Origin of the sequence: Actinoplanes awajinensis subsp. mycoplanecinus (genome assembly GCF_001509495.1) — a bacterium.
GTDB classification, from domain to species: Bacteria; Actinomycetota; Actinomycetes; order Mycobacteriales; family Micromonosporaceae; genus Actinoplanes; species Actinoplanes palleronii.
In genome coordinates this window covers 1-56,349 of sequence record NZ_LLZH01000288.1, presented here as the reverse complement: position 1 = coordinate 56,349, position 56,349 = coordinate 1, and the positions used below count along the sequence as shown (strand labels likewise).

At 71.2% G+C, this 56,349-nt stretch carries 58 protein-coding genes; 30 read left to right on the top strand and 28 right to left on the bottom strand.

Annotated features, from left to right (window positions below):
- The first annotated feature begins 237 nt into the window (after positions 1-237).
- The gene (locus ADL15_RS31905) at positions 238-597 is read left to right on the top strand and encodes a response regulator (protein WP_067698918.1); all 360 of its coding nucleotides are present in this window, start codon (positions 238-240) and stop codon (positions 595-597) included.
- Positions 598-602: 5 nt separating this feature from the next.
- Complete coding sequence (locus ADL15_RS31900; RefSeq protein WP_232344628.1) at positions 603-2,060, top strand: RAD55 family ATPase; 1,458 nt, start codon at positions 603-605, stop codon at positions 2,058-2,060.
- A 13-nt stretch (positions 2,061-2,073) separates the two neighbouring features.
- Here ADL15_RS31900 and ADL15_RS31895 read toward each other — a convergent pair whose 3' ends face one another.
- The 3 genes from ADL15_RS31895 to ADL15_RS31885 are packed head-to-tail and all read right to left on the bottom strand — an operon-like array spanning position 2,074 to position 4,499.
- A complete protein-coding gene (locus ADL15_RS31895; RefSeq protein WP_067698914.1) occupies positions 2,074-2,472 on the bottom strand; it encodes a GNAT family N-acetyltransferase in 399 nt (132 codons plus the stop codon).
- 9 nt (positions 2,473-2,481) lie between these two features.
- Positions 2,482-3,117, bottom strand: a complete 636-nt coding sequence (locus ADL15_RS31890) for a DUF7919 family protein (protein WP_067698913.1) — start codon at positions 3,115-3,117, stop codon at positions 2,482-2,484.
- Positions 3,117-4,499 carry an alpha-amylase family protein gene (locus tag ADL15_RS31885; RefSeq protein ID WP_232344626.1) on the bottom strand — a complete coding sequence of 461 codons (1,383 nt, stop codon included), beginning with the start codon at positions 4,497-4,499 and terminating at the stop codon, positions 3,117-3,119. The genes ADL15_RS31890 and ADL15_RS31885 overlap by 1 nt, the downstream gene beginning before the upstream one ends.
- Positions 4,500-4,558: 59 nt before the next feature.
- Between ADL15_RS31885 and ADL15_RS31880 the strand changes: the two genes are divergently transcribed.
- Together ADL15_RS31880 and ADL15_RS55790 are read left to right on the top strand one after the other, a co-directional pair.
- Positions 4,559-5,089 (top strand): phospholipase, encoded by a 531-nt coding sequence (locus ADL15_RS31880; RefSeq protein ID WP_232344614.1) that lies wholly within the window; start codon positions 4,559-4,561, stop codon positions 5,087-5,089.
- A 78-nt stretch (positions 5,090-5,167) separates the two neighbouring features.
- Positions 5,168-6,649, top strand: a complete 1,482-nt coding sequence (locus ADL15_RS55790; RefSeq protein WP_232344612.1) for a protein kinase domain-containing protein — start codon at positions 5,168-5,170, stop codon at positions 6,647-6,649.
- A gap of 17 nt (positions 6,650-6,666) precedes the next feature.
- Here the strand turns inward: ADL15_RS55790 and ADL15_RS31870 are convergent, their stop codons facing one another.
- On the bottom strand, positions 6,667-6,930 hold the full coding sequence (locus tag ADL15_RS31870) for a hypothetical protein (protein WP_067698954.1): 264 nt from the start codon (positions 6,928-6,930) through the stop codon (positions 6,667-6,669).
- Positions 6,931-7,064: 134 nt separating this feature from the next.
- On the opposite strand from ADL15_RS31870, the gene ADL15_RS31865 reads away from it, so the two are divergent.
- Positions 7,065-7,862, top strand: a complete 798-nt coding sequence (locus tag ADL15_RS31865) for an aminoglycoside N(3)-acetyltransferase (RefSeq protein WP_067698911.1) — start codon at positions 7,065-7,067, stop codon at positions 7,860-7,862.
- A 1-nt stretch (position 7,863) separates the two neighbouring features.
- On the opposite strand, the gene ADL15_RS31860 is transcribed toward ADL15_RS31865, so the two are convergent.
- Positions 7,864-8,898, bottom strand: coding sequence for an iron-siderophore ABC transporter substrate-binding protein (locus tag ADL15_RS31860; protein WP_157441723.1), 1,035 nt, complete (start codon positions 8,896-8,898; stop codon positions 7,864-7,866).
- A 93-nt stretch (positions 8,899-8,991) separates the two neighbouring features.
- Here ADL15_RS31860 and ADL15_RS31855 point away from each other — a divergent pair, with 93 nt between their 5' ends.
- From ADL15_RS31855 to ADL15_RS31830, 6 genes are all read left to right on the top strand, one after another.
- Entirely contained in the window at positions 8,992-9,579 is a 588-nt protein-coding gene (locus ADL15_RS31855) for a hypothetical protein (RefSeq protein ID WP_067698907.1), read from the top strand.
- A 27-nt stretch (positions 9,580-9,606) separates the two neighbouring features.
- Positions 9,607-10,647, top strand: a complete 1,041-nt coding sequence (locus tag ADL15_RS31850) for a FecCD family ABC transporter permease (RefSeq protein ID WP_067698905.1) — start codon at positions 9,607-9,609, stop codon at positions 10,645-10,647.
- Positions 10,644-11,663, top strand: a complete 1,020-nt coding sequence (locus tag ADL15_RS31845; RefSeq protein WP_198171100.1) for a FecCD family ABC transporter permease — start codon at positions 10,644-10,646, stop codon at positions 11,661-11,663. The genes ADL15_RS31850 and ADL15_RS31845 overlap by 4 nt, the downstream gene beginning before the upstream one ends.
- Entirely contained in the window at positions 11,660-12,484 is an 825-nt protein-coding gene (locus tag ADL15_RS31840; protein WP_067698900.1) for an ABC transporter ATP-binding protein, read from the top strand. The genes ADL15_RS31845 and ADL15_RS31840 overlap by 4 nt, the downstream gene beginning before the upstream one ends.
- Positions 12,481-14,112: an ABC transporter ATP-binding protein gene (locus tag ADL15_RS31835; RefSeq protein WP_067698899.1), complete on the top strand. Its 1,632-nt coding sequence runs from the start codon at positions 12,481-12,483 to the stop codon at positions 14,110-14,112. The genes ADL15_RS31840 and ADL15_RS31835 overlap by 4 nt, the downstream gene beginning before the upstream one ends.
- Before the next feature lie 137 nt (positions 14,113-14,249).
- A complete protein-coding gene (locus ADL15_RS31830; RefSeq protein ID WP_394326961.1) occupies positions 14,250-16,055 on the top strand; it encodes an ABC transporter ATP-binding protein in 1,806 nt (601 codons plus the stop codon).
- A 951-nt stretch (positions 16,056-17,006) separates the two neighbouring features.
- Here ADL15_RS31830 and ADL15_RS31825 read toward each other — a convergent pair.
- The 5 genes from ADL15_RS31825 to ADL15_RS31805 form a co-directional block, all read right to left on the bottom strand.
- Positions 17,007-17,510: a hypothetical protein gene (locus ADL15_RS31825; protein WP_067698895.1), complete on the bottom strand. Its 504-nt coding sequence runs from the start codon at positions 17,508-17,510 to the stop codon at positions 17,007-17,009.
- 746 nt (positions 17,511-18,256) lie between these two features.
- Positions 18,257-18,820 carry a TerD family protein gene (locus ADL15_RS31820; RefSeq protein ID WP_067698892.1) on the bottom strand — a complete coding sequence of 188 codons (564 nt, stop codon included), beginning with the start codon at positions 18,818-18,820 and terminating at the stop codon, positions 18,257-18,259.
- 2 nt (positions 18,821-18,822) lie between these two features.
- Positions 18,823-19,290 (bottom strand): hypothetical protein, encoded by a 468-nt coding sequence (locus ADL15_RS31815; protein ID WP_067698890.1) that lies wholly within the window; start codon positions 19,288-19,290, stop codon positions 18,823-18,825.
- Positions 19,291-19,294: 4 nt separating this feature from the next.
- Positions 19,295-20,476: a toxic anion resistance protein gene (locus tag ADL15_RS31810; protein WP_067698886.1), complete on the bottom strand. Its 1,182-nt coding sequence runs from the start codon at positions 20,474-20,476 to the stop codon at positions 19,295-19,297.
- Between the two features lie 4 nt (positions 20,477-20,480).
- The gene (locus ADL15_RS31805) at positions 20,481-21,059 is read right to left on the bottom strand and encodes a TerD family protein (protein ID WP_067698883.1); all 579 of its coding nucleotides are present in this window, start codon (positions 21,057-21,059) and stop codon (positions 20,481-20,483) included.
- Between the two features lie 122 nt (positions 21,060-21,181).
- Between ADL15_RS31805 and ADL15_RS31800 the strand changes: the two genes are divergently transcribed.
- The 8 genes from ADL15_RS31800 (at position 21,182) to ADL15_RS31770 (ending at position 28,555) form a co-directional block, all read left to right on the top strand.
- Positions 21,182-22,321: a DUF475 domain-containing protein gene (locus tag ADL15_RS31800; RefSeq protein WP_067698881.1), complete on the top strand. Its 1,140-nt coding sequence runs from the start codon at positions 21,182-21,184 to the stop codon at positions 22,319-22,321.
- Between the two features lie 12 nt (positions 22,322-22,333).
- Positions 22,334-22,915: a TerD family protein gene (locus ADL15_RS31795; RefSeq protein WP_067698879.1), complete on the top strand. Its 582-nt coding sequence runs from the start codon at positions 22,334-22,336 to the stop codon at positions 22,913-22,915.
- 26 nt (positions 22,916-22,941) lie between these two features.
- Positions 22,942-23,526: a TerD family protein gene (locus tag ADL15_RS31790; protein WP_067698877.1), complete on the top strand. Its 585-nt coding sequence runs from the start codon at positions 22,942-22,944 to the stop codon at positions 23,524-23,526.
- A 5-nt stretch (positions 23,527-23,531) separates the two neighbouring features.
- On the top strand, positions 23,532-24,203 hold the full coding sequence (locus tag ADL15_RS31785) for a TerD family protein (protein ID WP_067698875.1): 672 nt from the start codon (positions 23,532-23,534) through the stop codon (positions 24,201-24,203).
- A 44-nt stretch (positions 24,204-24,247) separates the two neighbouring features.
- The gene (locus ADL15_RS31780; protein WP_067698873.1) at positions 24,248-25,402 is read left to right on the top strand and encodes an HpcH/HpaI aldolase/citrate lyase family protein; all 1,155 of its coding nucleotides are present in this window, start codon (positions 24,248-24,250) and stop codon (positions 25,400-25,402) included.
- Positions 25,403-25,467: 65 nt separating this feature from the next.
- On the top strand, positions 25,468-26,625 hold the full coding sequence (locus ADL15_RS54560; protein ID WP_198171099.1) for a phosphoribosyltransferase family protein: 1,158 nt from the start codon (positions 25,468-25,470) through the stop codon (positions 26,623-26,625).
- Entirely contained in the window at positions 26,625-27,719 is a 1,095-nt protein-coding gene (locus ADL15_RS54555) for a cysteine protease StiP family protein (protein WP_198171098.1), read from the top strand. The genes ADL15_RS54560 and ADL15_RS54555 overlap by 1 nt, the downstream gene beginning before the upstream one ends.
- Complete coding sequence (locus ADL15_RS31770) at positions 27,716-28,555, top strand: HAD family hydrolase (protein ID WP_067698871.1); 840 nt, start codon at positions 27,716-27,718, stop codon at positions 28,553-28,555. The genes ADL15_RS54555 and ADL15_RS31770 overlap by 4 nt, the downstream gene beginning before the upstream one ends.
- A gap of 127 nt (positions 28,556-28,682) precedes the next feature.
- Here ADL15_RS31770 and ADL15_RS31765 read toward each other — a convergent pair whose 3' ends face one another.
- Both ADL15_RS31765 and ADL15_RS31760 read right to left on the bottom strand, forming a co-directional pair.
- Positions 28,683-30,008, bottom strand: coding sequence for a peptidase MA family metallohydrolase (locus ADL15_RS31765; RefSeq protein WP_157441722.1), 1,326 nt, complete (start codon positions 30,006-30,008; stop codon positions 28,683-28,685).
- A 154-nt stretch (positions 30,009-30,162) separates the two neighbouring features.
- Positions 30,163-30,840: a helix-turn-helix domain-containing protein gene (locus ADL15_RS31760; protein WP_067698953.1), complete on the bottom strand. Its 678-nt coding sequence runs from the start codon at positions 30,838-30,840 to the stop codon at positions 30,163-30,165.
- A gap of 79 nt (positions 30,841-30,919) precedes the next feature.
- On the opposite strand from ADL15_RS31760, the gene ADL15_RS31755 reads away from it, so the two are divergent.
- Positions 30,920-31,861 (top strand): LLM class F420-dependent oxidoreductase, encoded by a 942-nt coding sequence (locus tag ADL15_RS31755; RefSeq protein ID WP_067698866.1) that lies wholly within the window; start codon positions 30,920-30,922, stop codon positions 31,859-31,861.
- A gap of 130 nt (positions 31,862-31,991) precedes the next feature.
- Entirely contained in the window at positions 31,992-32,660 is a 669-nt protein-coding gene (locus ADL15_RS31750; RefSeq protein WP_067698864.1) for an NAD(P)H-binding protein, read from the top strand.
- A 58-nt stretch (positions 32,661-32,718) separates the two neighbouring features.
- Here the strand turns inward: ADL15_RS31750 and ADL15_RS31745 are convergent, their stop codons facing one another.
- On the bottom strand, positions 32,719-33,201 hold the full coding sequence (locus tag ADL15_RS31745; RefSeq protein WP_083971988.1) for a nucleoside deaminase: 483 nt from the start codon (positions 33,199-33,201) through the stop codon (positions 32,719-32,721).
- A gap of 297 nt (positions 33,202-33,498) precedes the next feature.
- Here ADL15_RS31745 and ADL15_RS31740 point away from each other — a divergent pair, with 297 nt between their 5' ends.
- On the top strand, positions 33,499-34,830 hold the full coding sequence (locus ADL15_RS31740; protein ID WP_232344604.1) for an MFS transporter: 1,332 nt from the start codon (positions 33,499-33,501) through the stop codon (positions 34,828-34,830).
- Between the two features lie 24 nt (positions 34,831-34,854).
- Here the strand turns inward: ADL15_RS31740 and ADL15_RS31735 are convergent, their stop codons facing one another.
- Positions 34,855-35,325, bottom strand: a complete 471-nt coding sequence (locus ADL15_RS31735; RefSeq protein WP_067698858.1) for a hypothetical protein — start codon at positions 35,323-35,325, stop codon at positions 34,855-34,857.
- A 90-nt stretch (positions 35,326-35,415) separates the two neighbouring features.
- Between ADL15_RS31735 and ADL15_RS31730 the strand changes: the two genes are divergently transcribed.
- Positions 35,416-36,075 (top strand): TetR/AcrR family transcriptional regulator C-terminal domain-containing protein, encoded by a 660-nt coding sequence (locus ADL15_RS31730; RefSeq protein WP_067698856.1) that lies wholly within the window; start codon positions 35,416-35,418, stop codon positions 36,073-36,075.
- On the opposite strand, the gene ADL15_RS31725 is transcribed toward ADL15_RS31730, so the two are convergent.
- From ADL15_RS31725 to ADL15_RS31715, 3 genes are read right to left on the bottom strand one after another with little or no spacing between them, the layout of a single operon-like run.
- Positions 36,072-36,368, bottom strand: a complete 297-nt coding sequence (locus ADL15_RS31725) for a protealysin inhibitor emfourin (protein ID WP_067698854.1) — start codon at positions 36,366-36,368, stop codon at positions 36,072-36,074. The genes ADL15_RS31730 and ADL15_RS31725 overlap by 4 nt on opposite strands.
- Entirely contained in the window at positions 36,369-37,445 is a 1,077-nt protein-coding gene (locus ADL15_RS31720; protein ID WP_067698853.1) for a M4 family metallopeptidase, read from the bottom strand. It lies immediately after the preceding gene.
- A 16-nt stretch (positions 37,446-37,461) separates the two neighbouring features.
- Positions 37,462-37,902 (bottom strand): SixA phosphatase family protein, encoded by a 441-nt coding sequence (locus ADL15_RS31715; RefSeq protein WP_067698850.1) that lies wholly within the window; start codon positions 37,900-37,902, stop codon positions 37,462-37,464.
- Positions 37,903-38,093: 191 nt separating this feature from the next.
- Here ADL15_RS31715 and ADL15_RS31710 point away from each other — a divergent pair, with 191 nt between their 5' ends.
- Positions 38,094-39,011 (top strand): STM4015 family protein, encoded by a 918-nt coding sequence (locus tag ADL15_RS31710; RefSeq protein WP_067698848.1) that lies wholly within the window; start codon positions 38,094-38,096, stop codon positions 39,009-39,011.
- On the top strand, positions 39,011-40,252 hold the full coding sequence (locus tag ADL15_RS31705) for an STM4014 family protein (RefSeq protein WP_157441721.1): 1,242 nt from the start codon (positions 39,011-39,013) through the stop codon (positions 40,250-40,252). The genes ADL15_RS31710 and ADL15_RS31705 overlap by 1 nt, the downstream gene beginning before the upstream one ends.
- Before the next feature lie 606 nt (positions 40,253-40,858).
- On the opposite strand, the gene ADL15_RS31700 is transcribed toward ADL15_RS31705, so the two are convergent.
- From ADL15_RS31700 to ADL15_RS31685, 4 genes are all read right to left on the bottom strand, one after another.
- Positions 40,859-42,016, bottom strand: coding sequence for a DUF6745 domain-containing protein (locus ADL15_RS31700; RefSeq protein WP_067698845.1), 1,158 nt, complete (start codon positions 42,014-42,016; stop codon positions 40,859-40,861).
- A 479-nt stretch (positions 42,017-42,495) separates the two neighbouring features.
- Positions 42,496-42,813, bottom strand: coding sequence for a hypothetical protein (locus tag ADL15_RS31695; RefSeq protein WP_067698843.1), 318 nt, complete (start codon positions 42,811-42,813; stop codon positions 42,496-42,498).
- Positions 42,814-42,853: 40 nt separating this feature from the next.
- Positions 42,854-43,156, bottom strand: a complete 303-nt coding sequence (locus tag ADL15_RS31690; protein WP_067698841.1) for a TrkA C-terminal domain-containing protein — start codon at positions 43,154-43,156, stop codon at positions 42,854-42,856.
- Entirely contained in the window at positions 43,156-44,694 is a 1,539-nt protein-coding gene (locus ADL15_RS31685) for an NAD-binding protein (RefSeq protein ID WP_157441720.1), read from the bottom strand. Before ADL15_RS31685 ends, ADL15_RS31690 begins: the two co-directional genes overlap by 1 nt.
- A gap of 135 nt (positions 44,695-44,829) precedes the next feature.
- On the opposite strand from ADL15_RS31685, the gene ADL15_RS31680 reads away from it, so the two are divergent.
- Positions 44,830-45,930, top strand: coding sequence for a sigma-70 family RNA polymerase sigma factor (locus ADL15_RS31680; RefSeq protein WP_232344596.1), 1,101 nt, complete (start codon positions 44,830-44,832; stop codon positions 45,928-45,930).
- Positions 45,931-46,088: 158 nt separating this feature from the next.
- Positions 46,089-46,448, top strand: coding sequence for an anti-sigma factor antagonist (locus ADL15_RS31675; RefSeq protein ID WP_067698835.1), 360 nt, complete (start codon positions 46,089-46,091; stop codon positions 46,446-46,448).
- Between the two features lie 45 nt (positions 46,449-46,493).
- Here ADL15_RS31675 and ADL15_RS31670 read toward each other — a convergent pair whose 3' ends face one another.
- Positions 46,494-47,231, bottom strand: coding sequence for an STAS domain-containing protein (locus ADL15_RS31670; protein WP_067698833.1), 738 nt, complete (start codon positions 47,229-47,231; stop codon positions 46,494-46,496).
- A 154-nt stretch (positions 47,232-47,385) separates the two neighbouring features.
- On the opposite strand from ADL15_RS31670, the gene ADL15_RS31665 reads away from it, so the two are divergent.
- Positions 47,386-48,378, top strand: coding sequence for an NAD(P)H-dependent flavin oxidoreductase (locus ADL15_RS31665; protein WP_067698831.1), 993 nt, complete (start codon positions 47,386-47,388; stop codon positions 48,376-48,378).
- Between the two features lie 115 nt (positions 48,379-48,493).
- Positions 48,494-48,997: a hemerythrin domain-containing protein gene (locus tag ADL15_RS31660; protein WP_067698830.1), complete on the top strand. Its 504-nt coding sequence runs from the start codon at positions 48,494-48,496 to the stop codon at positions 48,995-48,997.
- 51 nt (positions 48,998-49,048) lie between these two features.
- On the opposite strand, the gene ADL15_RS31655 is transcribed toward ADL15_RS31660, so the two are convergent.
- Both ADL15_RS31655 and ADL15_RS31650 read right to left on the bottom strand, forming a co-directional pair.
- A complete protein-coding gene (locus ADL15_RS31655) occupies positions 49,049-49,648 on the bottom strand; it encodes a hypothetical protein (RefSeq protein WP_157441719.1) in 600 nt (199 codons plus the stop codon).
- 100 nt (positions 49,649-49,748) lie between these two features.
- Positions 49,749-50,780: an alpha/beta hydrolase gene (locus ADL15_RS31650; protein WP_067698826.1), complete on the bottom strand. Its 1,032-nt coding sequence runs from the start codon at positions 50,778-50,780 to the stop codon at positions 49,749-49,751.
- Between the two features lie 153 nt (positions 50,781-50,933).
- Between ADL15_RS31650 and ADL15_RS31645 the strand changes: the two genes are divergently transcribed.
- Positions 50,934-52,346 carry a protein adenylyltransferase SelO gene (locus tag ADL15_RS31645; protein ID WP_232344588.1) on the top strand — a complete coding sequence of 471 codons (1,413 nt, stop codon included), beginning with the start codon at positions 50,934-50,936 and terminating at the stop codon, positions 52,344-52,346.
- A 47-nt stretch (positions 52,347-52,393) separates the two neighbouring features.
- Here the strand turns inward: ADL15_RS31645 and ADL15_RS31640 are convergent, their stop codons facing one another.
- The 4 genes from ADL15_RS31640 to sigK form a co-directional block, all read right to left on the bottom strand.
- Positions 52,394-53,989, bottom strand: coding sequence for a molybdopterin-dependent oxidoreductase (locus ADL15_RS31640; protein ID WP_067698824.1), 1,596 nt, complete (start codon positions 53,987-53,989; stop codon positions 52,394-52,396).
- Positions 53,989-54,633: a fasciclin domain-containing protein gene (locus ADL15_RS31635; protein WP_067698822.1), complete on the bottom strand. Its 645-nt coding sequence runs from the start codon at positions 54,631-54,633 to the stop codon at positions 53,989-53,991. The genes ADL15_RS31640 and ADL15_RS31635 overlap by 1 nt, the downstream gene beginning before the upstream one ends.
- Before the next feature lie 92 nt (positions 54,634-54,725).
- Positions 54,726-55,487, bottom strand: a complete 762-nt coding sequence (locus tag ADL15_RS31630; RefSeq protein WP_067698820.1) for an anti-sigma factor — start codon at positions 55,485-55,487, stop codon at positions 54,726-54,728.
- The gene (sigK, locus tag ADL15_RS31625; RefSeq protein ID WP_067698818.1) at positions 55,484-56,110 is read right to left on the bottom strand and encodes an ECF RNA polymerase sigma factor SigK; all 627 of its coding nucleotides are present in this window, start codon (positions 56,108-56,110) and stop codon (positions 55,484-55,486) included. The genes ADL15_RS31630 and sigK overlap by 4 nt, the downstream gene beginning before the upstream one ends.
- Between the last annotated feature and the right edge of the window lie 239 nt (positions 56,111-56,349).

Here is a 56,349-nt window from a genome sequence, read left to right as displayed (position 1 = left end):
TGATCCGTGCACGAGCCTCGCCCATCACACCGGCGCGGATGGCCTTTCGGGCTGTTCTTACTGCCTGTCCGGCCTTCGTCGGGTAAATTCCGCCGGGTTCGGCGGGTATCCCCACGCCGGACGGACAGCTGTGCCAGTCTCGGGAGGGCCGGACACCTCGCCGAGGCGTGAACGACCCGTCGCTCCAGCCCCTGGCGGCACCACAACGCCGACCGCTGCCTGGAGGACGGACGTGCGATGAGCAAGGTCCTGGTCGTCGACGATGAATCCGACATACGGTTCATGCACCGGCGCATCCTCGCCAAGGCCGGTCACGAGGTGACCGAGGCCGGCGACGGAGCGATGGCCCTGGCCGCCGTCCGCGACTGGGCGCCGGACCTGGTGATCACCGACATGATGATGCCGATCATGGATGGGGCCGAGCTGATCCGCCGGTTGCGCGAGGACCCAGCCACCGCCGCGATCCCGGTCCTGTCGGTCAGCGGCGACTCACAACTGGCCGGCGAAGCCGACATCGTGCTGACCAAGCCCTGCCTGACCGCGACCCTGCTGGCAGCCGCCCAAGACCTGTTGCAGAGGGGACGTGGAGCTCGGTGACCCGGATGTCGACAGGGCTGGCAGATCTCGACCTGGTGCTCGGCGGCGGTCTCGACCGCGGGTCGGTGATCGTCGTCGCCGGGCCGCCCGGCGCCGGCAAGACCATCATGGCGCAGCAGATCTGCTTCGCGAACGCCACCCCGGAGCACAAGGCCATCTACTACACGACCCTGTCGGAGCCGCACAGCAAGCTCGTCGACCATCTGAGCGGGTTCGACTTCTTCGAACCGGAGCACCTCGGCACCCGGGTCGAGTACGTCCACCTCGGTGACATGTTGCGCCACAGCGCCGAGCACGACCTCACTCCGCTGGTCGACGAGGTGGTCCGCAAGTCCTTCGACGACCAACCGGCCGTGGTGGTCATCGACAGCGTGAAGATGCTGCGTGACTTCGTCAGCGAGCACGACCTGCGGATGGCGCTCTACGACCTGAACAGCCGGGTCGCCCAGGCCGGCACGGTCCTGTTGCTGCTCGGCGAGTACACCGCCGAGGAGATGCTCACCGGGGTGGAGTTCGCCCTGGCCGACGGCATCCTGCAACTGTCCTACGAGCCCCGGGAGCCGATCGACCGGCGCGGGCTCCGCGTGATCAAGATGCGCGGTGCCGCCCACCTGGCCGGCGCGCACACGATTCACATCACCGGCGCCGGTTTCGAGGTGCACCCCCGGATCGAGTCGATGCTCCCGCCGGAGGTGGTCCCGGAGAAGGGCCGGATCCCGAGCGGCATCAACGGCCTCGACACACTGATGGACGGCGGGATTCCCCGCACCGACGCGACACTGCTGCTCGGCCCGTCCGGCGTCGGCAAGACCATCGCCGGGCTCCGCTTCATCGCCGAGGGAATCACCCAGGGCGAACGATGCCTGTACATCAGCTTCCAGGACACCGCCGACCAACTGCTCACCACGGCGGAGAAGTTCGGCTGGGACCTGCAGGCCGCCCGGAACGACGGCCGGCTCGTGATCTCCCATGTGCCGATGGGCAACCTCGACCTCGACGGCCTGTCGTCGGTCACCCGCCACGGGCTGGCCGACGGCACGACCCGCCGGATCGTGATCGACAGCCTGGCCGAGATGGTCAACGCGGCCCGCGAGACCGAACGCTTCCCGGCCTACCTGCGCAATCTGCTCGGCCTGATCCGCACCTCGGGCGCCTCGCTGTGGGTGACCAGCGAGACCCGGACCTTCGGCCCGATCACCGAGCCGTTGGTCGGGCTGATGTTCCTGTTCCAGAACGTCATCCAGATCCGCTACATCGAGCTCTGCGACGGGGTGGGGCGGGCAGTCAACGTCGTGAAGATGCGCAACAGCCGGCACGACCAGGGCATCCACGCCTGCGACCTGACCGACGAAGGCTTGCAGATCGAGGACAAGTACGACGCGGTCACCGGCATCCTGGGCTGGAGCACCCTGCGCGCCTGCGCCAAGCCCGTGTCCGTCGACGGGTGCGGCCACAAGAGCTGACGGCACCCGCCGGTCAGAGCGCGATCAGCCCGGCCGGCGTGCTCCGGAAGCCGCCCTGCTCCAGGTAGAAGTGCTCGAGGTGCGGCTCGAAGTCGACGTGCAGCCACTCGCAGCCGGCCGCGCGGGACTCGTCGACCGCCGCCGTCACCAGCATGATCCCGATCCCCCGACGCTGCTGGTCCGGGTCGACGGCGGTGTCCAGCAGGAACGCGTGCGCACCACCGTCCCAGCAGACCTGGATGAACCCGACCAGCCGGTCGCCGTCGAAGGCACCGATCCAGGTGAGCGCGTGCCGTTCCAGCCGCGCGGCCCACGGCCGCACCGCGGCCGGGTCACTGCCGAACGCCCGGGCGTGCAGCCCGCTCAGCTCCCGATCGTCCACCGGAAACCGCGGAACCAGCTGAATCGTCACCCGAGCAGGCTATCGCCCGTTCTGTTCCGCCTGGGCGAGGTCGATCCCGTGCCGGACCCCGGGATCAAGGGTTGCCGGGTCCAGGTCGTCCAGGTAGCCCAGCGGGACGAAGCCGGCCAGCGCGCGACCGAGGTCGATGCCCGTGAGGACGAGCAGCTCACCGCCGGCCCGCATGACCTGGATCAGCGCGTCGAAGGCCCGGCGATCGAGCCAGTTCCCGAGCTCCTCGACCGCTGCGGCCCGCCACCCGACGTCCGCCGCTTCGTCCAGGAGCAGGGCGCACAGCTGCTCGGCGCGCCGGTCCCACTGCGGCGGCGGGGCCTCCAGCAGGTCCGGGGGCGGCCGGTACCCGTGCTGTTCGGCGTAGTGCACGATCATCATGGGTGCGGCGTAGATCCGCCCGTCCGGCAGGTAGTAGTGGTACTCGCCGTTGCCGTCGGCCGCCAGGCAGAACTCGCAGGTGTGCCAGCCGAGGCAGAGGCTGACGATCCGCCGGGACCGGGTCCGGAGCTGGTCCAGCTCGCCGGCGGTCAGGGGTGCGTCCGTTCCGCCCTGCACGCCGTACTCCGGGCCCAGCCAGCCGACCGTGAGCATGGGCAGCGGCGCGCTCAGGTACGTGTACGGCGTCAGGTCGAGGTCCTCCATCAGGCGGGTTCGAGCACCGACCAGCCGGGGCCGGGGACTGACGTGCCGTGGTCGGTGCCGTCGTGGGAGGACACCACGTGCAGCGGGCCGCTCGTGGTCACGTCGAAGTCGTAGGGTTCGGTCGCCGCGTTGAGCAGGACGATCAGGCGGTGGGCGCCGTCCGGCGCGACCGATTCGTACGCTAACTGCTTGTTGGTGACCACCAACTTCCTGGTCGTGGCGCGGTGCAGCCACGGGTGCCGCCGGCGCAGACCGATCAGTTGCTGGTGCAGGTGGTAGGTCGGCCAGCCGTAGGCGGCGAGGTCGGCCGGCGCGGGCGGGAACGGCGGGCGGACCTCGTCGTCGCCGAACTCACGGTCCCGCTTGACGCCCTGGAACGCCTGCTCGTCGCCGGCGTAGACGCTCGGCACGCCGCCGACGGTGAACAGCACGGCCAGCGCCAGGCCCAGGTGCCGCGGCTCGGTCAGCGCGCTGGCCAACCGGGTCACGTCGTGGTTGCCGACGAAGGTCATCGGGGCGAACGTCGCGGAGAACGTGTCGTGGCGTTCCAGCGCCCAGGCCAGCTCGAAGAAGTTCAGGTCGTTGAGGCTGCTCCAGATCGCCTTCCAGAGCTCGTACTGGGTGACCGAGTCGAGGCCGCCGTCGCTCACCCAGGCCGGGTAGTCGCCGTGCAGCACCTCGCCGACGAACCAGGCGTCCGGGTGCTTCTCCCGGGCCCGGCCGACCGCGGCGTGCCAGAACGGCAACGGGACCGCATAGGCGGCGTCCAGTCGCCAGCCGTCGATGCCGAAGTCCAGCCAGTGCCGCAGCACCTCGGCGACGTAGTCGACCACCGCCGGCTCGTCGTGGTTGAGCGCGACCAGGTGCCGGTGCCCCTCGAAGTCGGCGTAGCCGAAACCGTCCGGGCCATCACCATCAAAATCAAGGCGAAACCAATTTTTGTACGACGATGAGCGCCCGTTCGCCAGCACATCGCGGAACGGTCCGAAGTCCCGGCCGACATGGTTGAACACGCCGTCGAACAGCACCCGGATCCCGCGCCGGCGGCACTCGTCGAGCAGCCGTCGCAGGTCGTCCTCGGTGCCCAGCCGCGGGTCGACGCGGAGGTGGTCGACGGTGTCGTAGCCGTGCGTGGCGGAGGCGAAGACCGGGCCCAGGGCGAGGCCGTTGCACCCGAGCTCGACCAGGTAGTCCAGCCACGGCTCGAACGCGCGCAACCGTGGCACGGCGGGTGCGCCGGGTGGCAGCGCGTCACGTTCGGCACCCAGGAACGTCAATGGGTGGGCATGCCACCACACCACGTGCTCGACCCAGCCGGTCATCGAGATCAACACCTCCGGCGCCCACGGTACGCGCCGCCGCACGTACGGGTCGGATTCCACGCCGGTGGCAAACACTGACGGTAACCGATGCCTGCGATCCCCGGGCACGGCGAGACTGGGTGGCCCTTCGTCACCGGGAGGTCCGGTTGTCCGTACGCCGCAGTCTCGCCGCCCTGACCACCGTCGCCGCCGTCACCCTCGGCCTCACCGGTCCCGCCTACGCCGCGACCGCCACCGACCGGCTCACCGTCCTCGCCTCGTTCACCCAGACCGGTGCCGGCAGCTACCAGGACTGGAACGCGGCCCGGCAGAATCGCGACGAGTGGGCGGACTACCACTTCGACTGGGGCACCGACTACTGCTCGGCCAGCCCCGACCGGCCGCTCGGCTACGACTTCCACCTGGCCTGCTGGCGGCACGACTTCGGCTACCGCAACTACAAGGACGCGGGCGCGTTCACCCCGGCCGCCAAGGACCGGATCGACGTGGCGCTCTACGCCGACCTCAAGCGCAAGTGCGCGACCTACGCCGTCGCGGCCCGGCCGCCCTGCTACACCCTGGCCTGGGTCTACTACCGCGCCGTGGTGATCTTCGGCTTCCTCGGCCCGATCAACCCGGACGAGGTGGTGAGCGCGGGCGGCGCCGGATAGGAAAACAGCACCCATCCACGGCCGTCGCGGCTCCGAATACCCGAAGAGCGAGGGATTCGGAGAGTGGTGATGGCCGGCGTGGACAGGACCGACGATCGGGTGGGCGGACGGTACCGGCTCCTCGAAGTGATCGGCACGGGCGGGATGGGCCGGGTCTGGCGGGGCGAGGACGATCTGCTGCTGCGTACCGTCGCGGTAAAGGAGATCCGGGTGCCGTCCGAGGCCCGGCTCGTCGCACAGGTGATGCGCGAGGCCCGGGCGGCGGCCCGGCTCGACCACCCCGGCGTGGTGAAGGTCTTCGACGTGGTGTGGCGGCAGGGCCACTGCTGGATCGTGATGGAGTACGTCGAGTCCCGGTCGCTGCACCGGGTCGTGCAGGACGACGGGCTGCTGTCGTACGACAAAGCCGCTCAGATCGGCCTGCAGATGCTCGCGGCCTTGCGGGCCGCACATGACGCCGGGGTGCTGCACCGTGACATCAAACCGGACAACGTGCTGCTCACGGACGACGGCCGGGTGGTACTCACCGACTTCGGGCTGGCCACCCTGGGCGACACGGACACCGGGCCGGATCCGCGGCTGGGCTCGCCCAGCTACATCGCGCCGGAGCGGCTGGAGACCGGCGACGCCGGTGTCCCGTCCGACCTGTGGTCGTTCGGCGCGACGCTCTACGCGGCCGTCGAGGGCCGGGCGCCGCACGGCCGGGGCGACGCCGCGGCCACCATCCGCGCGCTGCTCACCGAGCCGCCGGACCCGCCGGAGCTGGCCGGGCCGCTCGCCCCGCTGCTGCTCGACCTGCTCCGCCGCGATCCGGAGCAGCGCCCCTCGTCCGCCGAGGTGGAGTCGCGCCTCCGCGCGATCATGGACGGCCCGCCCGCGGTCCGGCGCGCCCGCAAGCCGTACCGGGGCCGGCTCGTGCTGGCCGGCAGCGCCCTGCTGGTGCTCGCCGGCGGCGGTGCCGCGCTGGCCGCCAGCCGCCAGGGCCCGGACCAGCAGGTACGGGTCGTCGCGCCGCCCGCGGCACCGGCCGCCCTGGTGGCGTCGCCCCTCGACGCCTGCGGTTTCGGCGCCGACCCGCGGCCGGTCGTCGCGGCCACCACGTTCGCGCCGGCCGGGCTGCCGAAGGGCTGGATCTGGTTCCGGGACCCGTCCGGGTTCGCGCTCGGTCTGCCGGCCGGGTGGCAGCGCTCGACCAGCGGCAACGAGGTCTGTTTCAGCGATGCGCAGGGGCGCCGGGCGTTCAGCGTGAACGTCTCGCCGGTGGTCACCCAGCGGCCGCTGGCGTACTGGCAGGGCCGGGAGAAGGCCGCGCGGACCGCCGGGACGCTGCCCGGGTACGAGCGGATCAGCATGGGAGTGCTGCTGCTCAAGCGTGGCGCCGCGGACTGGGAGTACACCTGGCGGCCCGACTCGGACACCGTCCGGCACGAGCGCCGGGTGCTGGTGGCGGTCACCGATCAGCGCTCCTACCTGCTGCGCTGGACGGCCGCCGACGCCGACTGGACCGCGTCGCTCCCCCAGCAACGACAGATGCTCGACCTGTTCGCCTCAGCCCGCTGAGCCGTCGGCACCCAGCGTCAGCCCGCTGAGTCGTCCGGAACCGACATCGGGTGGCGCTCGTCGTCGCGGATCGCGAGACGTTCCAGAGCCCGCCGGTACTGCCCGCACGTGATCTCCCGGCGGATCACCTGACCGGCCAGCACACCCTCGAGGCTGACCGGAGCCGGCAGCGGCTCCGGCGGCGCGGCGGGAGCCGGCGACGAGGACGACGCGGCGACCGGCCAGATCGCCCACACGCCGGTGGCGACCGCGGCCAGCCACAACAGCACCACGATGACCATCGCCACCTCCTTCCATCGATATCATCCTGATCCCGCGGGGTCTTGGCCAGCAGGGTCGTTGGTCCTTTCCCGATCTCCCGGTACGTGCCGAAAGTAGCGAGCGCGGACCAGCCGGTCATCGACATACTTGCCCGGTGACTCAGGATCAACCCCATACCGCCGCCTCGCTCGCCGACGATCTGCGCAGCCTCGGGCTCGCGGCCGGCGACACCGTCCTGGTGCACACCTCGGTGCGGGCGATCGGGTTCGTGGCCGGCGGGGTGCAGGCGGTGGTGCAGGCCCTGCTCGACGTGCTCGGGCGCAAGGGCACCCTGGTCGTACCGACGCACACACCGTCCAACACCGACCCGGTGGACTGGAGCAAACCGCCGGTGCCGGCCGACTGGTGGCCGATCATCCGCGCGCAGAGTCCCGGGTTCGATCCGCTGCGCACCCCGAGTCAGTGGGTGGGGATCCTGCCGGAGACGGTGCGCTGCTGGCCTGGCGCCCGGCGCAGCGAGCATCCGCAGGTGTCGTTCGCCGCGCTCGGGGCGCGGGCGACGGCGATGACCGACGACCATCCGCTGGACGAGCCGTTCGGCGAACGGTCGCCGGTGGGGGCGGTCTACCGTTCGTACGGAAAAGTCTTGTTGCTCGGATGCGGGCACCACCGCAACTCGTCGCTGCATCTGGCGGAGAGCCGGCAGGAGCTGGCGCCGATGGCCGACTACGGCTCGTCGGTGCGGGGGCGCGACGGCACGGCCTACTGGGCGACCTGGGTCGCGGCGGATCAGGACGTGAGCGATTTCGATGAAATTGGCGCGGCCTTCGAGGCGACCGGCGCGGTCACGGTCGGGACGGTCGGTGAGGCCGAGGCCCGGCTGATGCCGCAACGCGAGCTGGTCGACTTCGCCACCGGGTGGATGGGAAGCCGACCAGGGAAGACGCTCTGACTCAGCTCGCGCGCTGCACCGCGGTGGCCGGGTCGCCGTCGACCGCGGCGGACAGCTGCGGGACCAGCTTGTCCAGCAGGAACGGCAGGCTCAGCACGGTGATGAACGAGGTGGCCCCGCCGACCAGCTCACCGTTCTCCAGGTAGATGTCCCGGCCCTCGGTGGTGACACCGAGCTTGGCGTAGAGCGGGTCGGCCTGGACCTTCGCCTTGTCCTTGGCGTACGCGTCGACCAGCCAGATCAGCAGGTCGGTGTCGAGCATGTCGGTGCGTTCCTTGGACAGGTTCGCGCCGAACTCCTTGCCGGTCACCTCGGCCAGGCCGGCCGGGAGCGTGAAGCCCAGGTCGGTCAGGAACCGGGCGCGCGGGTCCTGCGGGCCGTAGACGTAGTAACCCTCCCAGGTCATCGCCATCATGCCGGTCTTGCCGGCGAACTCCGGGTGCGCCTGGCGGACCGCGGCGAACGTCGCCTCGGTGTCGGTGACCAGCTTCTCCGCCTGGTCCTTGCGCCCGACGGCGGCGCCGACCGTACGGGTCAGGTCCTGCCAGCCGACGCCGTAGTCGACGGTGTCCTTGGGCTGCGCGACGGTCGGCGCGATCTTCGACAGGGTGGCGTAGTCCTCGGCGGTCAGTCCGGAATAGATCGCCAGGATCAGGTCCGGGCGCAGCGCCGCGACCTTCTCGAACTGGACGCCGTCGGTGCTGGTCAGCACCTGCGGCTTGGGCGCCGAGCCGAGCGCGGCCTCGGCCCACGGCCAGATCGCGCCGGGCTTCTCGCCGAACCACTCGGTGGTCGCGGTCGGCACGACTCCGAGCGCGAGCAGGGCGTCCTGCTCGACCAGGCCGACCGTGACGATCCGCTTCGGCTCGGCCGCGACGGTGGTGGTGCCGAACTTGTGCTCCAGCGAGACCGGGAACCCGGTGGCGCCGGCCGCCGACGAGGACGAGGGTTCGGCCGTGTCGTTGGCGGAGTTGGGGCCGCAACCGGCCACGAGAAGGATGACCCCGGCCGTGGCCAGGGAGAGGAGTCGCCGCACGGCAGATCCCTTTCTGAACTGAGAGGACTGCAGTGTAGGTTAGGCTTACCTTCCTAACTCACTCCGGTGTGCCGGATGCGCCATCATGGCCGGATGACCGCTGTGGACGAACTCCGCGAGAAGGTCGGGCTGTTCCGGCGGCTCGCCGCCGAACACGACCTCGACGTGCGCATCGAGGACCCGGTCGAGCTGCCGGAGATCCCGGGCTGCCCGCCGGGACTGCGGGCGGCGTTCAGCGACTTCAGCCTGGCCGAGGGGACGTTCTTCCGGTTCCGGGTGCCGCCGGCCATCCTCGACGCCCGGGCCTGGGCCGAGCGGCCGATCCTCGACTACCTCCCGGTCGACCCGGTGACCATCGGCCACGAGCTGTGGCGGGCGCGGGCGATGGGCGGCGACCGCATCCTCGAGGGCGAGGGCATCAGCGTGGACCCGGAGCAGGGCGACGTCTACTACGCCGACACGGACACCTGGCTGAGGTTCAGCGAGGGGTACGACGGGGATTTCGAGGCCGAGGACCTCGCCCCCGACGTGCCCACGTTCTTCACCGAGTACGTCTTCGGCCCCCGCTATCCGGAACTGGTGACGCTCGTCCTCGGCGCGGGCGCACCGGAGCACCGCGACTCCTGGCTGCGGCTGTTGCGGACCGCCGGCGTACTGCCGTCGACTGGACGTGTAGGTTAGCCTCACCTTACTGACGGGGCGGGGTGCATGGAGTCCACGTTGACGCAGGTCACCGACGTACCATCGGTGGCCTCGGCCCGCGCGGCCAAACGCTGGATCAGTCTCGGCATCGGGGCGGCCGTGCTCGCCACGGCGATCGTGCTGAGCGTCGCGGTCGGCAGCCGCACCCTCGGCCCGGGCATCGTCTGGCAGGTGCTGTGGCACCCGGACGACAGCGCGGCGTCGGACATCGTCCACCAGCTGCGGCTCCCCCGGACCCTGCTCGGCATCGGGGTCGGCGCCGCGCTCGGGCTGGCCGGCACGGTCATGCAGGCACTCACCCGCAACCCGCTCGCCGAACCCGGCCTGCTCGGTGTCAGCCTCGGCGCGTCGACCGGCGTGGTGGTCGCGGTCGCGTTCCTCGGGATCGGCTCGGCCACCGGCTACGTCTGGTTCGCGTTCATCGGCGCGGCGCTCGTCTCGGCGGCGGTGTTCGGGCTCGGCGGTTCCGGCCGGGTCACCCCGGAACGCCTGGTGCTCGCCGGGGTCAGCCTCACCTCGGTGCTCGGCGCGATCATCTGGGCGGTGCTGGTCACCAACCGGGCGGCGTTCGACAGGTACCGGCACTGGGACGTCGGCTCGCTGGCCGACCGGGAACGCGACACCCTGGTGCAGCTCGCGCCGTTCCTGCTCGTCGGGGTGCTGGTCGCGCTGGCACTGGGCCGGCAGCTGAACGCGCTGAGCCTCGGTGACGAGTCGGCGGCCGCGCTCGGCGCGCACCCGGGACGGATCCGCGCGCTCGGCATCCTCGCGGTCACCCTGCTCTGCGGGGCGGCCACCGCGGCGTGCGGCCCGATCTGGTTCCTCGGGCTGGCCGTGCCGTACGCGGCCCGGTTGCTCGCCGGCGCCGACCTGCGCTGGATCCTGGCCTACTCGCTGATCCTCGGGCCGGCCCTGCTGCTCGCCTCGGACGTGCTGGGCCGGGTGCTCGTCGCGCCGGCCGAACTGCCGGTCGGGGTGGTCACCGCGTTCCTCGGCGCTCCCCTGTTCATCGCGCTGTGCCGCCGGCGGAAACTGAGCGAGCTGTGATCACCCTCCGGGCCGGCGGCCTCTCGATCCGGGTGCACCCGCGCTCGCTGGCCGTCGGCGCCGTCCTGCTGCTGATCGCGCTCGCCGTCGCCCTGGTCAACCTGACCACCGGCGACTTCCCGGTGCCGGTCGCCGACGTGCTGCGCAGCCTGGGCGGCCGGGGTGACGCCGGCACCGACTTCATCGTCTACCAGCTGCGCCTGCCCCGGGTGCTGACCACGCTGCTGGTCGGTGCGGCCCTGGGCGCCAGCGGCACGGTCTTCCAGGGACTGACCCGCAACCCGCTGGGCAGCCCGGACTTCGCCGGCCTGACCGTCGGCGCGGCGTCCGGGGCGCTGATCGTGATGCTGGTCCTGGGCGGCGGCGGGGTCCAGGTGGCGGCCGGCGCGATCATCGGCTGCGTGGTCACCTCGGTGGTGATCTACCTGCTCGCGTTCCGGCGCGGCACCCAGCCGTTCCGCCTGGTGCTGATGGGCATCGGGGTGTCCGCGCTGCTGGACGCGGCGAACTCGTACCTGATCTATCGCAGCCACCTGGACGAGGCGATCGCCGCGCAGGTCTGGCTGATCGGCAGCGTGAACGGGCGCACCTGGACCGAGGTGACCATCGTGGCCGTCACGGTGGTGGTGCTGCTGCCGCTGGTCCTCTACTACGGCCGGCACCTGACCATGCTGACGCTCGGCGACGAGATCGCGGTGCTGCACGGGGTGCCGGTGCAGCGCAGCCGCGCCGTGCTGGCCCTCGCCGCCGTCGGGCTGGCAGCCGGTGCGACCGCGGCGGCCGGTCCGATCGCGTTCGTCGCGCTGGCCGCGCCGCCGATCGCCGCCCGGCTGAGCCGTTCGCCGCGGGCCGGTGTGCTGCCCGCCGCGGCGATGGGTGCGGCGCTGCTGACCGCGGGCGACTGGGCCGCGCAGCACGCGCTGCCCGCCAACGACGTACCGGTGGGTATCGTCACGGCCGCCCTCGGCGGCGTCTATCTGTCCTGGTTGCTGTTCTTCCAACGGAGAAACCGATGATCGGCTCACGGCTACGGGCAGAAGATCTCACCCTGGGGTACGACGGACGGGTCGTCGCCGAGCACCTCGGCGTGCAGATCACCGACGGCTCGTTCACGGTGATCGTCGGCCCGAACGCGTGCGGCAAGTCCACCCTGCTCAAGGCCCTCGCCCGGATCCTGAAACCGCAGGCCGGCGCGGTGCACCTGGACGGCAAGGAGATCATGTCCTACCCGTCCAAGCACGTCGCCCGCCAGCTCGGCATGCTCCCGCAGTCACCGAGCGTGCCCGGCGGGATCGTGGTCGAGGAGCTCGTCGCCCGGGGCCGTTTCGCCCACCAGCGGATGCTCAAGCAGTGGTCCGCCGAGGACGAGGCCGCGGTCGCCGACGCGATGCGGCTGACCGAGGTGGCCGACCTGGCCGACCGGTTCGTCGACGAGCTCTCCGGCGGGCAGCGGCAGCGGGTCTGGCTGGCCATGGCCCTCGCCCAGCAGACCCCGATCCTGCTGCTCGACGAGCCGACCACGTTCCTCGATCTGTCCCACCAGTTCGAGGTGCTCGACCTCTGCGCGGAGCTGCACGAGGACGGCCGGACCGTGGTCGCGGTGCTGCACGACCTCAACCACGCCTGCCGCTACGCCACCGAGCTGATCGTGATGAAGGCCGGGACGGTGCTCGCGCAGGGCCCGCCCGCCGAGGTGATGACCGCGGAGCTGGTCGAGGAGGTCTTCGCGATGCCGTGCCGGGTGATCGACGACCCGGAGACCGGGACCCCGATGGTGGTTCCGGCCGACCGCCGGCGCCGGCGCCTCTCCCGTACGCGTCAAACGGCCACCGCGTGATCCGCAGCGCGCTCGCCCCGCAGCGCCGTGCCATCGCGCTGGGCACCCTGCTCGCCACGTCGTGGCAGGCCGGCGAGGCGGCCGTACCGTTCCTGATCGGTGTGATCATCGACCGCGCGGTGGCCGGCGGCGTCGGCGACCTGGCGCTCTGGCTGGGTGTGCTCGGCGCGGTCTACCTGGGACTCAGCTACAGCTTCCGGTATGCGGCCCGGAGCAGTGAACGCGCCTCCGAGCAGGCCGCGCACGACCTGCGGATGCGGGTCACTCAGCGGGTGCTGCACGACCGCGGCGGGGCCGAAACCGATCGGCTGCCCGGTGCGCTGGTGTCGGTCGCGACGGGTGACGCGGCCCGGGTCGGCGCGGTCGCCGTCGCGGTCATCTTCGGTATCGCCGCGGTCGGCGCGGTGCTGGTCGGGGCGGTGCTACTGCTGTCGGTGTCGCTGCCGCTGGGCCTGCTCGTGCTGCTCGGCACGCCACCGCTCATGGTGCTGACCCGGCTGATCGGCAAACCCCTCGAGACGCGCAGCGAGACCGAACAGGAACACGCCGCACAGGCGTCCGGGGTGGCCGCCGACCTGGTCGCCGGGCTCCGGGTGGTGAAGGGGTTGCGCGCCGAGCAGGCCGCGGTCGCCCGCTATCGGCAGCGCAGCCGGTCGGCGTTGATCGCCACGGTGCAGGCGGCGCGCGCCGAATCGGCGTACCAAAGTCTGGTTCTCAGTCTGAGCGGTCTGTTCCTCGCGGTGATCGCGGTGACCGGCGGCCTCCTCGCGGTCCGTGGCGACCTGACCGTCGGTCAGCTGATCTCGTCGGTCGGCCTGGCGCAGTTCCTGGTCGGGCCGATGTCGACGTTCGGCTGGGTGGGCGCGGACATCGCGCAGGGCCGCGCGTCGGCCCGCCGGATCGCGGCGGTTCTCGCGGCGCCCGAAGCGGTGCCGGGAGGCGAGGCCGTCCCGGTGATCCCGGCGTCAGGAGCTTTGCGGGTACGGGTGAGCACGCTCGATCTGACCGTCGCGCCCGGCGAGATGCTCGGCGTGGTGACCACCGATCCGGCCCTCGCCGTGGAACTGGTCCGGCTGCTCGGCCGCTCCCACGATCCCGCCGAGGGTGAGGTCACGCTGGACGGGGTGGCGCTGTCGTCGCTGGCACCGGCGGCCCTGCGCTCGGTGCTGCTGGCCACCGGCCACCACACGGACCTGTTCGACGGGACGCTGCGCGGGGCGATCTCGCTCTCCGGGCGTGCCTGTGCGGAGGTGGTGGACGCGGCGATGATCGCGGCCGACGCGGACGAGGTGGCCCGGTCGTTGCCGGACTCGGCTTTTGAGGCGCGCACGCTGTCCGGCGGGCAGCGGCAGCGGGTGGCGTTGGCCCGATCCCTCGCCGCGGAGCCTGCGGTGCTGGTGGTGCACGACCCGACGACCGCGGTGGACGCGGTGACCGAGGCGCGGATCGCGGGCCGGCTGCGCGGGATGCGGGCCGGGCGGACGACGGTGCTGGTGACGACGAGCCCGGCCCTGCTGGCCGTCGCTGATCGGGTGGTGCTGGTGGACGACGGGGCGGTGCGTGCTTCGGGCACACATCTGGAGCTGGTCGCCCGCGACGAGACCTACCGAGGAACGGTGCTGGCGTGACAACTCCGACTCCCCTACCGGCAGGCTCCGCACCGCCGGCCTCCTCCCCGGCCGACTCTTCACCGTCGGCGTCCGGGTTGGCAGGCTCTTCACCGTTGGCGTCCGCGCCGGCAGGCTCCTCATCGTCGGCGTCCTCGTTGGCGAGCCCCTCGCTGTCGAGCACAGCCTCTTTGTCGGATTTATCAGGACAAGTCTTGCTGCCGGTGGCTACCGGACGGCGGACTTTGGCGGAGCTTCGCCGCCTGCTGCGGCCGCAGCGTGGGCGGATGACCGTGGCGCTGGCGCTGCTGGTCGCCGGGACCGTCGCCGGCCTCGTCACCCCACCGCTGCTCGGCCGGATCGTCGACCTGGCGTCCAGCGGCGCGAGCACCGGCGCGATCGTGCTGATCGGCGCCGGGCTGGTGGCCGGCGCGCTCGGCGAGGCGATCCTGGCCGGCTGGGGCGTGGCACTGCTCGCTCAGGGCGCCGAGAGCATGCTGGCCTCGCTGCGGGAACGCTTCGTGGGCTCGGCGCTGCGCCTCCCCCTCGAACAGGTCGAACGCGCCGGCGCCGGCGACCTCACCTCCCGCGTCACCAACGACGTGGCGGCCATCGCCGAGGCGGCCCGCAGCGCCCTGCCCGAGTTCAGCCGCGCGATACTGACCATCGGGCTGACCCTCGCCGGGATGGCCGTCCTGGACTGGCGGTTTTTGATCGCCGCCCTGATCGCCGTGCCGGTGCAGGTGTACACGGTCCGCTGGTACACCCGCCGCGCCGGCCCGCTCTACGCCTCACAGCGGGTGGCGGTCGCGGCGCAGCAGCACCACCTGCTGGCGACGATCGACGGGGCGCGGACCATCCGGGCGTTCCGGATCGCCGACGAGCACCGCGCCCGGGTCGCGGCCAAGTCCCAGGAGGCCGTCGACCTGCTGCTGCGCGGGGTGGCGTTGCAGACCCGGTTCTACGCGCGGCTGCACGTGGCCGAGTTCGCCGGCTTGGCGGCGGTGCTGAGCACCGGCTTCTTCCTGGTACGCGCCGACGCCGTCTCGATCGGCACCGCCACCGCGGCGGCCCTGTACTTCCACGGCCTGTTCAACCCGATCAACGTAGCCCTGGCCCTGGTCGACGACGCCCAGGTAGCCGCGTCCGGCCTGAACCGCCTGGTCGGCGTCGCCGACCTGGCCGACTCTGCAACCGCACCGCCGGCCAACTCTGCAGCCGCACCGACCGGCGCACCGCAGGCCGGACCCGCAGCCGCACCGCCGGCCGTGCTGGTCTCGGGTCTCGGATTCTCCTATCGGGAGGATCGACCAGTGCTGTCCGATATCGATCTCACCATTGCACCGGGTGAGCGGGTCGCGGTGGTCGGCTCCACCGGCGCCGGCAAGACCACCCTGGCCAAGCTGATCGCCGGCGTGCACCAGCCGACGGCGGGCTCGGTCCGCGTGCCGGCCGGCGAGGTCGTGCTGATCACCCAGGAAGTGCACGTCTTCGCCGGACCGCTCGCCGACGACCTGCGCCTGGCCCGCCCGGCCGCGACCGACGACGAGGTCCGCGCCGCACTCACCGCGGTCGACGCCCTGACCTGGGTGGACCAGCTCCCCGAGGGGATGTCGACCGAGGTCGGCTCGGGCGGGCACACCGTGACCGCCGCGCAGGCGCAACAGCTGGCCTTCGCCCGGCTGATCCTGGCCGATCCCCCGGTCGCGATCCTCGACGAGGCCACCGCCGAGGCCGGCAGCGCCGGCGCCCGCCTGCTGGAACGAGTAGCCGCCACAGCCCTCTCCGGCCGAACCGCGGTGATCGTCGCCCACCGCCTCACCCAGGCAGCCGCCGCCGACCGCATCGTCGTCCTGGACGCCGGCCGCATCGTCGAACAGGGCACCCACCAGGAGCTGACCGCCCGCCCAGGCCCCTACGCCACCCTCTGGCAGGCCTGGTCCGACCAACGCCCACAACCCTGACCCCGCCGAAACCACGAACAACGCCCATCCCGGCGAGCACCCATCGTCGCAACAAGGACCGCGAGACCACCATGAACGCTCGCCGGGTCCGTGCGGCTGCCGCTCACGGTCACCAGCAGAGCGTCAATCCCGGCCGATATCCGATTTATCCAGGCGTGTCGGCGGGCATCACGCCAGACGCGATACCGCCGGTCAGGACCAGCTGAACCCCGCCCACCAACTCAGCCCTGACCCATAAACGGCCACCACAACCAGCCCAGCCCGACGAGCTGGCCCTGACAGCCCTTAAACCGGCCCCATAACGGCCGCCACGCCCAGCCCTGCCCGACGAGCTGGTCCTAACGGCCCATAACCCGGCCCCATAACGGCCACCATGACCAGCCCGGCCCTACGAGCTGGCCCTGACGGCCCATAAACCCGACCTATAACGGCCACCACGACCAGCCCGGCCCGACGGGCTGGACCTGACGGCCCGTAAACCCGGCCTATAACGGCCACCACGACCAGCTCGGGTCGGTGGGCTGGACGTGACGGCCCGTAAACCGGACCCATAACGGCCGCTAGGACCAGCTCGGGCCGGTGGGCTGGTTGTGGTGGCCGTTATGGGGGTGTTCGACGACCACGGCGGTTGCGCAACCTGGCCGGGCGCTTTGGTGCATGCTTTCGCTGCCCCTTGGTGCGGACTATTGGGTGGATCGGGCCGTACCGTGGTTGCGGATTTTCCTCGGGAACCCTGCAGCTGACCACCTGCCAGGACCCGCGAACCACCTTGCGGGACGGCCGCGGGCAGCGACCGGCGCGGCGGACCGTGACGCACGGCCGCCTCGCCTGGCAGCCGACCCCAGCCACCGGCGGTCGGCAGGCGACCAGGGAGCCCCCGCCACCAGCGATCCGCAGCCGGCAGCGCGACGTGGCGGAGCAGTGGCATTGCCCGGAGCTGATCTCTGCTGGTCAGCGCAGCGGGGTGTGCTGGTCCAGCCAGGTGATCCGGTCGTAGCCGTAGGCGAGGCAGGCCGCTTGCAGGCTGGTGCCGATCGGGTCGTGTTCGGCGCGGAGGACCAGTTCGCCGGCCACGTTGTAGATCGTCATCAGGACCGCGATGCCGGTGGCGGTGCTGGTGATCGGCAGGTCGATCCGGGCGCCGCCGAACGTGGTCAGGGCCAGGGCGCCGGTGAACGGGCGGGGCGGGCCGTTCGGGGCGGTGGCCAGCAGGATCCGGTCGACGGTGCGAATCTGGCGCAGGTCGATCCGCAGTTCCGGGGTGTCGCCGCGGTGGTCGAGCTGGAGACATTCGTCGTGGGCGAACGGGGCGTCGGCCGGGGTGATCAGCCGCTGCTCGCCGGAGTTCTTCTGCCAGGCCAGGATCAGCCAGCCGGCGGCCGGTTCGGACCAGTGCGCGGTGACCGTGAGCGCGCCGACTCCGGACTGGATCCGGGTCAGCACGGCGGTCGGCATCTGCGGGGTCAGCGGTAGCGGACCTCCCGGGGTGACCCTGCGGACCGGGGCGATCCGGCACCGGGACGGATTCCCGGCCTGATGTCCCCCGGCCGGCACCGGTGCCGGCGTCCCTCCCGAAAGCGGGGCCTGCCTCCCCGCGGGGGCCTGCCCTCCCCCGGCCAGCGGGGCGGACCTCCCTCCCGAGGCATGCCCACCCCCTGATGACGGGACTGGACTTCCCCCCGGTGGCGACCCGGCCGGGGCCACTCCCGGCGAGGTCGGCCTCGGCTCTGACGACGTCGACCCGAGGTCCAGCGACGCCGATCCCCGCTCGGGCACCGCCGGTCCCCGCCTCGCCGAGGTAGACCCGAGATCCAGCGTGGTGGGTACCGGACGAGGGGACCGGTCCGGCGAGGTGGGGGTCAGACCAGGGGGACCGGCCGGCCCGGGCGCACTCAGATCAAGAGACGAGCCCGGCGAGGTAGGGGGCAGGTCAAGAGAGCGGTCCGGCGATCCCAACTCAAGGGAGCGGTCCGCTGAAGGCAATCCCAGCTCAAGAGAGCGATCCGCTGAAGGCGATCCCAGCTCAAGAGAGCGATCCGCTGAAGGCGCGGACAGATCAAGGGAGCCGGCCGCTGGGGCTGCGGGATGTGCGAGGGGGTGTGCTGGTGAAGCGGGGCGGGTGGTTGTGCGCGGGCGCCGGCCTCGGTGCCGCAAGAAGGGAAGATCCGTCCGGGGCGCCGCGTCCTCCGGGGACCCGATGGTCACAGCCCTACCCCGTAATCCCTGGCCAGCCCCATGATCCCGTCGGCATAGCCGTCGCCGAGGACCCGGAACTTCCACTCCTTCTGGTAGCGGTAGACCTCCCCCAGCGCCAGCCCGGTCTCCACCCCGAGGCCCTCCGCCAGGTTCTCCGACCGGACCAGCTCCAGCCCACCGGACAGGTTCAGCACCCGGATCTCACAGCGCCGCAGCCGCCCCAGTGTCCGATTCCGCCCACTGCCCTCGTTGACGTAGAGCACCACCACGATCCGCGCGACCGGCTCCGGCACACCACCCAGGTCGATCTCGATCTGGTCCAGGTCCGGCCCGAGCGCCTGCTCCAGCTGGTGCACCGACAGGTCCGGCGTGGCCAGCTGGTTGAAGAAGACGAAGTGGTCGTCGGAGAGCGCCTTCTTGCCGGCGTCACACAGGATCGCGGCGACCACCAGGTTGTCGATCAGCACGGTTTCCGACCCGGCGTCGACGCGGACGCCGAGCACCACCCCGGTAAGGTCCGGGATTTCCCTGGTCAGCGACGCGTTCGCGCCGCGCTTCATGGTCGCCATGGTCAGGAAAGATCAAGATCAGAGCGACTGAATTTCGTACGCAAGAAGTTGCTCTGTGTCGTCATCGCGTCGACATCCCGGTCCCGGACAGCGGACAGTGCGGTGGTCGCCGCCGTGTGCAGGTCGTCGAGCTGGTCGCGGAGGTGCTGCTCGGGGGTGCGACCGTCCCGCCGCGGCCGGTTCCGCAGGCTCTCGTCGACGGCGAGATAAGCCGTCAGCGTGGTCGGCAGGTAGTCGCCGGCCGTCCCGTCCACCAGGATCACGGTGGTGACCTCCAGCTCGGTCGTGTCCAGGATGGCCCGGAGCGTGTCCGTTATCCATCGCGCCTGCACCACCGCCCACCCGGGCAGCCGGCCGGCGCTGCGGTTGATGAAGCGGTCCAGCTCGTCGACCCCCGCCCCGGGTGGTGGCGGCGGCTGGGCGGCCGGGGTCGGCGCGGCGGGGTCGGCGAGCCGGCGGAACCAGCGCACCCGGTCAGGAGCCGAGCTCGTGCCGCCGGACCCGTTCCAGGTACGGCTGAGCCCGCTGGACCTGACCCTCGAGGGCCTGAATGGTCTGCACCATCGAGTCGGCGGCCTGCGCCCGGAACGTGTCGATCGCATCCATGGTGGCGAACACGTTGTCGAACGCGGCCTGGAGTTTCTCGACGTCGACGGTGGCCGACGCGGCCTGCTGGTTGATCTCCGCGCCCTGGGTGCGCAGCTGCTGCGAGGTGGCCTCGATCAGGTTCGAGGTGACCGTGTTCAGCGCGTTGATCTGGTCGAGCACCAGCTTCTGCCGGGACAGCGCCTGCGAGACGATCACCGCGATCCGCAGGGCGGCCACCGTGGTGGTCTGCGACCGGTCGACACCGCGGATCAGCTCGAGGTTGTTCTTGCGGATCAGGTCGAGGGCCATGTAGCCCTGCACGCTGACCGCCATCTGGGTCATCAGGTCCTGCCGTCGCTGCCGGATCGCGAACAGCGCGTCCGAGGTCAGGGCGCTGGCGTCCTCGGTCCGGCCGGCCACCTCGAGCGCGGCGACCTTCTGCGCGATCGCCTCGTCGAGTGCCGCGGCGAGTTCGTTGTACTCGCTGATCCGGCCCATCGACGCCCACAGGTTGGCCTTCTCGGTCTCGATCGCGGCGTTGTCCTTGCGCAGCTCGTCCTGGCCGGAGGCGAGCGCCCGGATGATCGCGTCGAGGTGGCTCTGCGCCGAGCGGTAGTTGTTGAAGTACCGGTCGATCTTGTCGCCGCCCGGCAGCCACTTGAGGGCCTTCTTGATCCCGGTCAGGTCGGCGCGTTTCGGGTCCAGGTCGGTGACGGTGATCCGCAGGTCGGCGAGGGTCTTGGCGACCCGGGTCTGCGCGTCGCCGCCGCCCTTGCCGATCGCCGCGGCCGGGCGTTCCAGCATCCGGTTCGCGGACGAGGCCGCCGCCTGCATGTCCTGCTGGCCCATGCTGGTGATCGAGCCGACCTTCTGGGTGAACTCCGGCGAGCGCGGGTCGAGGGCGGCGAGCTCGTCGGCGAACGCCGTGGCCCGCTGCTGCAGCTCGGTCTGTTTGGCCTGGGGCACCACGACCGCGCCGACCGCCTGCTCCGGGGTGACCTCGACGACCGCGGCCGGCGGGGCGAGGACCAGCGGGGCGGGAGACGGTCCTAGATCAAGACTGGACATGGGCTCAACCGACATTCACGCCGAAGTCGCGGGCGATGCCGGACAGCCCGGAGGCGTATCCCTGCCCGACCGCACGGAATTTCCATTCACCGCTGTGCCGATACAATTCACCGAAGACCATTGCCGTTTCGGTGGAGAAATCCTCGCCGAGGTCGTATCTGGTCAGCTCGACACCATTGGCGGAGTTGACGATTCTGATGAAGGCGTTGCGCACCTGGCCGAACGACTGGCGGCGCGTTTCGGCATCGTAGATGGAGACCGGGAAAACCACTTTCTGGCATTCCGGCGGCACGTCACCGAGCCGTACGTTGATCGTCTCGTCGTCACCGTCGCCGTCACCGGTGAGGTTGTCCCCGGTGTGCTCCACTGACCCGTCTGGGCTGGTCAGGTTGTTGAAGAAGACGAAGTGCGCATCTGAGAGGATCTTGCCCTGGTCGTTCACCATGAGCGCGCTGGCATCCAGGTCGAACTCCGCCCCGGTTGTTGCCCGTTCGTCCCATCCGAGGCCGACCGAGACATTTTTCAGGTCCGGTGCCTGTTTGGTGAGTGACACGTTGCCACCCTTGGTGAGACTGACCGACATTTTCCCCCCACATTCTCCCGGGTCGTCCAGCGATCAACTCCATGGTTCTATACAGCCCCGGAACCCGGGCGGGATTGCCGAATCCGAACCGGGAGGCGCAGACCGCCACTAGCGTTCGGTACGTGATTATCCGAGTATTCGGCTGGTCCTTCGCGATAACCGTCGTCGCGCTCGTCGGCGCGCTGATTCTGGGCGGCCCGTCAGCACTGGCCCTGGTCGCCATTCTCTGTGTGCTGGAGATCTCGGTCTCCTTCGACAACGCAGTGGTCAACGCGACCGTGCTGGAACGGATGAACGCGTACTGGCAGAAACAGTTCCTCACCGTCGGCATCATCGTGGCCGTGTTCGGCATGCGCCTGGTCTTCCCGCTGCTACTGGTCGGGATCACCGCCGGGATCGGGCCGATCGAGGTGATCCGGCTGGCACTCGCCGGCGGCCCGGCCGACGAGCCGGGCACCTATGCGGCACACCTGCACGAGGCGCATCCGAGCATCGCCGCGTACGGGGGAATGTTCTTGTTGATGCTCTTCCTGGACTTCGTCTTCGAGGACCGGGCGGTCACCTGGCTGGGCTGGCTGGAACGGCCGCTGGCCCGGATCGGCAAGCTGAACCAGGTGTCGGTGGTGGTCGCCATGGTCTGCCTGGTGGTGACCGCGGAGGTGCTGGCGGACGAGCCGGGCACCGTGATGATCGCCGGCGGTCTCGGGATCACCACTTATCTGCTGGTCAACGGGCTCGGCGAGATGTTCGAGAACGAGGGCTCGGAGGGTGACGAGCAGCGCAGCGCCGGGATCCACGGCGACGCGCTGACCGTGCAGACGTCGTTGCAGTCGTCCGGGCCGAGCGAGACCGCCAAGCTGGCCGGGCGCGCCGCCTTCTTCCTCTTCCTCTACCTCGAGGTGCTCGACGCCTCGTTCTCGTTCGACGGGGTGATCGGCGCGTTCGCGATCAGCCAGGACATCTTCATCATCGCGACCGGCCTGGGCGTCGGCGCCATGTACATCCGGTCACTGACCATCTACCTGGTCCGCAAGGGCTCCCTCGACGAGTACGCGTACCTGGAGCACGGCGCGCACTGGGCGATCGGTGCGCTCGCGGTGATCCTGCTGATCAGCATCAAGCAGGAGGTGCCCGAGGTGGTCACCGGGCTGATCGGGGTCGCGTTCATCACGGCCGCGATGGTGTCGTCGGTGATCCGGAACCGGCGGGGCGGGCTCGCCGCGGCCGCCGAGGAACGCCGCAAGACCCTCATCGACGCGTAGGAGCACGCAACCATGGCTGTCAGTCTTCGTAAGGGCGAGAGCGTCTCGCTGACCAAGGCCGCCGGTGACAACGGGTTGTCCCGGGTCCGGATGGGCCTCGGCTGGGACGTGATCAAGAAGCGTGGGCTGTTCGGCGGCAACAAGGAGCAGAGCGTCGACCTGGACGCGTCGTGCCTGCTCTTCGACGCCGGCGGCACCCTGCTCGACCAGGTCTGGTTCCGGCAGTTGCGCAGCAAGGACGGCGCGGTACAGCACACCGGCGACAACCTGACCGGTGCGGGGGACGGCGACGACGAGAGCATCGTCGTGGACCTGACCGCGCTGCCCCCGGTCGTACAATCGCTGGTTTTTGTGGTGAATTCGTTCACCGGGCAGAACTTCAGCCAGATCCAGAACGCGGTGTGCCGGCTGGTCGATGAGCGTGGCGGCCGCGAGCTCGCCCGGTACGAACTCTCCGGCAGCGGATCGCACACGGCTCAGGTCATGACGAAGGTGACCCGGGGCGGCGACGGCTGGGAGATGACGGCGATCGGCACGCCCGCGTCCGGCCGGACCTTCAACGACCTGCTCCCCACGATCGCCCAGCACCTCTAGATCGGTATCTCTCGATAGGAGACATCATGTCTGTCAGCCTCACCAAGGGTGGGAACGTCTCGCTCACCAAGCAGGCCGGCGCCGCCGGACTCTCCGCGGTGACCGTCGGGCTCGGCTGGGACGCGCGGACCACCACCGGCACCGACTTCGACCTGGACGCCAGCGCGATCCTGGCCGACCCGAACGGCAAGGTGCTCTCGGATCAGCACTTCGTCTTCTTCGGCAACCTGCAGACCCCGGACGGGCTGGTGGAACACACCGGGGACAACCTGACCGGCGCCGGCGACGGCGACGACGAACAGATCAATCTACGACTGGCGGAGCTGCCGGCGGAGTGCGACAAGGCCGTGTTCAGCGTTGCCATCTATGAGGCTGAGCAGCGCAAACAGTCGTTCGGGCAGGTGCGCAACGCGTTCATCCGGGTGATCAATCAGGGTGACGGCAAGGAGTTGGCCCGGTATGACCTGTCCGAGGACGCATCGACGGAGACCGCGATGGTGTTCGGCGAGGTGTACCGGAACGGCGCGGAGTGGAAGTTCCGGGCGGTCGGTCAGGGATATGCGTCGGGGTTGCGGGGCATTGCGCAGGACTACGGTGTGAACGTGGCCTGATCGTCGTGGCGATCGACTACACGAAGCGACCCAAGGCGCCGGCCTCTCCGCCCGCGGTCTCGCCGGGCGCGGTCTCGCTCTCGAAGGTCAGCTTGACCAAGGCCGCGCCGACGGTCTCGCTGACGAAGCAGGCCGGACTGTTGCGGGTCAACCTGAACTGGAACGCCCGCCCCGCCCCCGGCAGCATTTTCCGCAAGTCCGATCCGCCCGTCGACCTGGACCTCGGTTGTCTCTACGAGTACACCGACGGTTCCAAGGGCGTGGTCCAGGCGAACGGCAAGGCGTTCACCGACGCGCACTCGTTCGGCGGCGGTCCGATCTGCCGCCTCGACGGTGACGACCGCTCGGGGACCAACACCCAGGGCGAGAATTTGTACGTCGACCTGCGGCAGGTCAGTGCCATCCGGCGCATCCTGATCTTCACGATCATCTATGCCGGAGTGCCCAACTGGGCCGCTGCTCAAGGCGTCGTCACGGTCTTCCCGGCCACCGGCCCGCAGATCGAAGTGCTCCTGGACGAGTCCGACGACCGGGCACAGACCTGCGCGATCGTGATGCTCGAGAACGCCGACGGAGCGCTGTCGATCCGCCGGGAGGTGAAATACATCAGGGGTTCCCAGAGCGTGCTGGACGCCATGTACAACTGGGGCATGCGCTGGACGGCCGGCCGCAAGTGACGAATCCGGTCCCGGCCTCGCGGCCGCTGTGCGCTAATGGCCGTATGCGGCACTTCGCCCACGTCGCCCAGCAGGTCCGCGAGCGGATCTTCTCGGTGGAGCCGGGCCCTTTCCACCGCTCCGCGGAGCCGGAGGTACTGGCCCTGGCGCTGGGCGCCACCCTCTACATGCCGGCCACCCGGCCACGTCTCGCCGATGACCTGCGCCGCGTCGCCGCCCGCGGGGTGACGAGCGTGGTCCTCTGCCTGGAGGACGCGATCGGCGACGACCAGGTGGCCGAGGCCGAGCAGAACGTGATCACGCAGCTCCGGACGCTGGGCGGCGAGCCGGCGCCGCTCACCTTCGTCCGGGTCCGGCAGCCCGACCAGATCACCGCCATCGCCCGGCAACTCGGGACCGGCCCGACCGCGCTGACCGGTTTTGTTCTGCCGAAGTTCACCGAGCTCAACGGCGCCGAGTACCTGGACGCGCTGGTCGCCGCGGAGGTCCGGCTCGGCGTCCGGCTGTTCGGCATGCCGGTGCTCGAGTCGCCCGACGTGATCTATCGGGAGACCCGGGACAACGCGCTGCGCTCGATCCAGCGCCTGATCGACAAGTATCCCGGCTCGGTGCTGGCGTTGCGGGTCGGCGCCACCGACCTGTCCAGCGCGTACGGGCTGCGCCGGACCCGCGGGCTGACCGTCTACGACGTCCGGGTGATCGCCGACGCGATCGGCGACATCGTCAACGTCTTCGCCCGCGCCGACGGCACCGGACACGTGATCACCGGGCCGGTGTGGGAGCACTTCGGGGACACCGGCCGGCTGTTCAAGCCCCAGTTGCGGGAGTCGCCGTTCCACCTGCACAACGCGAACGACCTGCGCCGCGAGCTGATCTCGTCGAACCTGGACGGGCTGCTGCGCGAGGTGGTGCTGGACAAGGCGAACGGGCTGACCGGCAAGACCGTCATCCACCCGACGCACGTGCCGGTGGTGCACGCGCTGATGGTGGTGACCGCCGAGGAGTACGCCGACGCCGGTGACGTGCTGGCGACCCGGGCACGGGGTGGGGTGCGGGCGTCCGCGTACCGCAACAAGATGAACGAGTCCAAGCCGCACCGGGCCTGGGCGGAGCGGACGTTGCGGCGCGCGGAGCTGTTCGGGGTGGCTGCCGAGGGCGTGGACACTGTCGAGCTGCTGGTCGCCGGCGCACAGGCATGACCTCCCGGGTCTTGTTCTCGGGTCCTCTGCACCCGGCGCCTCTGGACCCGGCGCCGAGCGCTTGGGTGGTCGAGCATCTGCCGGCCGGGTTGACCGGGTCCCCGGACGTGCCGGACATGATCGGTCTGGCGTTACGGCGCAACCCGCGGCGGGCCCACCTCCTGGTTTCCCGGGTACTCGGGAAACACGTGCCCGCCGAACCGCGACGGATTCTCGCCGCCGGGCGGCGGCTCGGCGAGCTGGTCCGCACGCGTCTGACCGATAGTGGTCCGGCTTTGGTTATCGGGTACGCGGAGACAGCCACGGCGCTGGGGCACGGCGTGGCCGACGCGCTAGGGAACGCGATGTGCTTGCAGTCCACCCGTCGTGAGGTGCCGGGTCGTGCGCCGGCCACCGGTTTCGCCGAGGAACACTCGCACGCCACCGGGCATCTGCTGCTGCCCGCCGACACCGGGCTGCTGACCGGGGACGGCCCGGTGGTGCTCGTGGACGACGAACTGACCACGGGAAACACGGCGGCGAACACGATCCGGGCACTGCACCGGCTGCACCCGCACCGCGCATACGTGGTCGCCGCCCTGCTCGACACCGGCGGGCAGCCCGGGCTGACCGCGCTGGCGGCGGAACTCGGCGTGACGATCTCGGTGGTGTCCGTGGCCGAGGCCCGGTTGACCTTGCCCGCCGACGCCCTGGAGCGGGGCCAGCAGCTGGCATCCCGCTTCGTAACGACCGTTTCTGATCCGGGATCGTGGCCGTCTCCCGAGATCACCCGGCTACGGCTGCCCTGGCCTGCGGGTCTGCCGGAGTCGGCGCGGCACGGGTTCGGGCCTGACGATCGCGCGCGCCTCGACCGCGCACTGCCCGCGCTCGCCGCCGTGGTGCCGCCGGTCCGTGACCTGCTCGTGCTGGGCACCGAGGAACTGATGTACGTGCCGTTGCGGCTGGCCGCGGAGCTTGCCAAGTCAGCCAGGGTGCGGTTCGCCAGCACCACTCGCTCACCCGTCGTGGTGATCGATGAGCCGGGGTACGCCATCCGGAGCGCGCTGACCTTCCCGGCGCCGGAGGGCTCGGGCAGTCGGTATGCGTACAACCTGGCGGGGCTCGGGGTGGACGCGGTGCTGGTGGTGATCGACCCGCCCGCGGACACCGAGCGGCTGGACGGACTGCTGCATGCGCTCGGGTCGGTGAGCCGCCGGGTGCTGGTCGCCACGGTCGGCGTCTGATGATCGCTCCGCTGCGCGGGCCCGCGTTCGGGTCGTATGCCTGCGACGAGGTCGGGTGGCTGCTCACCGACCTGTCCGCCGTACCGTTGGAGGCTCCGCCGGACCACCGTGAGCGGGCCATCCAAGCCGGCACCGCGCACTACGCCGAGTCGCTGCCGGTCGAGTACCGGCCCACCGACGAGTACGTCGCGCTCTTCCGCCGCGCTCTCACGGACACCGCCGATCGGCTGGCGCACGACGTCGGCGTGCTCACCGAACTGGTCCGGCATCTGGTGAGCCCGCGCCCGGTGCTGCTCTCGCTGGCCCGGGCCGGCACCCCGATCGCGGTGCTGATGCGCCGCTGGGCGCTGGCCGCCACCGGCATCGATCTGCCGCACTACGCGGTCAGCATCGTCCGCGGCCGCGGCATCGACACCGCGGCGCTGCGCTGGGTGCTGGACCGGCACGACGCCGCCGACCTGGTCTTCGTCGACGGCTGGACCGGCAAGGGCGCGATCGCCCGGGAACTGACCGCGGCCTTGGCCGATTTTCCGGTCCGCCCGACGCTCGCGGTTCTCACGGATCCAGGCAGCTGCACCGATGTGTACGGCAGTCGCGACGACTACCTGGTGCCCTCGGCCTGCCTCAACTCGACGGTGTCCGGGCTGGTGTCGCGCACCGTCCTCAACCGGCTGCTGCTCCGGCCGGGCGAGTTCCACGGGGCCAAGTTCTACGCCGACCTGACCGATGCCGATCTCTCCACGGTCTTCTTGGACACGGTGAGCGCCCGGTTCGCGTCGGTGATGGCCGCCGTGGCCCGGGACTGGCCGGAGTTGGCGGCGTCGGACCGGACACCCCGGTGGACCGGTTGGCCGGCCGTGCAGCGGATCGGCGCGGAGTACCACATCAGCGACCTCAACCTGGTCAAACCGGGCGTCGGCGAGACGACCCGGGTGCTGCTGCGCCGGGTGCCCTGGCGGGTACTGATCCGGGCGGGGGCAGGGCGCGACGTGGAACACGTGCGACTGCTCGCGGCGGATCGCGGGGTGCCGGTGGAGGAACACGCAGATCTCCCTTATCAGTGCGTGGGCCTGATCCGGCCGCTCAGCAAGTGAGCGGCGGTCCGCTGGTCGCGTGTGATCTGGATCGGACGCTGATCTACTCCGCTGCCGCGCTCGGGCTGACCGGTCCGGACGCCGCGGCACCCCGCCTCGAGGTGGCCGAGATCAGCGACGGGCAGCCGCTCAGTTATTGCACCCGGCGCGCCGGCCGCCTGATCGAGGAACTGGCGCGGGCAGCCACGCTGGTCCCGGTCACCACCCGCACGCTCGCCCAGTTCCAGCGGGTCCGGCTCACCGAGGAGCCCGCCCGCTACGCGGTGATCGCGAACGGCGGGCAGATCCTGATCGACGGCCGGCCGGACCCCACGTGGGGCCGGTCGATCGGCGACCGGGTGCGCCGGGAGTGCGCGCCGCTGGAGTCCGTCCGGGATCACGTGCGGGACACCGGCGACCCGGCCTGGTTGCTCCGGTTGCGCGACGCCGACGGGCTGTTCTGCTACGCGATCGTGGAACGGTCCCGGTTGCCCGGCGACCAGCTCGCCGAGCTGACCGCGTGGTGCGCCGCCCACCGGTGGACGGTGTCGATGCAGGGCCGGAAGCTGTACTTCGTACCCGGACCGATCACCAAGTGGGCCGCGACCGCGGAGATCGCCGAGCGGCTGGACCTCGGCTCGGTCGTCGCCGCCGGTGACTCGCTCCTCGACCAGGAGATGCTGGCCCGCGCGGACGCCGGAATCCGGCCGGCGCACGGCGAGCTGCACGAGCGCGGCTGGCGCACGGACAGCGTCACGGTGACCGGCTCCGCGGGCGTACTGGCCGGCGAACAGATCGCCGAGCACCTGCTCCGGCTCGTCCGCCGCTCACCCGCCGGGATTCATGAACAGTATTGACTGGTACCGGACCTCGACGACTGTCCCGTGTGGCAACGTCTTCCGACAGCGACTCTCACACCGGTGACCGTGATCACCGGCCGCACCACCCCGGCGGCCGCCGACCCGGCCGTCGCCGCGGTCCCGGTCAGAGTTTACGGACGTATGCCGCGCACTCCCGGTCAACCTTGGCCCACGGCTTGCCGAACGCGGACTGGGAGGCGCCGTCCAGGCCGATGCCGTACTGCACGGCGCCGCGGAAGAAAGCCAGCGTCTTCGTCTTGCCGTAGTGCTTGAACAGGTATTCCAGGGCGTAATAGCCGACGGCGTACCGGGCCTGGGCGTCGACCAGGTCGGCGTCGAAAGCGGGCGGCTGGACCATCACCGAGCGCAGCGGCCGTTGCTGGGTGAGGTGGCGCACGACCGTCCCGCGGCGATACTCCTTGCCGCCGACGCCCTGCTGCATCACGTATTCGGCCATCCCCTCGACCAGGAACCAGACGTCGTCCTGGCCGTAGGTGGTGTCGTTGCGCAGCGTCGACACGTGGGCCAGCTCGTGGGTGAGCAGTTCGTCGGCGTAACCCGGCGTCAGTGCGGACTCGGCCGCCTCGACCTCGATGCGGTTCGGGCCGGTCGGTGCGGCCAGGCCGGCTGCCCAGGCGCCCGGATATCCGTAGTACCACTGGGAACAGGACACCGGGTCGGCGATGAAGAGCCGGTACCGGTCGACCTTGCCGTCACCGACCTGGTACCGGTCGGCGATCACGGCGGCGCTCTCGGCCCGGGCGGCGAGTTCGGCGAGCCGGGCCCGGTATTTCAAGGGGACAGCGACCAGCGTGCGTTTGCCGACCTTGGCCACCAGCTCGGTGGTCTCCCACGGCCGGGCGACGATCGCGGACCGGGACGAGCTGCAGCTGAAGCACGGGTGGGTGCGGTCGTGGACCCGGAATCCGGTCAGCTTCAGCCCGTCCGGCGTGACCTTCCATCGGGAGTCGAAGACCGCCTCGTCGGTGGCGCAGTCCGTCTCGACGAAACAGTGGTCGGCGATCACTACGACCCGCCAGGAGTCCCGGCCCGGCAGGACGTAGGGCTGACCGTCGATCCGCTGGTCGAAGCGGGTCACCTTCAGCTCCCGCAGAGTCCGGAAGCGACTCTTCAGGCTCTCCCGCACGAGCGGGTCATCCGGCATCGCGCCGAGGGCGTAGGTGGTGAAGTCCCCGCTGAGCAGACCTTCGGTCTCCACCTTGAGGACGGCGTTCGCCTCCTGGGCGATCCACGCCTGAAACTCGGAGACCGGCGCGTCCTCGGCCGGGCGGGGCAGCGGCCCGCTCTCCAGCATCGGCCGGGTCAACCGGGCGGTGACGTCCGCCCACGCCGAGCTGTTCGTCACGTCGCTGGCGGCCACGGCGACCGAGGTCAGCAGCACGGCGACCGGGAGAAGGACGATCCGCTGCCAACGGACCAAGTTGATCACGGTGGGCAGCATAGACATCAGTGACTTCCACCCACCGGCGGGCCCACAGACGGCCTTTCAGCGAAACGAAGGGCCGGCACACGGAAGGAGCCACGACCCCGGAGGGCTGGCACGCAGAGGCGGAGACGCGAGGCGCCCGGGGAGGAAAGGGGAATCAGGGGCGGTGTTCGGCGCGGATCAGGGCTCGGGCGGCCTCGGTCGCGCGGACGGCCACGGTCTCGACCGCCTGCGGGCCGCCGCGGGCGAAGAAGCCGTCGGCGAACAGCGACGTATACCCGTGCGCCACCGCGATGATCGCCTCCACCAGCGGGACGGCCTGGCGGTAGGACGGGACGTCGGTCGCGGTCGCGAGGTCGAGCAGGGTGTCCATCAGAGCCCGGGTCTGCTCCCGGCGGTTCTCGTCAGCGACGGCATACAACTCGGGGGCGTAGATGACGTGGAACCCGGCACCGGTCGCCACGACATACCGGAAATAGGCACCGGCAACCGCCGCCAGCCTGTCGGCAGCGGCAGCGGCAGCCGGGCCAGCCGGGGCGCTGCCGGCGGCAACCGGATCCGTCGCCCCCGGGCCGTCCGGGGCGGGCGGACCGGCTGCGACGGCGGCCTCGAGGATTGCGGCGCGCAGGTCGGTGGCCGCGGCGCCGGACACCGCGGAGAGGAGGTGGTCACGGTCGGGGAAGTGCCGATAAGGCGCGGCCGAGCTCACTCCCAGCCGGCGCGCCACCGCGGCCACCGAGAAACGCCGCAGCCCGCCCTCCGCGAGCAGCTCGAAGCTGGCGGCGATCAGAGCGGCCCGCAGGTCGCCGTGATGGTAGGCCCGATCCCGCGACACGCTCACCTCCCGGCTTGCCCCCGTGTAAGTTGGCTCTTACATTAACAAGTGATAGCCCTCTTACATAGTTGGAGGCACTGTGAGCATCCGTCTCGGTTACCAGATCCCGAACTACACCTATCCCGGCGTGCCGGTCGAGAACCTCTTCGACACGGTCACCGCGCAGGCCAAGGAGGCGGAGGCGGCCGGGTTCGACACCGTGCTGGTGATGGACCATTTCTACCAACTGCCGGGCATCGGCGCGCCGGAAGCGAACATGCTCGAGGCCTACACGACGCTCGGTGCCCTCGCCTCGGCCACCTCGACGATCCAGTTGTCGGCGCTGGTCACCGGGAACACGTACCGTAATCCTGCTCTTCTGGCGAAGACCGTGACCACCCTCGATGTGGTCTCCAAGGGCCGGGCCATCCTCGGGATCGGGGCCGGCTGGTTCGAGCGCGAGCACAACGACCTCGGGTTCGAGTTCGGCACGTTCGGGCAGCGGTTCGAGCGGCTCGAGGAGGCGCTGACAATCATCGCGCCGATGCTCAAGGGTGAGACGTCGACGCACGAGGGCAAGTGGTACGTGACCCGTGGCGCGATGAACAATCCGCGACTGCGGCCGAACATCCCGATCATGCTGGGTGGCTCCGGCGAGCAGAAGACGTTCCGGCTGGCGGCCCGCTTCGCCGACCACATGAACATCATCTGCGACGTGGACGACCTGGCCCGCAAGGTCGGCGTGCTCCGGGAACGGTGCACGGAGATCGGCCGGGACCCGGCAACTCTTGCCACGAGTTACCTGGTCATGGGCATGATCGGGGAGAACGAGCAGGAGGTGAAGGAGCTCAGCGAGTCGATCCCGGAGGATCGCCGCAACCGGGCCTTCCTCGGCACCGCGGAGCAGGTCGCCGAGCAGCTGCACGAGAAGGTGATCGGCGCCGGTATCGACGGGATCACCATCAACCTGATCCGTAACGGTCACCGGCCCGGCATGGTCACCACGGTCGCCGAGGCCCTGAAGCCGATCGTCAAGGCCTGACCGGCAGGTTCACGGCCGGGCTCGGTGAGCCCGGCCGGACCGGCCGACCGAAAGAGCCGGACCCGACGCCCGGAAGAGCCGGACCTGCCGACCGGAAGGGATCGCCGCAGGTAGGCGTAACCTCCCGGGAATGGACGAATCGCGTGTTCTTGTCATGGGTGGTCACGGAAAGGTGGCGCTGCTGGCGCTGCCGCTGCTGGTCGAGGCCGGGCACGAGGTGACCGCGGTGCTCCGCAATCCGGAGCACGCCGCCGACGTCGCGGAGACCGGCGCGAAACCGCTGGTCGCCGACGTCGAGCAACTCGGTGTCGAGGAGCTGGCCACGCTGTTCGCCGGCCACGACGCGATCGTCTGGTCGGCCGGGGCCGGCGGCGGGAGCCCGTCCCGGACCTACGCGGTCGACCGCGACGCGGCGATCCGCTCGATGGACGCGGCGGCGCGGGCCGGTGTCCGCCGCTACGTGATGGTCTCCTACTTCGGTTCGCAGATCGATCACGGCGTCCCGACCGAGAGCAGCTTCTTCCCGTACGCCGAGGCGAAGGCCGCGGCCGACGCCCACCTCGCGACGACCGATCTGGATTGGACGGTCCTCGCGCCGAGCCGCCTCCTCGACGAGCCGCCGACCGGCCGGATCGAGACCGCGAGCCAGGGCGCCACGGCCGGTTCGGTGAGCCGCGCCGACGTCGCCGCCGTCGTGGTGCACGTCCTGGCCGAGCCCGCGACGATCGGCCGCACGATCCGCTTCAACACCGGCGCCACCCCGATCCCCGACGCCCTGACCGAATCCGACCTGGCCTGAGCACGCAGCAGCAGGCCGTACCCCGGATGTGCCGCGAGCCGCGCGGTCGGCGACCCGGTCAATCCCAGAAGCCGACGTGGACCTCGGTCGCCGACGGCATGTCGAACGGCCCCGCCACCTCGATCGACCGCCCACCTCGCGCGAACACCTCGCGGCACGGCAGACGCAGTGGCGGGATCCCCTCTTCCTCCACCACCATCGCGTTCAGCCCCTCCGAGGAGAGCGCGAAGACCACCCGCCCGATCCCGGACCAGTAGATCGCGCCCGCGCACATCGCGCACGGCTCGGTGCTGGTGTAGAGCGTGCTCCCGGTCAGCGCCTCCCGGTCCACGCCGCCGGCCAGGCGGACCAGGTTGGTCTCCGCGTGGCCGGTCGGGTCGGCGCCGGTGACCACCGTGTTCGCCGCCTCGAGGATGCCGCCGTCCGGGGTGACCAGCAGCGAGCCGAACGGATGGTCGCCACGGTTCCGGGCGGTCCAGGCGAGCTCGACCGCTCGCTCCAGGTGGGTCACGTCGGCTTCAATGAATGGCAGCGAGCTCACCGCAAGAGCATACGACGGACTCACTGTGCGACTTCGGGAACATCAATTCCGCGCGACGAGTAGCCGATAAGCGCGGACCGGGAAAGTTGACCTTCGACGGTGTGACCTGCGGGTATTGGTCAACAACCGGAGCCGTCCGACTGTCGGGAAGTACTGATTCCGGCTATCTCGTAATCGACGGCCGACTACCTGCGGTGGCCATCGACATCTACGGTGCGAAGAAACCGCCCCGCCTTTTGCCGAAGGATGCTCGGATGGCGATATCGATCAACCACGTCCGGTGCCGGTGATGGCCGGGTGAGATGGCGTGGACTCACCGGGGTGCTGGGCGCGCAGGCCTGCACCCTGTCGGCGAACCGGCTGCTCACCGTGGCCGTGCCGTGGCTGGTGCTGGACCGGACCGGCAGCGCCGCGCAGACCGGCCTGGTGGTGGCCTGCCAGGTGCTGCCGTACGCGTTCACGCAGTGGCTGGCCGGCCCGCTGCTGGACCGGATCGGGCCGCGCCGGATCAGCGCCGCCGGTGACGTGACGTCGGCGGTCGTACTGATCATTCCGGCGATCTTCGGGACGCCACCGCTGTGGCTGCTGACCGCCATGCTGGTGCTGGTCGGGTGTGCCGACGGGCCGGCCAGCGCCGCGAAACGGCTGCTGGTGCCGTTCGCCGCCGCCGACGCCGGGCAGTCGACCGCCCGCGGGGTGGGGCTGGCGACCGCTGTCGAACGTACCGCGACCGCGGTCGGCACCGCGCTGGCCGGGTGGCTGGTCGCCACGCTGGGCGGGGATCGGGCGTTGTGGGCGGCGGCCGCGATGCTCGGCGTCGCCACGCTGATCGTCACGCTCACGGTGACCGATCCGGTGCGCGACCACGGGCGCGACGACGAGACGTATGTCGATCGGCTGCGCACCGGCGCCGCGTTCCTGCGCGGCAACTCACCGCTGCGCGCGCTGACCGCGATGTTCGTCGTCACCAACCTGCTCGACCAGGCACTGATGGCGGTGCTGCTGCCGATCTGGGCGCGGGCCGGCGGTCACGACGCGACAGTCGTCGGGTTGGCGCTGAGCACGGTCGGGCTGGCCTCGATCGCGTCCGCGCTGGCCTCGGCCGGTTTCGGGGCCCGCCTGCCGCGCCGGGCGACGTACCTGATCGGGGTCCTCAGCAGCGGGCCGACCCGGATCATCGTGCTCGCGCTGGGACTGCCACCGGAGGCGGTGATCGCGGTCTATGCCCTGGCCGGCATCGGTTCCGGCCTGTTCAACCCGCTGCTCGAGACGATCCAGGTGGAGTTGATCCCGGCGCCGCTGCGGGGACGGGTGCAGACTTTGATCAGTGCGTGGGCGTGGGCCGGGATCCCGGTCGGCGGTCTGCTCGGCGCGGTGTTGCTGAGCGCGGGCGGGCTGAACCTGGCGCTGTGGGTGTGCGGGATCGCCTACCTCGCGGCGGTGTTGCGCCCGGCATGGCGAATGGACTGGTCACTGCCGTCCCTCCCGCCGCTGCCGGAGCCATCACTGCCGCGGGTTCCGGCGCCTCGCCGCCCGACCGGTCGCCGCAGCCCCCGGCTGAGGATCAAGGTCGTCCGTGCCGATGTCGCGGCGCCGGTTTCGGTCCGCGAGCACATTTCAAGATCATGACCGATTTCGTACGATGGAAGCCGCTCACATCGCCGCACTGGCCGCGAACGTGGTCACCGCCGCGCCCAGCATCAGCGCGTGCAGGATCATGTGCTCCAGATTCGGCCGGGGCCGGTCCCCGATCCGCGGCAGCACGGTGACCGTCCGCGCGTAGGTCCGCGCGTGCAGCTGCGCCCAGCTCACCCCGGTGCCGGCGGTGGCCCACGGCATCGTGACGCCGACCAGGTACGGCGACCACCACAGCAGCAGGCCACCGAGCACGGCCAGGGACTCCAGCACCGCGCCGGCATACCCGAAAGCGGGCAGTGAGGTGGCCGCGGCGACACCGAGCAGCACCGCGGGCAGCGCCATCACCGGCGCGTTCACGGCCACCTCGGTCAGTTGCTCGGAGCGTTCGGCGTCGCGCACGTTGTTCAGCGGGAACAGGTCGACGAGCGTCATCACCAGGAAATAGGCGACCGCGGCCAGGATCAGGACGATGGCGAGCGCATACACGAGCTACCTCCGGAGATCATGCTTACGGTGTAAGCATCGTCGTTTCCGGTATCGTGGCTTACACCGTAAGCATCGTCAAGGGGGTAGCTCGTGCCGGACCGCCGCGCCGGGGCCAAAGCCGGCCTGACCCGCGAGCGGGTGCTCGACGCCGCGCTGGACTACGTGGACGCGCACGGCCTGCCCGCGTTGTCGATGCGCAAGCTCGGCGCGCAGCTGGGCGTCGAGGCGATGTCGCTCTACCGCCACGTGCCGAACAAGGACGCGCTGCTGGACGGCCTGGTCGACCGGGTGATGGAGACCGCCTTCACCGGCCTCGGCGCCCCGTCCGGCGACGACTGGCCGGCCTGGCTACGGGCGTTCGCGCACGGGCTGCGGGCCGCGCTGATCGCCCACCCGGGTGTGCTGCCGCTGGCCGCCACCCGCCCGGTGAACTCCCCCGACGCGCTGCGCATGTCGGAGGGCTGGCTGGCCGCGATGCGCGCCGCCGGGCTGCCGCTGGGCCGCGCCCTGGACATCGTGAACGTGCTGGCCACGTTCACGATCGGGCACACCCTGGCCGAAGTCGGACAGACGCCCGGCCACGAGGGCTCCGAGCCGGATCTCGACCAGCACGCCGCCGAGCTGGACCCGGCCGAGTTCCCGAACCTGCTGGAGGTCATCGCGACCCGGGCCGGGCTGGACTTCGACTCGCGTTTCACCCAGGCCGTCGACATCCTGATCGCCGGTTACGCGGCGCTCCCCCGGCCCTAGGCGGCGTTGCGCTCGACCCAGTCCAGCAGGTCGGCGAAGGACTTCGTCATCGCGGTGTCGGAGGCGGTGAGCGTGGTCGGCTCCGGACCGTGCTCGACCACGATCGTGTAGGTCATGGCGTCCCTGGCGGCGGGATCGGGCCGACCGGGAGGATCACCACGCACCGCGTCGATCAGGCCGCGCAGTTCGGCGGCGACCTCGGGTGAGAGCTGATCTGTATCGGCCACGCGGGGTGGCAGCTGCCGAGTGATCGCAGCCGCCAGCCCGCCATGGGTCGTCAGGGACACTCGCATCTACTGGCGCCTGAGCGTCGGGGTCGTGCTCACCTGGATGCCCACTCCGGACCACGCCTCCTTGACGGCCTGCTGCTCGCGACTCTCCGTACCGTATAGCTCTTCCGCCTTGCGGAGCGTGATGTCGGCGAAGCCCTGGAACTCGGTGGTCGCGGTCGACGCCTTCATCGATTCATACCAGATGCGCCCCGGAGCATCCCAGGAGTAACCGCCGATCCCGGTGGCCAGCAGGTAGAACGCCTTGTTCGGGATGCCGGAGTTGACGTGCACGCCCCCGTTGTCGCCCTGATCGGTGTCGGGCAGCTCGACGAACCGGTCCATGTGGTCGGGCTGCGGGTCCTTGCCGAACAGCTTGTTGTCGAACGCGGTGCCGGGCGCCTTCATCGACCGCAGCGCGTCGGCGTCGATGTTCGGGGTGAAGACCTCGGCGCCGATCAGCCAGTCCGCCTGGTCCGCGGTCTGCTGCAGGAACCACTGGGTCACCATCGCACCGGCCACGTCGGACAGCGACTCGTTGAGCGCGCCGGACTGGTTGTGGTACTCCAGGCCCGCGGTGTGCTCCGTGACGCCGTGGGCCAGCTCGTGGGCGATCACGCCGAGCGAGCCGGTGAAGTCGCTGAAGACCTCCCCGTCGCCGTCCCCGAAGACCATCTCCTGGCCGTCCCAGAACGCGTTGTTGTAGTGCCGGCCACGGTGCACGTAGCCCAGCAGCCGCATGCCCCGGCCGTCGATCGAGTCGCGCTGGAACACGGTGCGGAAGAAGTCGCGGGTGGTGCCCAGCCCGTTGAAGGCCTGGTTGACCGACGCGTCGGCGACGTCCGCCTCACCCTCCGAGCGGACCAGGGTGGCCGACGGCAGGAACGTGCCGTGCCGGCAGTCGAAGATGCTCCGGCGCCCGTCACCGGGCGTGACCAGGGCTCCGGCGATCAGCGAGCGGACACCGCGCTCGCCGCGCAGCTGGGCGGAGGTGAGCAGGGTGGACAGGGCCGCGTCGCGGATGGCGTGGTTGTCGCTGTCCAGCAGCCTGGTCAGGATGAACGGCGGGGTGATGCAGCTGAGTGTGCGGTGGGCGGACATGGCAAGGACACCTCGATCAGAAAGAAGGATTTCCGTACGTCAGAGCCAGCAGGCCGGCCTGACCCACATCGGTCAGGCTCACCACGAACAGGTGGTCGAAGCGGGTCTCGTGGACGACCGGCGGGGACGCGACGCCCAGCGCGGCGATCACGTCCGGAACGGTGTTGCTGTGCCCGACGATCAGCACGACCGGGCCGTACTCCCCGGCGTGCGCCTGCCGGGCGACGGTGGCCGCGTCCGGCATCTCCCGGGCGACGAGGCCGAGCCGCTTCAGGATCGGTTCGGCGGTTTCTTTCGTACGCCGGAAAGGCGAGGTGAACACGGTCGTCACCCCGGCCGAGCCGGCGACGTGCGCGAGCGCCTCGGCACGTGTCCGCCCCGCGTCGTTCAGGGACGGATCGGCCGAGACCCGTGGAAGAGCGATGTCCGCGTGACGGACCAGAAGAATGGCGATCATGCCGCACCTCGTTGTCGCCACCGGGTGAGGCTCTCGATACTCTCAGTGATCAACTTCGTGGTCGAGATGGCAGTCTCGATCCGGACAGTAGGTATCAACTGTTCGGGTTAACCGGGTCCCGAAAGTGTCGGTGGGGCCTGCTAACTTCTCGGCACTGTTCCGGACGGTGTCAGCGCGGCTGAGGGGGATGTGTGAGCGTCAACGACAACCTGGCGACCTTTGCGGGGCTGCCGGTCGTGCCACTGGAGCGGGAGACGGTCGAGGATCCGGCCGCGGTGGCCTGGCGGATCGAGATGGAGGACTTCGAGGCCCCGCCGGAGGAGTTCGAGGCCGCTCTCGACCAGTTGCTGGAGCGCTGCGGTCCGGCCGGCCCGACCGCGCTGATCGTCGGCGAGTGGGGCACGGCATATGAGACGCCGTTCCCGATGGAGCTGCTGGTCAACCGGGCAGACCGGCTCAGCGGGCTGCGCGGGTTGTTCATCGGCGAGATCAGCCCGGAGCAGTGCGAGATCTCCTGGATCAACCAGGGCGACCTGACGCCGCTGCTCGAGGCGTTCCCGGCGCTGGAGCACCTGTGGGTGCGCGGCTCGGAAGACCTCCAGTTGACCTCGTTGCGGCACGAGGGCCTGCGGGAGCTGGTCTTCGAGTCCGGCGGCCTGCCGGCCGGGGTGGTCCGCGCGATCGGTGCGTCCGAGCTGCCGAACCTGACGTTCCTGGAGCTGTGGCTCGGCGTCTCGAACTACGGCGGCGACGCCCGCGCCGAGGACCTGGCGCCGATCCTGGCCGGCCGTTCCCTGCCCGCACTCACCCACCTCGGCCTGCGCAACGCCGAGATCGCCGACGAGGTCGCCGCGGCCCTCGCCGCCGCACCGGTGGTCGCCCGGCTCGCCGAGCTCGACCTGTCACTGGGCGTGATGGGCGACACCGGCGCCGAGGCGCTGCTGGCCGGGCAGCCGCTCACCCACCTGAAGTCACTCGACCTGAGCCACCACTTCATGACGACGGAGATGGCGCAGCGGTTCGTCGAGGAGCTGCCGGGCGTCGCGGTCGACGTGTCGCACCAGCAGAGCGATCGGGAGTGGGGCCGCTTCACTGCGGTGTCGGAGTAGTGCGCCTGGCCGTCGTCGGCAACCCGGAGAACCGTCGGGTCACCCTGTTCACCGCAGCGGTGGCCCGGGCCGGCCTGCCCGCCCCGGAGATCTTTCCGTGGCGGGACGTGCTGCTCACCGGCCACGTCCCGGGGCCGGGCACCCTGGTCCGCATCGACTCACCGGGCGAAAACCCGGAGGTCGACCGCCTGCTGCGCACCCTCGGTTCCGCGCACCGCGCCCCCTCCACAACCGCCCCGGACAGAGGCGCCGCGGCCCGGCCCGCGGCCGCTGGTGTCCTTCGGGCCGCTGGTGGGCCTCGGGCCGATGGTGGCCTTCGGGCCGATGGCGGGCTTCGGGCCGATGGCGGGCCTCGGGCCGATGAACTGGATCTGCTTGCCGGTGGCGACGGGCGGGGCGTTCGGGAGGCTGAGCATGGGGAGATCCTGGGTGGCGCGGCCGCGTTCGCGGGTCTCCGAGAGGCGCTCGGGATCGTCGCGGCCGGTGGTGGCACGCTGCTGAACCAGCCGGCCGACATCCTGACCATGACGGCGAAACCCGAGTGTCACGCCGTGCTGACCGCGGCCGGCGTTCCGGTGCCACCGGCGCTCGGACCGGTCGACGGTTACGCGTCGCTGCGGGCGGCGATGGCATCGGCCGGGTGGAACCGGGTCTTCGTGAAACCGGCCTACGGCTCCTCGGCCTCCGGGGTCCTGGCCCTGGCCGTCGGCGGGCCGCGGATCATGGCGGTCACCTCGGTCGAACTGAGCCAGGGCCGGCTCTTCAACAACCTGCGGGTGCGCCGCTACGACGACGAGGCCTCGATCGCCACGATCGTGGACCGGCTCGCCCCGGACGGCCTGCACGTCGAACGCTGGTATCCGAAGGCCACCCTCGGCAACCGGGTCCTCGACCTGCGGGTGGTCGTGATCGCCGGACAGGCCCGGCACGTCGTCGTCCGGACCAGCCGATCCCCGATGACGAACCTGCACCTCGGCAACGCCCGCGGCGACGTGGCAGCGATCCGCGCCGCGACGGGCGAGCAGGCCTGGTCGGCCGCGATGCGCTCATGCATCCGCGCCGCCGCCTGCTTCCCGGACACCCTGCACGCCGGAGTCGACCTGATGTTCCGAGCCGGCTGGCAGGACCACGCGATCGCCGAGGTGAACGCGTTCGGCGACCTCCTCCCGAACGTCCTCACGGAGGACGGCCTGGACACCTACGGCGCCCAGGTAGCCGCGGTCCTCCCCCGTCTCCGCTAGGCCTCATCTCGGCGAATCCGGGCCACCCTGCCGGATGATCGATACAGGCTCTCCACCAGCAAAGATCCAACCGCGGGCATCACCATCCTGATGTACCCAACCGCGTCCCCGGCCGGACCGCCCCATGCCGCTCAGCGTTCAACCTTCGGCCAGCGCGAGCACCCCATCGGCGCCTGCAGGGCGGCAGCAAACCACGACCGGCCCCGGGTGAAACGACCCGGCGACCCGTTGGGGCGCCCGGAGCAGCCATCGCAACCACCGGGGCGGCCAGAGCACGCCATCGCGACCGCCGGGGCGACCAGAGCACGCGATCATCGCCGACCCCTGCGGTGCGGAACGCGATCACCCGCACGCGACCGGCGGCAGCACCCGATCGGGTTGCGCCTGCGCCCGCCGGCCACGCGAACGGGGCGGTAGGCGCACGCAAACCCGGACCGCGGACACCCACCGCCCACCCAAGGGCGGCAGACGCACACAAACCCGCACCGCGGACACCCACCGCCCACCCGTGGGCGGTGGGCGGGCGCGCCCGGCGGCCAGGAGCTGTTTCGGCCACCCGGCGGCCGGCTGGAAGGGACAGCTCCTGGCCGCTGGGCGCGGCTGTGGTCAGGTCTGGACCATGGGGTGGTATTCCTCGGCGGTCAGGGCGAAGGTCCAGGCGACGCCCTCCCGGGCGGTCCTCGTCTGCGGCGGGACGCGAAGCCAGTAGACGCGGCTGGTGCCGTCGGGCTCCGGGGTGGCATTGATGACCTCGACCATGACCAGGGGCTCGTCGCCGGGGAGGTCGAGAAACCACAGGGTGCCGGTCTCGTCGGCGTTCAGCTGGCGGGCGCCGGCGTCGCGGAGGTAGCCCTCGTAGCCGTAGTGCTCCAGCATCACCCGGCGGATCTCGGCGTTGTCCTCACGCTGGATGCGGTCGACGGTGAGCGACGGCAGCTCGGCGGCCAGGGTGGCCGGGATCGGCATGCCGCGCCAGGCCCACAGGCCCCAGCCGTCGGGGAACTCCATGGCGGCGCCCTCGCCGCGGTGCAGCCGGCCGACGTTGTCGCGGGCCAGCAGACCCGGGCGCTCGGTCAGCACGGCGACCCGCTCGTTCGCCCACCACCAGCCGGTGTGCCGGGCCACCTGGGCCAGACCGGTCAGGCCGCGGGTCAGGCCGGCCTCCGGGAGCAGCCGGTCGGCGGCCTCGAATGTGCTCAGCCAGGTGCCGTCGTGCTGACCGTAGATCGCGTCGAGCACCGGGCGACGGACCGCCCGGCCGGTCTCGCCCGGGAACTCGGTGGCGATGTCCTCGCCGAGCCGCAGCCGCAGCCGACCGGCGATCAGGTCCATCACCAGCGCCCACGATCGGCGGCCGGCGGCGGCGCTGAGCTGGGCCCAGCCGTCGGCGCCCAGTGCCTCGACCGCCGCCTGGCGCGCGGCCGCCCACGGCTCGGTCCGCACCCGGCGGCGCAGCGACCGGCCGGCGGTCTCGCCCGGTATCCAGCCCTGGCGGCGCAGCTCGGCGTGCGCCTCGGCGAACCAGGCCGGGTCGTCCGGGCCGGGCGCGGGCGCGCCGGCGAGCAGCGCCACAGCCGCCGCGCCCGCGCGCGGCGACCCGAACCAGTAGATCCGCTCGGGCGGGGTCGCGCCGGCCAGCCGGTATGCCTCGCGGACCCCGGCCTCCGCCTCGGCCCGCGCGGCCGGGGCGGTCTCCACGGCCGCAGCCAGCCACTGGTCCTCGACGGCCGCGGCCATCGCCTCCTGCTCGTGAGTCAGCTTCATCGCGAACCTTTCAGGGAAACCCCGGCGTCAGCCGTGGAGAGGAAACGGAACCTTGCAGAGCAGATCAGCGACCAGCCGCCGCCAAAGAACAGGAACCCCGCGGAGCGGGCCAGCGACAGCCCACTCGCCGTCGAGGCCCAGCGGACGTCGCCCGAGCGCAGGAGCCCGACACGCGAGGGTGAGCCCGACGCGGCAGCGCGGGTCCGTGTCATTGCTGCCGGATTCAGCCGCAGGGAACTGGCAACACGTTGCCCCGGGCAACCGGCGGCCGGCCGGAGAACTCGTAACCCTCGTGGTCCATCGGCCGGAACCCGGCTGGAAGCGCCACCCCCGCCCGGCCGGCGAACGGCCCTGCCACCCGGCGGCCAGGAGGAAACCCGAATCCGTCGTGGGCCGGCACCCGCCGGCCCGGAGGAAGCCCGAACCCGTCGGCCTCCACGATCCGGCGGCTGCGAGAAGGCGGTCGGTGAGCGTGGCCATCAGTCGGCGACCGGACGGAACGCGCCAGGGATGTACTCCCGCTGGCGGACGATCCGGTAGTGCCCGGCGGGGAGCGCGATCGGACCGTGCTCCTCGTGCGAGACCCGGCCGTGCGTCGGCACCTCGACGAACATCCGCTCCGGGTCGTCCAGATCGGCGACCAGTCGCAGGCCGGGACCGCCGACCACGTGGGCGTGCCCGGTCGCCTCGCCGCGCGCCAGCACCATCCGGCCGCGGCGGTCGCGGGGCACCGGCGCGCACGCGGGCACCTCGGCCTGGTCCACCGGGATGATCAGCACATCGCCCTGCCGGTACATCGGGACCTCCAGAAAGAGCTCGTCTCGGTCAGGAGAGAAGCTATCGCCGGGGTACGACATTTTCGGAGCCCTCAACCCCCGAGACGTCAGCCGGGCCGCCCGGCGCCAGGCCGCTGGTCGACAACGCGTCCCGCCGCAGCACCTGCAGCAACTCCTCATAGGGCCCGATCAGATAGGCCTCGTCCCCCGCCGCGAACCGGGTGTCCCTCCGTGGCGGGTGCTCCAGCACTCCGCGATCGGCGACCCGGCGGATCGCCACCACCCGGGTACGCGCCGACAAATCCTGCACGGCCAGCCCGTCCAGCCCGCCACCCGGCGCCACCGTCAGCCGCCCGACCAGCATCAGCTGCGCGCCGACGTAGACGTGGCGAGCACGTCCAGCCCGAGCGCCGCCCCGACGAACCACGGCGCGGCCAGCGCCGCCGTGGACCGGGCCAGCCCCAGGCCGAAGGTGCGTTCGACGGTGGCCGCGAGCGTACGGTCGAAGAGTCGCAGCACCACCGGGACCTCGCCCCACCGCTCGCCGAGCCGGTCCCGCACGGCCAGGCCGGTCTCCAGGTTGACCAGGTCGTCGTTGGTGAGCACGGCGACCGCGCGGGCCGAGCCGAGCTGGACCCGGTCCAGGGTCCGGGTCAGCGTGGCGTCCGCGATGATCACCGGTACGCCGCTGTCGCGCACCTGGTCGACGTAGCGGTTGTGCTCGTCGGACTCGATCACCACGACCTCGGTGCCGGTCGCGCGCAGGCGTTCCACCACGCGGACGCCGACCGAGCCGATGCCGATCACCACGACGTGGTCGGTGAGCCGGTCGAGCAGGCGGTCGCCCAGCGCCTCCTGGATCTTGATGGAGACCAGGACGTTGGTGAGCAGGGCGATGAACGTGGCGGCGAAACACGCCCCGAGCACCATCAGGGCGATCGCGAAGCAGCGCAGCCAGGGCTCCTGGTCGCGAAAGTTGAAGTCGCCGTAGCCGACCGTGGCGATCGACTCGACCGAGAAGTACACCGCGTCGAGCAGGGACATCCGCGTGCCGTCCGGCTCCCGGTAGCCGAGCTGCAGGATCAGGATCGACGTGTTCAGCAGCAGGATCAGGGCGATCAGGGCGTACAGGAATCGGCGGTCCAGCGCGCGCCAGACGGACCCGATCAGATTCAGCCCTCGTGCCCACCGACCGGGTCCGGCGTCAGCCGGGTCCTCGCCGCCGTCGATCACGCCGGCCGCGGTGAGCTCGTCCGGGGAGGCCAGCAGGGTGACCAGGTCACCGGGCCGCACCGGGTGGTCGCGGCCAGGACAGATCACCACGTCGGCGCCGGACGCCGGGGTGACCGCGAGCGGGGCGAGCGAGCCGTAGCGGGAGCGCAGCGTGCCGGTGAAGTCCGCGGTGACCTGGGCCGCGACGAACGGGTGGCCGTCCAGGTCGAGTTCGTGGGTGCCGGTCCGCAGGCAGGCCTCGACGACCGACGGCGCGGACAGCCCGGCCACGTCGAGGACGCTGATCTGCATCGCCGACATCGCCCGGCCGACCGCCGGGTTGCGCAGCTGGACCACCACCCGCACGTCCGGGCGCCGCTCGCGCATCAGCAGCGCGGCCTCCAGGGTGTGCAGGTCGTCGGCGAGCACGCAGATCACCGCGACCGCGCCGGGCAGGCCGGCCTCGTCGAGGGTCTCCTGCAGGCGCGGGCTGCCGACCACGACCGGCACGCCCCAGCCGCGGACCACCCGGACCAGCCGCGGGTCCGCGTCGTCCTCGACCACGATGACGCGGACGCCGGCGTGGTAGAGCTGCTCGACGGTCCGCAGGCCGACGTCGTCGAGACCGCAGACGATGATGTGCCCGGACCAGTCCGCGGCGCCGGTGTCCGTCTGCGCTTCGCCGGCCATGCCGATCACGCTATCCAGGCGCTATCGGTCGCATGCCGGAATCACGGTGAACGTCGAACCTGTGCCAGAATTGCCGGAATTCCGTAGGTTTGCCCCGCCGGTAAGGGGGCACAGCCCTGCAACGGGGGTGATGTGGTGCCGGACGTGTACGAGGACCTGGACGTCCTCGCGGACCGTTATGCCCGCGCCGTGCTCGTGGCGGATCCACCGGCCCGGCAGCGGCTGCGCGACCGGTTCGTCCGGGCGGCCCTGCCCTTCGCCGGGCGGCTGGCCCGCCGGTACCGCGGTCGCGGCGAGCCGGCCGACGATCTGGAGCAGGTGGCCCGGCTGGCGCTGGTGAAGACCGTGGACCGGTTCGATCCGGGGCGCGGTTCGTTCACGGCGTACGCGATCACGACGATCACCGGGGAGATCAAGCGGCACTTCCGGGACCACACCTGGGGCGTCCACGTGCCCCGCGGCCAGCAGGACCGGGTGCTCGAGTTCATCCACGCCCGTACCGTGCTGACCGCCGAGCTGGCCCGCACCCCGACCGTCGCCGAGCTGGCCGGTCACCTGGGTCTCGAGGAGGCCGAGGTGGTCGGCGCGCAGACCTCGGCGGCCGCGCACAGCACCGAGTCGCTCAACGCGCCGCTCGGTGACGCCGACGGCGCCGAGGTGGGTGACCTCTTCGGTGACCTGGACGGCGAGCTGTCCCTGGTCGACGATCGGACCACCGTGGAGGGGCTGCTGTGCGAGCTGCCGGGCCGCGAACGGCGACTGCTGGCCCTGCGGTTCTGGGGCAACCTGAGCCAGGCGGAGATCGCCGACGAGCTGGGCATCTCGCAGATGCACGTGTCCCGGCTGCTCGGGCGCACCCTGACCTGGCTGCGCGAGGCGATGCTGTCGGACACCCCGCCACCGTGGACCGGCGCCGGCGGGCCGGAGCACCGGGTGCTGGTCAAGGCCCGGTCCGGTGGCGTCCGGGCGGCGGTGCACGGCGAGATCGACCGGGACAACGCCGACCAGGTGCGCCGGGCACTGGTCGCCGCGACCGTCGGCTGCGTCCGGGGGCGCCGGCTGACAGTGGACCTGTCCCGGGTGCCGCTGCTGAGCGCGGCCGGGATCGGGATGCTGGTCGCGGTGCGTGCGGTGGCCCGCTGCCGGGGCGTGCCGATGGTCCTCACCGGAGTGCAGCCGGCCGTCGCCCGGGTCCTCGTCATCGCCGGCCTGCGCGAGCTGCTGACCGAGGCGTAGCGGGCCGCCCGGTGTCCGGATTCCCTCGGACAGCCGACCGGAACGCCGACCCTGTGCGAATCGGGCCCGCCACGGTTAGGGTGACAAGTCCACGCCGTCGGTCCACACCGGGCCGTCGCCTGCGGGGACCCTGGCACAGCATTCCGGGCGGGGGAAAGATGACGGGCTCGTTCGCGGTGAGCAAGCACGACGACGGCGCGGGGGTCATCCGCCTCGCGGTCCGCGGTGAGATCGACGACGAGGTCAGCGACGCGCTGGCCGAGATAGTCGCCAACGCTGCCGCGCAGCCCGGCGTGACGATGCTGGTCATCGACTTGGAGAAGGTGCGGTTCCTGGCCGCGGCGGGCATCCGGGCACTGCTGGAGGGCCGGGCCGCGGCGCTGCAGCACGGCCGGGCGTACCAGGTGGTCAATCCGCGCGGCGTGGTGCACGGGGTGCTCGCGACCACCGGGCTGCTCAGCCTCTTCCAGACCACGGTCCGCCGCGCACCGGCCTCACGGGCGCGACTCGGCTCGTAGCCTACGGACGGACGCCTGATTGTTCGTACCGATGAAAATCGGTCGTCAGCGGGCTGGATCCGCACGTGCGAGGGTGGCCCAGACGACCTTGCCGCCCTCGGCCGGGACCGTACCCCAACGCCTGGCGAACTGCCCCACCAGGAGAAGCCCGCGCGGCGCGGTCGTTGTCAGGGAAAACCCCTCTTCGGTACGGGGTGCAGCGCTCGACCCGTCCCGCACCGCGATGAGCAGACAGCGGCGCCCGAGCGAGAACCGCAGATCGATCATCGTGCCGGCGTGCACCGCCGCGTTCGTGACCAGCTCCCCCGCCACGATCCGGGCCGGGTCGCTCAGATGCGGCAGATCCCACCGGGCGCACGCCTCCCCGGCCAGCCAGCGGGCGTGCGCGGCCGCGCCGGAGACCGGCAGCAGGCTGTCGGCCAGCCACGGCATCTGATCGCGGTGCTCGACCCGCAGCGCCTCGGTGGTGCTGGCGAGCACCGGCAGCCGGCCGTAGCGTCCGGTGGCGAAGTGCTCGGCGATCTCGTCGCCCGGGTCGCTGAGCAGCAGCGGAGTGCCCGGCCACATGGCGGCCTGGCGGGCCACCGAGCCGAAGACGGCAAGCGCCACCGGCTCGCGCACCTCCAGGCCGGACAGTTCGGCGATCACCGCGTCGGGCTGCTCGACAAGGCATTTCAGCAGCGTGGCGCGGATCTGCGGCGCGGTCTGCGCGCACAGGTCACCGGCGAGCCGGACCACGGTCCGGGTGCCCACCTGGCTGACCGTGCAGCTGATCCCCGCCATATCGCCATTCTCGCCGAGGTACCGGCAAATCCCGCATACGATTTGCCACCTGTCTTCCTGCCATCCGGCAGTATGCCCACTGGATGAGTTTCTACACCCGCCTCTGTCCTTCGGCTGACAGGATCACGCGGCCGGTCGTGCCATCGTCGGTCGGATGGAGCTGCGAACCAGGTTCACCGCGGAATTCGGACTGACCACACCGATCGCGCAGGCCGGCATGGCGTTCGTCGCCATGACGCCGGAGTTGCCGGTCGCGGTCAGCAACGCCGGAGCGCTCGGCGCGCTGGGCGTCGGCATGCTGCCCGCGCCGGCGCTCACCCAGGTCATCGCCGGGATCAAGGCGGGCACCGATCGGCCGTTCAACGTCAACTTCATCACCGGGTTCACTCAGGACGACCAGATCGACGCGGTGTGCGCGGCGGGTGTGCCGGTCGCGTCGTTCCACTGGGGACACCCGCCACGAGCCTGGATCGACCGGCTGCAGATGGCCGGGGTGCGGGTGTTCGAGCAGGTCGGCACGGTCGACGCGGCGAAGCGGGCGGTGGACGCCGGCGTGGACGTGGTGGTCGCGCAGGGCCTGGAGGCCGGCGGGCACAACTATGCGACGTTGCCGACGTTCGTGCTGGTGCCGCTGGTGGTGGACGCGGTCGCGCCGGCCCTGGTGCTCGCGGCCGGCGGGATCGCCGACGGGCGCGGGCTGGCGGCGGCGCTGATGCTCGGGGCGGACGGCGCGTGGATCGGGACCCGGCTGGTCGCCACCGACGAGTCCGGCGCGCACGAGGGGTACAAGGAGCGGCTGGTGGCGGCGGAGGCGACCGAGACGGTACGGACGTCGCTGTTCGGCCCGGAGACCCCGGAGTTCAACCCGATGCGGATCCTGCGGAACCGGGTGACCGAGCAGCCCCCGGCGGCCGACGCGGACCGGCCGGTGATCGGGCGGACCAGCCTGGGCGGGCCGGAGATCGAGATCCCGCGGTTCTCCAACCTGGTGCCGACCCGCGCGACCAGCGGTGATCTCGAGGAGATGCCGCTGCTGGCCGGGCAGGGGGTCGGTCTGGTGGACGGGGTGAAGGGTGCGTCCTCGGTGATCGCCGACATCACCGCGCAGGCGGTGGACGTGCTGGGCCGCTACCGGCCGGTGATGTAGCCGTCCGGAGAAGCGTTACCTGGTGATGCGCGCGGCCCGGCTGGGCCGGTAGTGGGCGGGGGGAACCACGCTGTCCTGCCGGGCGGGGGCGGGCGATCGGTCGTACCCTGCTGGGATGGACGACATCACGGCACTGATCATGGAGGATCACCACACGTTTCGGGTGGGGTTCGCTCGGCTTGACGATGCCAAGGGTGCGGAGCAGCTGAAGGCTGTCTGGGAGCCGCTGGCACTGCATCTCGACATTCACGCGGACGCCGAGGAGGAGATCCTCTACCCGCACCTGCTCACCGACAGCGGTGGTGACGAGGCGGAAGAGGAGACCGACGACGCGATCAAGGACCACAACAAGATCCGCGACGGGATCGCCGAGGCGGGCAAGCACCCGGTCGGCTCGGACGCGTGGTGGGCCGGGGTGTGGCAGGCGCGCACCGAGAACAGTGAGCACCTGGCCGAGGAGGAGGACGAGGTGCTGCCGGACTTCCGCAAGCACGCGACTCCGGAGCTGCGGGCCGAGCTGGGCGCGAAGTGGCTGAAGTTCTTCGCCGACCACCCGCAGGGCAAGGGTCTGGACTTCCACAACAAGGACCCGGAGAAGTACATCGCAGAGCACAGCTGACCCGGTGCGGAACGGGGGCTGCCGACCGGACGACCGGCAGCCCCGGCGAGGTCAGTTGTGGGTGGCCGCGAAGACGATCAGGCCGATGACGGCGATCGGGATCAGCAGGCCGAGCCAGGTCAGCGGGCGTTCCATCAGGCCCGGGCCGGGGTCCATCGGCGGGCGGCTGGGCGCGTACGGGTTCGGCTGCGGGGCCGGCAGGTTGGCGACCTTGCCACGGCGGAACAGGTTCATCAGCACCGTGAACGGGGTGATGATGAACGAGGCGTAGCCGTACCAGCCCTGCACCAGGGTGCGCGAGGTCATGTGGCGGAACACGCCGAGGCCGCAGTCCCGGCAGAACGGGCCCTCGTTGCTGAGGAACCGCATCACGATCAGCATGCCCTGGTGGCCGCGGAACTTGGCCTGGGCGGCCGGGATCGAGCCGCAGAACCGGCAGGCCAGCACCCCCTGCGGGGCGAACGTGGACTGCGGCGCCTGGTACTGGCCCGGCGAGGTGTACCCGGACGGGCCCGGCTGACCGGAGTACGGCGCCGGGATCTCCTGCGCGAGAGGCGCCGGCTGGCCCGGCTGCCCCTGGAAGGCCCCGGGGCCCGGGTAGGCGCCCGGAGCGGGGAATCCGGGGGCGGACGGCGGCTGGGACATGGTCACCTCGTAGCTGTAAAGAACCTGTGAGCGCGTCAGGGTAACCGTTGGTCAACCGCCGCCGCTGCCCCGCCCAGGTCTCGGTACCGCAACGTAAAACCAGAGGTCAGCGGGCCAGCCAGTCGGTCATCAGGTCCACGGTGCGCAGCCCTGCGGCGGTGAACGGGTCGTTCAGGGTGCCGTGCGGCGCGCCCGGGAGCAGGTGCACGGTCGTCTCGACGCCGGCCGCGCGCAGCTGCTCGGCGTAGAGCTCACCGGAGCGGCGCAGGGTGTCCGCCTCGCAGTTGACGATCAGGGTGGGCGGGGTGCCGGCCGGGTCGCCGACGCCGGGGAACGCGTACGGGTCCGCCGTCCCCGCGGCACCCGCGTAGTGCACGCTCAGCTCCCTGATCCACTCCGGCGAGAAGTACACCGCGCTCGGCTCGTCCCGGATCGCGGCCAGCCCGGCCTCGTCCCAGCCGGACAGTTCCGGGTGCACCGCCGGGTACGCCAGCAGCACCGACGCCGGCGGCCGCCCCTGACCGTCCCGCAGTCGTTTCGCCACCCCGGCGGCCAGGCTGCCGCCCGCGCTCGCCCCGCCCAGGTGCATCTTCGCGGCCGGCACCCCGAGCTGCTCGGGATGGTTCACCGCCCAGGCCCAGCCGGCCAGCACGTCGTCGGACGGCGCCGGATAGGACACGCCGTGCAGCGCCTTGCGGTAGTCCAGCGACAGCACCGGCACCCCCCGCGCGGCGAGCATCAGCCCGGTCCAGTGCGCCTCGGGCATGGCCAGGTCACCCCAGACGAACGCCCCGCCGTGCACCCAGACCAGCGCGCACTCCGCGTCGCGGCCCGGCGCGCGGTAGAGCCGGGCCGGCACGCCCTCGATCGGCGGCGTGCTGACCTCGACCGTGGCCAGCTCGGGGAACCGGGCGAGGAGCTCGGCGTGGTTCGGACCGGAGTTCGGCATGTTGCCGGCGATCTCCAGCATCCGCACGAAGTCGGGCACCGGCGGCAACTCGCCCGCCGCGGCGCCACCGAGCACCGCCCGCTGCACCGGGCGCGGCAGGGTGCGCAGGGCCTTCATGGCATACCCGAGGAAGGTCGCCCGGGCGCGCGCCTGGCGCGGCAAAGCATCGCTGAGCTGGCTGTGAGTCACGGCCCCATCTTCCCCGGCGCCCGGCGCTCGGTCGAGCCACGGCGTGTCGACCACAGTCCCGGGCTGGCTCCCAGGGGTGCCTCGAGCGGGTTGACACACCCCAGGGGACCAGCCCGGATCGGGAGTCGGCGCAGTCCGGGCTACCGTCGACGGGTGGACGTAACCTCTCCGGCCCTGACCCTCACCCATCGTTTCGCGGACGCGCTGCCGGAGATGGCGGTTCCGTGGCAGGCCGAGGACGCCCCCGCGCCCCGCCTGCTGGTCGTCGATCTCGAGCTGGCGGCCGAGCTCGGGCTCGACGCCGAGCAGCTCACGGTCGGCCTGCTCACCGGCACCGAGCCGCCCGCGGGCGCGACGCCGGTGGCGCAGGCCTACGCCGGGCACCAGTTCGGCGGCTACTCCCCTCGCCTCGGCGACGGCCGCGCCCTGCTGCTGGGCGAGATCGACGGACGAGACCTGCACCTCAAAGGCTCCGGCCGCACCCCGTTCGCCCGCGGTGGCGACGGTCTGGCCGCCGTCGGGCCGATGCTGCGCGAATATGTGATCAGCCGTGCCCTGCACGCCCTCGGCATTCCCACCACCCGCTCACTCGCGGTGACCGCCACCGGCCGCACCATCCGCCGCGAGGAGTTGCTGCCCGGCGCGGTGCTGGCCCGGGTCGCGGCCAGCCACCTGCGGGTCGGCAGTTTCCAGTTCGCCCGGGCGACCGACGACCCTGAACTGCTCAAACGGCTCGCCGACCACGCGATCAGCCGGCACTACCCGGCCGCCGAGGGCGACTACGTGGCCTTCTTCGACGCCGTGGTGGCCGCACAGGCGTCGCTGATCGCGCAGTGGATGCTCGTCGGGTTCGTGCACGGCGTGATGAACACCGACAACATGACCATCTCCGGCGAGACCATCGACTACGGACCGTGCGCGTTCATGGAGGCGGTCGACCCGGCCACGGTCTACAGCTCCATCGACACCGCCGGGCGGTATGCCTACGGGAACCAGCCCGGGATCGCCCAGTGGAACCTGGCGCGCCTCGCCGAGTCGCTGCTCCCGCTGTTCCACGACGAGCAGGAGCAGGCGGTCACTCTCGCGGTGGCATCGCTGGAGCGTTTCGGGCCGCACTTCGACACGGCGTGGACCGCCGGCATGCGGGCGAAGCTGGGGCTCACGACCGATCCGGATCGGCCGCTGCTGGATGATCTCGCGACGCTGCTGCGGGCCGCGCGGGTCGATTACACAAGCTTTTTCCGTACGTTGTCAGCAGCGGCCCGGGGCGAAACCGAGCCGGCCCGGGCCCTCTTCCTCGACCCGTCCGGTTTTGACTCCTGGGCGGAGCGCTGGCTGTCGCTGGCCCCGGACGCCGACGCGATGGACCGGGTCAACCCGGTCTACATCCCGCGCAACCACCTCGTGGAGGAGGCCCTGGCCGCCGCGACCGGCGGCGACCTGGAGCCCTTCCACCGGTTGACCGAGGCGGTGTCCGATCCGTATCAGGAACGCCCCGGCCTGGCCCGGTACGCCGAGCCCGCGCCCGGCGACTTCGGTCCCTACCAGACGTTCTGTGGTACCTGAGCTTCCTCCGGCACGTTCTGCCGCGGCTGAGCAGAACCGGACTGCGATCATCCGACGGTGACCGTGACGGTGTGCCATCCGGTCGCACCGTCCGGGAACGGGGTCGCCCGCTGCTCCGGCTGCACCGCACCGGTCTTGTCGGTGGCGCGCACCGCCAGGGAGTGCGGCCCCGCGCTCGCCTTCCAGCTGTAGCGCCACTGCACCCACGTGTCGATCGAGGCCGTGGGCAGCAGTTCCGCCTCCGACCAGGCGCCGCCGTCGACGCTGACCTCGACCTTGCCGATCCCCCGCTGCTGGGCCCAGGCGACGCCGGCGACGGTCACCGGGCCGGCCGCCATCCGGGCGAACGGTTTCGGCTTGTCGATCCGGGACGCGGTCTTCACCGTGCCCTCGGCACCCCAGCCACGCTCGACCCAGTACGCGTCGAACCGATCAAAAGTGGTCAGCTCGAGCTCGGTTACCCACTTGCAGGCACCGGCGTATCCGTATAGTCCGGGGGTCAGCATCCGGACCGGGAAGCCGTGCTCGAGCGGCAGCGGCTCGCCGTTCATGCCGACCGCGAGCATGGTGTCCCGGCCGTCCAGGGCGGTCACCACCGGCGTGCCGATCGTCATGCCCTCGACCGAGCGGGCCACGATCTGATCCGCGCCGGCCTGCACGCCGGCCTCCCGCAGCAGCGCCGCGAGCGGCACACCGAGCCAGCGGGCGGTGCCGATGTACGGGCCACCGACCTCGTTGGACACGCAGTTCAGCGTGATGTCCCGTTCGATCAGCGGTCGTCTCAGCAGGTCGGCGAGGGAGAGTTCGATCTCCCGGTCGACCATGCCGTGGATCCGCAGCGACCAGGTGGCCGGATCGATCCGGGGCACCGTGAGCGCGGTGTCCACCCGGTAGAACGTGCTGTTCGCGGTCGTGAAGCCGGGTGCGATCCCGCCGGGCAGCGGCGGCGCCGGCTCGGCCGCCGCGGGGAGCTCGAGCGCCTCGCGGGAGTTGCCGAGAGCCTTGTCGCGTTGACCGGTGATGCCCAGTGCGCCGAACTCGGCTACACCGGCGCCGGCCGCGAGCATACCGAGGCGCAACACCAACCGACGATCAAAACCAGTCTCCGGTACGACCGGTGCCGCGACCTGTACTTCTGTCGCGGCGACCGGTGCTCCTGTCGCGGCGACGGGTGCTTTTGTCGCGGCGACCGGTGCTTCCGGCGCGGCCGCCTTCGCGACGGTCCGAGGGCGGAGCAGCCACCACAGGGTCGCCCCCGCCACCACCGCTCCGGCCAGGGCCGGGATGCCGTCCCACACCACCGCCGCCGGCCGGGACAGCGCCGCGGCGACTCCCACCACTCCCAGCACCCCGGTGCCGACCGGGATCGCCCGGCGCCAGCGGGCCCCGAGCATCCCGGTCACCACCGCGAGCAGGAGCAGGACCAGGGAGATCACCGACAGCAGGACCGGCTTGTCGTTAGTGCCCAGCTCCCGTACGGCGAATTCCTTGACCGGTGTCGGCGTCGCGTCGATGACCGCACCGCCGACCGCGACCAGCGGTCCGGCGCCGGGCCGGGCCGCGGCCGCGATGAGTTCCGCGACCGCGATCCCGAAGCCCGCGGCGACCATCCCGCAGACCGCACCGCGTAGTCGGCCCGTCATCAGCTCTTCGGCATCAGGACGGAGTCGATGATGTAGACGTTGGCGTTCGCGGTCTGCACGTTGCCGCAGATCACCGACGCCGTGCCGCCGACCATGAAGTTCTCGCCGCTGCCGGTGACCGTCAGGTCGTCACCCTGCAGGGTCTTGTGGGTGCCGGCCAGGTCCGCCGGGGTCAGCTTGCCGGGCACCACGTGGTAGGTGAGGATGCTGGTCAGGGTCTTCTTGTCGGCCAGCACCTTCTTCAGGTCCGCGGCCGGGATCTTGCCGAACGCGTCGTTGGTCGGCGCGAAGACGGTGATCCCGTCGGCGGAGTTCAGCGAGTCGACCAGGCCGGCCTGCTTGACCGCGGTGACCAGAGTGGACAGCAGCGGGTTGCCGGACGCCGCGGTCGCGACCGGTACCTGGGCCATCGCCTGGAAGCTGCCCTTGTTCGACGCGTCGGTCGGCACCGCGGCGCAGCCCGCACCGAAGTTGACCATCGAGTCGGCCGCCATGCTCGGTGCCATGCTGGGCGCCGCCGTGGTCATCGTCGGCGCCGCAGCGGCGGTGTCGTCCTTGGTGCTGTCCGAGTCGCTGCCACAGGCACTCAGGGAGATCGCGAAGAGCGTGGCGGCGGTCAGAGCGGTGAACTTGATGGCGCGCATTGGTCGTTCCTCCAAATATCGGGTTTTTTCACCCTTGTTCCGGGACCTTCACCCTTTATTCGGAGCGACCCAACTGCCGGATTGGTGGAACCTCAGAGAAGTTTCACGGCGGCCACCATCGGGACGGTGGGCGTGACCGAACCACCCGGCGGCTCGATCGTGACGCCCACATCGGACGCCGAAGCGATGCCGTCGACCACCTTCACCACCTGGGACTGACCGACGGCGAGAGCGCCCTCGGAGATCGGGGTCGAGGACCGGACCGTCCACAGCTGGAAGACGTGCCCGTCCGCCGGGGCGGCGTCCGCGTCCAGCAGGATCACACCCGCGTTGTCCTGCTTGGAGAACGCCACGGTGACCCGGCCGCCGTCACGCAGCTGCTCGCCGCGGACCTCGACGTCGGGCGAGCCGAGGATGCCACGCACCCGGGACTCCTGATCACGAACGGCCTGGGCGGTGGCCTGCTCCTGGCGTACCCGATCGTCTTGCACTTGATAAGCGATCGTTCCCGCGGCCGTGGCCGCGACCACGACGGCCGCCGCGGCACTCAGCAGGTGACGGCGGGTCATCCGGCGGCGCTCCCCCGCCGCGGCAGCCGCGACGACAGTGGGCACGGGTGCCTGCGGGGGCAGCTGCCGGGTCGTCTTGATCTCGGCGAGGACGTTCTCGCGCATCCGCGGCGACGGCACCGACCAGGTGCCACCGGCCAGCATGGCGGCGGTCTCGCGGAACTCGTCGACCTCGGTGCGGCACGTCTCACACTCGGCGAGGTGGCGATCAAAAGCGGCCCGCTCGATGTCGTCGACAGCGTCCAGAACATAGGCGCCGGCCAGTGTGTGTATGTCGGCGATCATGCGGTCACCTCCGCGCCCAGGCAGTCACGGAGCCTGATCAGCCCGTCCCGCATCCTCGTCTTGATCGTTGCCAGTGGTGACCCGAGTAGCTCCGCGACCTGCGGATACGAGTACCCCTGGTAGTAGGCCAGGTTGACCGATTGGCGTTGCAGCTCGGTGAGGCCCTCCAGGCACGACCGCACGTGGCGCCGCTCCAACCGCCCGGACACCTCGTCCTCCACCGAGTCGTAGGGGGTGTCGATCGCCGCCGCGCCGGCCTTGATCGTGCGATCGGTAGCGGACTGCTCGGAACGCACCCGGTCAACCGCCCGCCGGTGCGCGATGGTGAACATCCACGAGGTCGCCGAGCCGCGCGCCGGATCGAAGCGGGCCGCGTTGCGCCACACCTCGACCAGCACCTCCTGCGCGACCTCCTCGGCCTGCCCGGGGTCCCGCAGCACCCGACGGACCAGGCCGTAGACCCGGGGCGCCACCAGGTCGTAGAGCTTGGTGAACGCCTTCTCGTCGCCGCGGGCCACCGCCCGCAACAGGTCGTCGGGACCCGCCTTCTCCGGATCAGGCTGATCCGGATCGGGCACCGGGGTGAGATGCTCCGCCCGGCGGCCCCTGCCGCGCTCCACCATGAATGTCCGCCCTTCGCCGCATACAGTCCTTCGACGCGGATTCGGAGCCGAGTCGCCACCGGATGGGTCCGGGCGCATCTCGATCTCACCACGCTACGCGGTCCGGGCCGCCCGGACTGACCAGGTCACCCCAGACGCTACGTGTGAAGTTCGGGCGCGCACCGCACCGAAAGTCCCCACACCACCAGCAACCCAGCGCTGCGTGTGAAGTTCGGGCGCGCACCGCACCGAAAGTCCCC

Coding starts and splice junctions, on each gene's coding strand:
- ADL15_RS31715 (WP_067698850.1), bottom strand. CDS start 37,902: ATGATCGCCATTCTTCTGGTCCGTCACGCGGACATCGCTCTTCCACGG.
- ADL15_RS31665 (WP_067698831.1), top strand. CDS start 47,386: ATGGAGCTGCGAACCAGGTTCACCGCGGAATTCGGACTGACCACACCG.
- ADL15_RS31890 (WP_067698913.1), bottom strand. CDS start 3,117: ATGGAGGACCTCGACCTGACGCCGTACACGTACCTGAGCGCGCCGCTG.
- ADL15_RS31825 (WP_067698895.1), bottom strand. CDS start 17,510: ATGCCGACCGCCGTGCTGACCCGGATCCAGTCCGGAGTCGGCGCGCTC.
- ADL15_RS31685 (WP_157441720.1), bottom strand. CDS start 44,694: ATGGCCGGCGAAGCGCAGACGGACACCGGCGCCGCGGACTGGTCCGGG.
- ADL15_RS31675 (WP_067698835.1), top strand. CDS start 46,089: ATGACGGGCTCGTTCGCGGTGAGCAAGCACGACGACGGCGCGGGGGTC.
- ADL15_RS31635 (WP_067698822.1), bottom strand. CDS start 54,633: ATGCGCGCCATCAAGTTCACCGCTCTGACCGCCGCCACGCTCTTCGCG.
- ADL15_RS31805 (WP_067698883.1), bottom strand. CDS start 21,059: ATGTCGGTCAGTCTCACCAAGGGTGGCAACGTGTCACTCACCAAACAG.
- ADL15_RS31850 (WP_067698905.1), top strand. CDS start 9,607: ATGGAGTCCACGTTGACGCAGGTCACCGACGTACCATCGGTGGCCTCG.
- ADL15_RS31670 (WP_067698833.1), bottom strand. CDS start 47,231: ATGGCGGGGATCAGCTGCACGGTCAGCCAGGTGGGCACCCGGACCGTG.
- ADL15_RS31750 (WP_067698864.1), top strand. CDS start 31,992: ATGGACGAATCGCGTGTTCTTGTCATGGGTGGTCACGGAAAGGTGGCG.
- sigK (WP_067698818.1), bottom strand. CDS start 56,110: ATGGTGGAGCGCGGCAGGGGCCGCCGGGCGGAGCATCTCACCCCGGTG.
- ADL15_RS31695 (WP_067698843.1), bottom strand. CDS start 42,813: ATGTACCGGCAGGGCGATGTGCTGATCATCCCGGTGGACCAGGCCGAG.
- ADL15_RS31640 (WP_067698824.1), bottom strand. CDS start 53,989: ATGACGGGCCGACTACGCGGTGCGGTCTGCGGGATGGTCGCCGCGGGC.
- ADL15_RS31905 (WP_067698918.1), top strand. CDS start 238: ATGAGCAAGGTCCTGGTCGTCGACGATGAATCCGACATACGGTTCATG.
- ADL15_RS31720 (WP_067698853.1), bottom strand. CDS start 37,445: ATGTCCGCCCACCGCACACTCAGCTGCATCACCCCGCCGTTCATCCTG.
- ADL15_RS31700 (WP_067698845.1), bottom strand. CDS start 42,016: ATGAAGCTGACTCACGAGCAGGAGGCGATGGCCGCGGCCGTCGAGGAC.
- ADL15_RS31820 (WP_067698892.1), bottom strand. CDS start 18,820: ATGGCGACCATGAAGCGCGGCGCGAACGCGTCGCTGACCAGGGAAATC.
- ADL15_RS31780 (WP_067698873.1), top strand. CDS start 24,248: ATGCGGCACTTCGCCCACGTCGCCCAGCAGGTCCGCGAGCGGATCTTC.
- ADL15_RS31630 (WP_067698820.1), bottom strand. CDS start 55,487: ATGATCGCCGACATACACACACTGGCCGGCGCCTATGTTCTGGACGCT.
- ADL15_RS31795 (WP_067698879.1), top strand. CDS start 22,334: ATGGCTGTCAGTCTTCGTAAGGGCGAGAGCGTCTCGCTGACCAAGGCC.
- ADL15_RS31690 (WP_067698841.1), bottom strand. CDS start 43,156: ATGCTGGTCGGGCGGCTGACGGTGGCGCCGGGTGGCGGGCTGGACGGG.
- ADL15_RS31810 (WP_067698886.1), bottom strand. CDS start 20,476: ATGTCCAGTCTTGATCTAGGACCGTCTCCCGCCCCGCTGGTCCTCGCC.
- ADL15_RS31660 (WP_067698830.1), top strand. CDS start 48,494: ATGGACGACATCACGGCACTGATCATGGAGGATCACCACACGTTTCGG.
- ADL15_RS31855 (WP_067698907.1), top strand. CDS start 8,992: ATGACCGCTGTGGACGAACTCCGCGAGAAGGTCGGGCTGTTCCGGCGG.
- ADL15_RS31870 (WP_067698954.1), bottom strand. CDS start 6,930: ATGGTCATCGTGGTGCTGTTGTGGCTGGCCGCGGTCGCCACCGGCGTG.
- ADL15_RS31725 (WP_067698854.1), bottom strand. CDS start 36,368: ATGCGAGTGTCCCTGACGACCCATGGCGGGCTGGCGGCTGCGATCACT.
- ADL15_RS31790 (WP_067698877.1), top strand. CDS start 22,942: ATGTCTGTCAGCCTCACCAAGGGTGGGAACGTCTCGCTCACCAAGCAG.
- ADL15_RS54555 (WP_198171098.1), top strand. CDS start 26,625: ATGATCGCTCCGCTGCGCGGGCCCGCGTTCGGGTCGTATGCCTGCGAC.
- ADL15_RS31900 (WP_232344628.1), top strand. CDS start 603: ATGTCGACAGGGCTGGCAGATCTCGACCTGGTGCTCGGCGGCGGTCTC.
- ADL15_RS31840 (WP_067698900.1), top strand. CDS start 11,660: ATGATCGGCTCACGGCTACGGGCAGAAGATCTCACCCTGGGGTACGAC.